The sequence below is a fragment of the Kitasatospora sp. NPDC057965 genome (assembly GCF_042887135.1).
In the GTDB taxonomy this organism is placed as follows: domain Bacteria; phylum Actinomycetota; class Actinomycetes; order Streptomycetales; family Streptomycetaceae; genus Kitasatospora.
Map to the genome: position 1 here is coordinate 1 of NZ_JBHVPZ010000042.1, position 55987 is coordinate 55987.

52 protein-coding genes, 1 tRNA gene and 1 pseudogene (1 of these 54 cut by a window edge) are annotated in these 55987 nt (G+C 74.3%); 24 read left to right on the plus strand and 30 right to left on the minus strand.

Annotation, left to right across the window (positions count from 1 at the left end; all coding sequences use genetic code 11):
- The 8 genes and pseudogenes from ACFVVU_RS35415 to ACFVVU_RS35450 all read left to right on the plus strand — a co-directional run.
- Nucleotides 1–518 (plus strand): annotated as a pseudogene (locus ACFVVU_RS35415) (hypothetical protein); the annotation flags it as partial.
- Complete coding sequence (locus ACFVVU_RS35420) at nt 502–915, plus strand: roadblock/LC7 domain-containing protein (RefSeq protein ID WP_355366824.1); 414 nt, start codon at nt 502–504, stop codon at nt 913–915. The pseudogene ACFVVU_RS35415 and the gene ACFVVU_RS35420, both read left to right, overlap by 17 nt.
- Nucleotides 912–1262 carry a DUF742 domain-containing protein gene (locus tag ACFVVU_RS35425; RefSeq protein ID WP_380689216.1) on the plus strand — a complete coding sequence of 117 codons (351 nt, stop codon included), beginning with the start codon at nt 912–914 and terminating at the stop codon, nt 1260–1262. Before ACFVVU_RS35420 ends, ACFVVU_RS35425 begins: the two co-directional genes overlap by 4 nt.
- 58 nt (nt 1263–1320) lie before the next feature.
- Nucleotides 1321–1890, plus strand: coding sequence for an ATP/GTP-binding protein (locus ACFVVU_RS35430; protein WP_380689218.1), 570 nt, complete (start codon nt 1321–1323; stop codon nt 1888–1890).
- Nucleotides 1887–3482 (plus strand): cytochrome P450, encoded by a 1596-nt coding sequence (locus ACFVVU_RS35435; protein WP_380689214.1) that lies wholly within the window; start codon nt 1887–1889, stop codon nt 3480–3482. Before ACFVVU_RS35430 ends, ACFVVU_RS35435 begins: the two co-directional genes overlap by 4 nt.
- Nucleotides 3479–4588, plus strand: coding sequence for a cytochrome P450 (locus tag ACFVVU_RS35440; RefSeq protein WP_387793996.1), 1110 nt, complete (start codon nt 3479–3481; stop codon nt 4586–4588). Before ACFVVU_RS35435 ends, ACFVVU_RS35440 begins: the two co-directional genes overlap by 4 nt.
- 50 nt (nt 4589–4638) lie before the next feature.
- Nucleotides 4639–4905, plus strand: coding sequence for a hypothetical protein (locus ACFVVU_RS35445; protein WP_380686224.1), 267 nt, complete (start codon nt 4639–4641; stop codon nt 4903–4905).
- A gap of 5 nt (nt 4906–4910) precedes the next feature.
- The gene (locus ACFVVU_RS35450) at nt 4911–5153 is read left to right on the plus strand and encodes a hypothetical protein (protein ID WP_380715609.1); all 243 of its coding nucleotides are present in this window, start codon (nt 4911–4913) and stop codon (nt 5151–5153) included.
- Here ACFVVU_RS35450 and ACFVVU_RS35455 read toward each other — a convergent pair.
- Together ACFVVU_RS35455 and ACFVVU_RS35460 are read right to left on the minus strand one after the other, a co-directional pair.
- Complete coding sequence (locus ACFVVU_RS35455) at nt 5143–5961, minus strand: isocitrate lyase/phosphoenolpyruvate mutase family protein (protein ID WP_380686228.1); 819 nt, start codon at nt 5959–5961, stop codon at nt 5143–5145. The genes ACFVVU_RS35450 and ACFVVU_RS35455 overlap by 11 nt on opposite strands.
- Nucleotides 5962–5972: 11 nt before the next feature.
- Nucleotides 5973–6455 (minus strand): carboxymuconolactone decarboxylase family protein, encoded by a 483-nt coding sequence (locus ACFVVU_RS35460; RefSeq protein ID WP_380686230.1) that lies wholly within the window; start codon nt 6453–6455, stop codon nt 5973–5975.
- A gap of 217 nt (nt 6456–6672) precedes the next feature.
- On the opposite strand from ACFVVU_RS35460, the gene ACFVVU_RS35465 reads away from it, so the two are divergent.
- The gene (locus tag ACFVVU_RS35465; RefSeq protein WP_380686232.1) at nt 6673–7458 is read left to right on the plus strand and encodes an NRDE family protein; all 786 of its coding nucleotides are present in this window, start codon (nt 6673–6675) and stop codon (nt 7456–7458) included.
- A 22-nt stretch (nt 7459–7480) separates the two neighbouring features.
- Here the strand turns inward: ACFVVU_RS35465 and ACFVVU_RS35470 are convergent, their stop codons facing one another.
- Nucleotides 7481–8041, minus strand: coding sequence for a hypothetical protein (locus ACFVVU_RS35470; RefSeq protein ID WP_387793997.1), 561 nt, complete (start codon nt 8039–8041; stop codon nt 7481–7483).
- Between the two features lie 157 nt (nt 8042–8198).
- On the opposite strand from ACFVVU_RS35470, the gene ACFVVU_RS35475 reads away from it, so the two are divergent.
- The gene (locus ACFVVU_RS35475; protein WP_380686237.1) at nt 8199–8669 is read left to right on the plus strand and encodes a HEAT repeat domain-containing protein; all 471 of its coding nucleotides are present in this window, start codon (nt 8199–8201) and stop codon (nt 8667–8669) included.
- A gap of 60 nt (nt 8670–8729) precedes the next feature.
- Here ACFVVU_RS35475 and ACFVVU_RS35480 read toward each other — a convergent pair whose 3' ends face one another.
- The 3 genes from ACFVVU_RS35480 to ACFVVU_RS35490 are packed head-to-tail and all read right to left on the minus strand — an operon-like array spanning nt 8730 to nt 11010.
- Nucleotides 8730–9374 carry a dihydrofolate reductase family protein gene (locus ACFVVU_RS35480; RefSeq protein WP_387793998.1) on the minus strand — a complete coding sequence of 215 codons (645 nt, stop codon included), beginning with the start codon at nt 9372–9374 and terminating at the stop codon, nt 8730–8732.
- On the minus strand, nt 9371–10597 hold the full coding sequence (locus tag ACFVVU_RS35485; RefSeq protein ID WP_380686241.1) for an RNA polymerase sigma factor: 1227 nt from the start codon (nt 10595–10597) through the stop codon (nt 9371–9373). The genes ACFVVU_RS35480 and ACFVVU_RS35485 overlap by 4 nt, the downstream gene beginning before the upstream one ends.
- 41 nt (nt 10598–10638) lie before the next feature.
- Entirely contained in the window at nt 10639–11010 is a 372-nt protein-coding gene (locus ACFVVU_RS35490) for a YciI family protein (RefSeq protein WP_355366863.1), read from the minus strand.
- Between the two features lie 229 nt (nt 11011–11239).
- Here ACFVVU_RS35490 and ACFVVU_RS35495 point away from each other — a divergent pair, with 229 nt between their 5' ends.
- On the plus strand, nt 11240–12634 hold the full coding sequence (locus tag ACFVVU_RS35495) for an MATE family efflux transporter (RefSeq protein ID WP_387793999.1): 1395 nt from the start codon (nt 11240–11242) through the stop codon (nt 12632–12634).
- A 12-nt stretch (nt 12635–12646) separates the two neighbouring features.
- Here the strand turns inward: ACFVVU_RS35495 and ACFVVU_RS35500 are convergent, their stop codons facing one another.
- A complete protein-coding gene (locus ACFVVU_RS35500; protein WP_380684056.1) occupies nt 12647–13540 on the minus strand; it encodes a sigma-70 family RNA polymerase sigma factor in 894 nt (297 codons plus the stop codon).
- A gap of 99 nt (nt 13541–13639) precedes the next feature.
- On the minus strand, nt 13640–14593 hold the full coding sequence (locus ACFVVU_RS35505; RefSeq protein ID WP_387794000.1) for a hypothetical protein: 954 nt from the start codon (nt 14591–14593) through the stop codon (nt 13640–13642).
- A gap of 84 nt (nt 14594–14677) precedes the next feature.
- Between ACFVVU_RS35505 and ACFVVU_RS35510 the strand changes: the two genes are divergently transcribed.
- Nucleotides 14678–16138 (plus strand): PLP-dependent aminotransferase family protein, encoded by a 1461-nt coding sequence (locus ACFVVU_RS35510; protein ID WP_387794001.1) that lies wholly within the window; start codon nt 14678–14680, stop codon nt 16136–16138.
- A 66-nt stretch (nt 16139–16204) separates the two neighbouring features.
- On the opposite strand, the gene ACFVVU_RS35515 is transcribed toward ACFVVU_RS35510, so the two are convergent.
- The 9 genes from ACFVVU_RS35515 to ACFVVU_RS35555 form a co-directional block, all read right to left on the minus strand.
- Nucleotides 16205–16396 (minus strand): DUF6126 family protein, encoded by a 192-nt coding sequence (locus tag ACFVVU_RS35515; protein ID WP_380684059.1) that lies wholly within the window; start codon nt 16394–16396, stop codon nt 16205–16207.
- Nucleotides 16397–16428: 32 nt separating this feature from the next.
- Complete coding sequence (locus tag ACFVVU_RS35520; protein ID WP_380684060.1) at nt 16429–17091, minus strand: helix-turn-helix domain-containing protein; 663 nt, start codon at nt 17089–17091, stop codon at nt 16429–16431.
- 72 nt (nt 17092–17163) lie between these two features.
- Entirely contained in the window at nt 17164–18876 is a 1713-nt protein-coding gene (locus ACFVVU_RS35525; RefSeq protein WP_387794015.1) for a pyruvate dehydrogenase, read from the minus strand.
- Between the two features lie 142 nt (nt 18877–19018).
- On the minus strand, nt 19019–21430 hold the full coding sequence (locus ACFVVU_RS35530) for a glycoside hydrolase family 65 protein (protein ID WP_380684061.1): 2412 nt from the start codon (nt 21428–21430) through the stop codon (nt 19019–19021).
- On the minus strand, nt 21430–22206 hold the full coding sequence (locus ACFVVU_RS35535) for an HAD family hydrolase (protein WP_380684062.1): 777 nt from the start codon (nt 22204–22206) through the stop codon (nt 21430–21432). The genes ACFVVU_RS35530 and ACFVVU_RS35535 overlap by 1 nt, the downstream gene beginning before the upstream one ends.
- 112 nt (nt 22207–22318) lie before the next feature.
- Nucleotides 22319–23110 (minus strand): VOC family protein, encoded by a 792-nt coding sequence (locus ACFVVU_RS35540; protein ID WP_380684063.1) that lies wholly within the window; start codon nt 23108–23110, stop codon nt 22319–22321.
- A 179-nt stretch (nt 23111–23289) separates the two neighbouring features.
- On the minus strand, nt 23290–23751 hold the full coding sequence (locus ACFVVU_RS35545; protein WP_387794002.1) for an SRPBCC domain-containing protein: 462 nt from the start codon (nt 23749–23751) through the stop codon (nt 23290–23292).
- Nucleotides 23752–23847: 96 nt separating this feature from the next.
- Nucleotides 23848–25629: an LCP family protein gene (locus tag ACFVVU_RS35550; RefSeq protein WP_380715334.1), complete on the minus strand. Its 1782-nt coding sequence runs from the start codon at nt 25627–25629 to the stop codon at nt 23848–23850.
- Nucleotides 25630–25997: 368 nt separating this feature from the next.
- Nucleotides 25998–26070 (minus strand) — tRNA-Lys (locus tag ACFVVU_RS35555).
- 414 nt (nt 26071–26484) lie between these two features.
- On the opposite strand from ACFVVU_RS35555, the gene ACFVVU_RS35560 reads away from it, so the two are divergent.
- The 7 genes from ACFVVU_RS35560 (at nt 26485) to ACFVVU_RS35590 (ending at nt 34135) form a co-directional block, all read left to right on the plus strand.
- Nucleotides 26485–27396, plus strand: coding sequence for an aromatic prenyltransferase (locus ACFVVU_RS35560; RefSeq protein ID WP_387794003.1), 912 nt, complete (start codon nt 26485–26487; stop codon nt 27394–27396).
- Between the two features lie 144 nt (nt 27397–27540).
- A complete protein-coding gene (gene mvk, locus ACFVVU_RS35565; RefSeq protein WP_387794004.1) occupies nt 27541–28578 on the plus strand; it encodes a mevalonate kinase in 1038 nt (345 codons plus the stop codon).
- Entirely contained in the window at nt 28568–29626 is a 1059-nt protein-coding gene (mvaD, locus tag ACFVVU_RS35570) for a diphosphomevalonate decarboxylase (RefSeq protein ID WP_387794005.1), read from the plus strand. Before mvk ends, mvaD begins: the two co-directional genes overlap by 11 nt.
- The gene (locus tag ACFVVU_RS35575) at nt 29623–30762 is read left to right on the plus strand and encodes a phosphomevalonate kinase (protein WP_387794006.1); all 1140 of its coding nucleotides are present in this window, start codon (nt 29623–29625) and stop codon (nt 30760–30762) included. The genes mvaD and ACFVVU_RS35575 overlap by 4 nt, the downstream gene beginning before the upstream one ends.
- On the plus strand, nt 30759–31889 hold the full coding sequence (gene fni, locus ACFVVU_RS35580) for a type 2 isopentenyl-diphosphate Delta-isomerase (protein ID WP_387794007.1): 1131 nt from the start codon (nt 30759–30761) through the stop codon (nt 31887–31889). The genes ACFVVU_RS35575 and fni overlap by 4 nt, the downstream gene beginning before the upstream one ends.
- Nucleotides 31886–32947, plus strand: coding sequence for a hydroxymethylglutaryl-CoA reductase (locus tag ACFVVU_RS35585; protein ID WP_380682836.1), 1062 nt, complete (start codon nt 31886–31888; stop codon nt 32945–32947). Before fni ends, ACFVVU_RS35585 begins: the two co-directional genes overlap by 4 nt.
- Nucleotides 32948–32950: 3 nt before the next feature.
- Complete coding sequence (locus tag ACFVVU_RS35590; protein WP_380682835.1) at nt 32951–34135, plus strand: hydroxymethylglutaryl-CoA synthase; 1185 nt, start codon at nt 32951–32953, stop codon at nt 34133–34135.
- Between the two features lie 120 nt (nt 34136–34255).
- Here ACFVVU_RS35590 and ACFVVU_RS35595 read toward each other — a convergent pair whose 3' ends face one another.
- The 12 genes from ACFVVU_RS35595 to ACFVVU_RS35650 form a co-directional block, all read right to left on the minus strand.
- The gene (locus ACFVVU_RS35595; protein ID WP_380682834.1) at nt 34256–34426 is read right to left on the minus strand and encodes a hypothetical protein; all 171 of its coding nucleotides are present in this window, start codon (nt 34424–34426) and stop codon (nt 34256–34258) included.
- A 23-nt stretch (nt 34427–34449) separates the two neighbouring features.
- On the minus strand, nt 34450–35121 hold the full coding sequence (locus tag ACFVVU_RS35600; RefSeq protein WP_380682833.1) for a hypothetical protein: 672 nt from the start codon (nt 35119–35121) through the stop codon (nt 34450–34452).
- Between the two features lie 51 nt (nt 35122–35172).
- A complete protein-coding gene (locus tag ACFVVU_RS35605) occupies nt 35173–35655 on the minus strand; it encodes a PhzA/PhzB family protein (RefSeq protein WP_355366927.1) in 483 nt (160 codons plus the stop codon).
- A gap of 53 nt (nt 35656–35708) precedes the next feature.
- Nucleotides 35709–36362 carry a phenazine biosynthesis FMN-dependent oxidase PhzG gene (phzG, locus tag ACFVVU_RS35610; protein WP_380682832.1) on the minus strand — a complete coding sequence of 218 codons (654 nt, stop codon included), beginning with the start codon at nt 36360–36362 and terminating at the stop codon, nt 35709–35711.
- A complete protein-coding gene (locus tag ACFVVU_RS35615) occupies nt 36355–37191 on the minus strand; it encodes a PhzF family phenazine biosynthesis isomerase (RefSeq protein ID WP_355366933.1) in 837 nt (278 codons plus the stop codon). Before ACFVVU_RS35615 ends, phzG begins: the two co-directional genes overlap by 8 nt.
- A 211-nt stretch (nt 37192–37402) precedes the next feature.
- Nucleotides 37403–39367 carry an anthranilate synthase family protein gene (locus ACFVVU_RS35620; RefSeq protein ID WP_387794008.1) on the minus strand — a complete coding sequence of 655 codons (1965 nt, stop codon included), beginning with the start codon at nt 39365–39367 and terminating at the stop codon, nt 37403–37405.
- Nucleotides 39364–39987 carry an isochorismatase family protein gene (locus tag ACFVVU_RS35625; protein WP_380682829.1) on the minus strand — a complete coding sequence of 208 codons (624 nt, stop codon included), beginning with the start codon at nt 39985–39987 and terminating at the stop codon, nt 39364–39366. Before ACFVVU_RS35625 ends, ACFVVU_RS35620 begins: the two co-directional genes overlap by 4 nt.
- Nucleotides 39988–40094: 107 nt before the next feature.
- Nucleotides 40095–41270 (minus strand): 3-deoxy-7-phosphoheptulonate synthase, encoded by a 1176-nt coding sequence (locus tag ACFVVU_RS35630; RefSeq protein WP_380682828.1) that lies wholly within the window; start codon nt 41268–41270, stop codon nt 40095–40097.
- A gap of 36 nt (nt 41271–41306) precedes the next feature.
- Nucleotides 41307–41795, minus strand: a complete 489-nt coding sequence (locus ACFVVU_RS35635) for a PhzA/PhzB family protein (RefSeq protein ID WP_380682827.1) — start codon at nt 41793–41795, stop codon at nt 41307–41309.
- 299 nt (nt 41796–42094) lie between these two features.
- Nucleotides 42095–43390, minus strand: a complete 1296-nt coding sequence (locus ACFVVU_RS35640) for an NAD(P)/FAD-dependent oxidoreductase (protein ID WP_380682826.1) — start codon at nt 43388–43390, stop codon at nt 42095–42097.
- On the minus strand, nt 43390–43713 hold the full coding sequence (locus tag ACFVVU_RS35645) for a 2Fe-2S iron-sulfur cluster-binding protein (RefSeq protein WP_380682825.1): 324 nt from the start codon (nt 43711–43713) through the stop codon (nt 43390–43392). The genes ACFVVU_RS35640 and ACFVVU_RS35645 overlap by 1 nt, the downstream gene beginning before the upstream one ends.
- Nucleotides 43714–43960: 247 nt before the next feature.
- A complete protein-coding gene (locus tag ACFVVU_RS35650; protein ID WP_380682824.1) occupies nt 43961–44884 on the minus strand; it encodes a LysR family transcriptional regulator in 924 nt (307 codons plus the stop codon).
- A gap of 247 nt (nt 44885–45131) precedes the next feature.
- Between ACFVVU_RS35650 and ACFVVU_RS35655 the strand changes: the two genes are divergently transcribed.
- The 4 genes from ACFVVU_RS35655 to cydC all read left to right on the plus strand — a co-directional run bounded on the left by ACFVVU_RS35655 (nt 45132) and on the right by cydC (nt 51060).
- Nucleotides 45132–46427, plus strand: coding sequence for a cytochrome ubiquinol oxidase subunit I (locus ACFVVU_RS35655; RefSeq protein ID WP_387794009.1), 1296 nt, complete (start codon nt 45132–45134; stop codon nt 46425–46427).
- Nucleotides 46428–46487: 60 nt separating this feature from the next.
- Nucleotides 46488–47567 carry a cytochrome d ubiquinol oxidase subunit II gene (locus ACFVVU_RS35660; RefSeq protein WP_387794010.1) on the plus strand — a complete coding sequence of 360 codons (1080 nt, stop codon included), beginning with the start codon at nt 46488–46490 and terminating at the stop codon, nt 47565–47567.
- A 128-nt stretch (nt 47568–47695) separates the two neighbouring features.
- On the plus strand, nt 47696–49381 hold the full coding sequence (cydD, locus tag ACFVVU_RS35665; RefSeq protein ID WP_387794011.1) for a thiol reductant ABC exporter subunit CydD: 1686 nt from the start codon (nt 47696–47698) through the stop codon (nt 49379–49381).
- Entirely contained in the window at nt 49378–51060 is a 1683-nt protein-coding gene (gene cydC, locus ACFVVU_RS35670) for a thiol reductant ABC exporter subunit CydC (protein ID WP_380681910.1), read from the plus strand. Before cydD ends, cydC begins: the two co-directional genes overlap by 4 nt.
- A 31-nt stretch (nt 51061–51091) precedes the next feature.
- Here the strand turns inward: cydC and ACFVVU_RS35675 are convergent, their stop codons facing one another.
- Nucleotides 51092–52987, minus strand: coding sequence for a BTAD domain-containing putative transcriptional regulator (locus ACFVVU_RS35675; RefSeq protein ID WP_380681911.1), 1896 nt, complete (start codon nt 52985–52987; stop codon nt 51092–51094).
- A 473-nt stretch (nt 52988–53460) separates the two neighbouring features.
- Between ACFVVU_RS35675 and ACFVVU_RS35680 the strand changes: the two genes are divergently transcribed.
- Nucleotides 53461–55987, plus strand: partial view of a beta-ketoacyl synthase N-terminal-like domain-containing protein gene (locus ACFVVU_RS35680; RefSeq protein WP_387794012.1) — the start only. 2831 nt of this gene lie beyond the right edge of the window; 2527 of the gene's 5358 nt are visible here — the first part of the coding sequence; the start codon lies at nt 53461–53463; its stop codon lies off the right edge, out of view.

Here is a 55987-nt window from a genome sequence, read left to right on the forward strand (position 1 = left end):
CGACCGCCCCGTACGACCCGGCGGAGGCCGTCGGCCACCCGCCCGTGCACCCGCCGGCCGCCGACGGTTCGCCGGCGTTCGCCCCGCCCGCCGCGGCCCCGGCGGGCGGCCCGCCGGCCGCCGACGCCCCCGCGTACGGCACCACCCCGCCGCCGCTGCCCCGCCGGAGCCACCGGCGCGGCCGAGCCGCCACCCGGCACGCGGCCAACGCCGCCACGCCGCCGGCTCCGCCGTACCGCTCGGCGCAGCAGGCGCAGGCGTTCATGTCGATGTTCCAGGCCGGTACCGCCAGCGGCCGCTCGGCCGCCCGGGCCAACTCCCAGGCCCAGACGGCGTACCGGCCCCAGGCCGAAGCCCCCTCGCAGGACCGGGCCCGCCCCCGCGGCCCGTTCGGCCAGGAGCAGGGCCCGGTCCATCCCTCGGGCCTCTCCCCGGCCCCGGCCCCGCACGACCCTTCCCTTCCCCCTTCCCCCCAGCTTCCCCAGCGTTCCGGAGAGTTCCATGACCACCAACCCTGACCTCGGCTGGCTGCTCGCCGACATCATCAACGTCCCCGAGGTCCAGCACGCCGTCGTGGTGTCCAACGACGGCCTGGAGATCGGGCGCAGCGAGGGCATCGTCCGCGAGGACGCCGAGCGCCTCGCCGCCGCCTGCTCCGGCCTGCAGTCGCTGGCCCGCGGCGTCGCCCAGGGCTTCGGCGGTCACCACAGCTCCACCCGGCAGATCATCATCGAGTACGGCGGCGGCTACCTCTTCATCGTCGCCGCCGGCGCCGGCGCCCACCTGGCCGTGGTGACCGGCGAGGCCGTCGACGCCGGCCTGGTCGCCTACCAGATGCAGGTCCTCGTGGAGCGGATCGGCACCCATCTCACCAGCCCGCCGCGCGCCGACCTCGCGGCGGGGGGCCACCGGTGAGCGGCGGCCCGGTCCGCCCCTACGTCATCACCGGCGGCCGCAGCCGCTCCACCCGCCCCGAGCTCGCGATCGAGAGCCTGGTCAGCGCGTTACCGGAGCGGCCCGAACTGCCCGAGGACGCCCTGCTCAACCGCGAGCACCAGCGGATCGTCGACCTCTGCCGCAGCCTGCTGTCGATCGCCGAGGTGGCGGCCCATCTGGGGCTGCCGCTCGGCGTCGTCAAGGTGCTGGTCGGCGACCTCTGGGACCTCGGCGCCGTCCAGGTGCTCCCGCCCGTCCCGCAGGCCGAGCGCCTGCCCACCACTCTCCTGGAAGAGGTGCTCGTTGGCCTCCGCCAACTCCGCTGACGCGCTCGCCGGGCCGCCCGCCGCCGAGCCCTTCGGCCCGCCCGCCGAGCCCCAGTACCTGCCGCCGTCCGTCCAGGGCGCGGTGAAGATCCTGGTCACCGGCCCCTTCGGGGTCGGCAAGACCACGCTGGTCGGCTCGCTCAGCGAGATCACCCCGCTGCGCACCGAGGAGACCATGACGGCCGCCAGCGCCGGGGTGGACGACCTGACCGGGCGCGGCGACAAGACCACCACCACGGTGGCGCTGGACTTCGGGCGGATCACGCTCAACCGGCGGCTCGCGCTGTACCTGTTCGGCACGCCCGGCCAGCAGCGGTTCTGGCCGCTCTGGGACGACCTGTCGCGCGGCGCGCTCGGCGCGATCGCGATGGTCGACCTGCGCCGTCCGGACGAGAGCTTCGACGTGCTCGGGCGGCTGGAGGAGCAGCAGATCCCGTTCGCGGTCGCGGTCAACACCTTCCCCGACGCGCCCAGTTACCCGGAGGAGGAGCTGCGCGCCGCGCTGGACCTGCTGCCCGGGGCACCGATCCTGCACTGCGACGCACGGGACCGGCGGGCGGCATACGACCTGCTGATCGACTTCGTCGACCACCTGCACCGCACCGCCGTACTGGAGCTGCACGGATGACCGTTCCCGAGCCCGCCGGCACGGCCGCCGTCCCGCCGCCGGGGTGCCCGGCCCACGCGGGCGGTCCCGTCCACGCGGGCGGCCCCGGCGGCGCGGCGACCCACCACGGGACGCTGCCCGGCGGGCTGCCCGTCGGGGTGCCGCTCACCCCGCTGTACGGCGCCGCCGTCGCCGACGACCCGCACGGCCTGTACGCCCGGCTGCGCGCCCAGTACGGCCCGGTGGCGCCGATCGAGCTGGAGCCCGGGGTGGAGGCCTGGCTCGTCCTCGGCTACCCCGAGCTGCTCGAACTCACCCGCAACGAGGCACTGTTCTCCAAGGACTCGCGCCGCTGGCGGGTGCCCGCCGAGGGCCGGCTGTCCCCCGACTCGCGGCTCCAGCCGATGACCGCCTGGCGGCCCACCCTGCTCAACCTGGACGGCGCCGAGCACCAGCGGCTGCGCGCCGCCGTCGCCGACACGCTCGCCCAGATCGACCACCGGCAGCTGCGCGGGACCACCGAGGCCTCCGCCAACGCGCTGATCGACAGCTGGGGTCCGGACGGCACCGCCGACCTGGTCACCCAGTACGCGCGCCGGCTGCCGCTGCTGGTCTTCACCCAGCTGCTCGGCCTGCCCGCCGACGCCGGTCCGCACCTCATCCGGCTGATCAGCCACATCGCCGACAGCGGCGCCGAATCGGTGCGCGCCAACCAGGAGTTCCAGGCGATCGTGGTCGACCTGGTGCGGCGCCGCCGGGCCACGCCCAGCGCCGACCTGACCTCCTGGCTGCTGGCCCACCCGGCCGCGCTGACCGACGAGGAGGCCGTGCACCACCTGGTGGTGATGATGGTCGCCGGCAACGAGACCACCATCTGCTGGACCGGCAACACGCTGCGGCTGCTGCTCACCGACCGCCGGTTCCGGGCCACCCTCACCGGCGGGCGGCTGACCGTCGCCGACGCGCTGGAGGAGGTGCTCTGGCGCGATCCGCCGACGCAGAACTTCCCCGGCCGCTGGGCCACCGCCGACACCGTGCTCGGCGGCCAGTACATCAGCCGGGGCGACATGCTCGTGCTCGGCCTGGCCGCCGCCAACGCCGACCCGGCCGCCCAGGCTCCCGGGGCGGCCGGGCACGCCGCGCTCGGCAGCAACCGGGCGCACCTGGCCTGGGGCGCGGGCAAGCACGTCTGCCCGGCCCAGCACCCGGCCCGGATCATCGTCGAGACCGCCGTCGAGACCCTGCTGCACCGCCTGCCGGACCTCCAACTGGCCGTACCGGCCCATGAGCTGGCCTGGCGGCCGTCGCCCTGGTCGCGCGCCCTGGTCAGCCTTCCGGTGCTCTACAGCGCCTTCACCCCGCCCCGCCCGCCAGCCCCCGAGAGGCCCTCCGCATGGACACCGCCGCAGCTGCCGTACCCGCCCCCGGAAGACCTGGACCCGAGCGATCCGGTCCCGGTGGGCCCGGCCTCGGTGGAGGAGACGGCGGCCGGTTCGGGCCCGTCCGGCTCGACGCCCTCGGACGCGACCAGCACGGGGAGAACGCCCGCCTCCGGGAAGCCGGTCCGGCGGTCCTGGTGGAGCTCCCTGGCGGGGTGGTGGTCTGGGCAGTGACCCACCACGACACCCTGCAGGAGCTGCTCGCCGACCCCCGGGTCGGCAAGGACCCGCGGCTGTGGACGACGTTCCGGGAGGGGCGGCTGCCCGAGGGCTGGCCGCTGCTCACCTTCGTCACCGTCCCCGGCATGATCACCGCCGACGGCGAGGACCACCGCCGGCTGCGCGGCCTGGTCACCCAGGCGTTCACCCCGCGCCGGGTCGCCGCGCTGCAGCCCGCCGTCGAGGCCCGGGCCACCGCGCTGCTCGACCGGATCGCCGATCTGGTGGGCGGGTCTGCCGACGGGTCGGGGGCCGGGACGGAGGGTGGCTTCGATCTGCGCGAGCACTTCGCCTACCCGCTGCCGATGCACGTGATAGGCGAGCTGCTCGGCCTACCGCCCAAGCAGCAGGACGAGCTGCACGAGCTCTCCGACACCCTGGTCTCCAGCTCCGCCACCCCCGAGGCCGCCGTCGCCGCGCAGCGCTCGCTGTTCGCGCTGCTCGCCTCGGTGGTCGCCGCCAAGCGGGCCGAGCCCGGCGACGACCTCACCACCGCCCTGATCGCCGCCCGCGAGGACGACGACCGGCTCAGCGAGAGCGAGCTGGTCGGCACCCTGCTGCTGATGCTGGTGGCCGGCCACGAGACCACGCTCAACCTGATCACGAACGCCGTCCGCGCCCTGCTCGCCCACCCCGAGCAGCTGCGGCTGGTGCTGGACGGCACGGTGCCGTGGTCGGCGGCCGTCGAGGAGACGCTGCGCTACGACTCGCCGGTCGGCCAGTTCCCGCTCCGCTACGCGACCGAGGACATCCCGGTCGGCGACACGGTGATCCGGCGGGGCGAGGCGCTGCTCGCCTCCTACGCCGCCGCCGGGCGCGACGACGCCCACTTCCCGGACGCGGACCGCTTCGACCTCACCCGGCAGCCGAGCCGGCACCTGTCCTTCGGGCACGGCCCGCACTTCTGCCTCGGCTCCGGGCTCGCCCGGCTGGAGGCCGAGACGGCGCTGCGGCTGCTGTTCGAGCGCTTCCCCGCGCTGGCGCTCGCGGACGGGCCGGAGCCGGAGCCGATCGGCTCGTTCGTCAGCAACAGCGTGCGGACGCTGCGGGTGACCGTCTGAGCCCCGTCGCGGCCGAGTGACCGAGGGCGGCCCGGGTCGTTGGGGGGTTCATGAAGAAACTCGCCACCCTGGCCGCCCTCACCCTGGCCGGTCTCGCCGCCGCCGCGCCCGCCGCTTCCGCCGCCACCTCCACCGCGTCCTCCCCCGACGCGCTCGGCGGCCTGTCCAACGGGCTCACCCTGTCCCCCGCCGACCTCGTCATCCACAAGGCGAAGGACCTGCCGCTGGTCGGCAAGGCCGCCACCGAGATCGAGGCCATCGGCACCGGTCAGATGACCCACCCGGGCCTCAGCGGCCAGATCGGGCAGGGCTTGTGACCGGCGTGCGGCGGCCCGCGGCGCTCGTGCTGGGCGCGCTGGCGCTGGCCGTCGCGCCGGCGCCCGCGTTCGCCTCCGCGCCCGCGGACACGCCCGCGCCCGCACCGGACTTCACCGCCGCCGCGACCTGCCTCCAGGAGGTGGCGGTCGTCCCGGCACTCGGCAGCCACGCCGCCGGACCCACCCACTGCGCCGACGGCACCGCGCTCGACCACGTCGCGGGCACGGTGGGCTCGCTCACCCGGTGACGTAGAGCCGCTGCAGCTCCCCGTAGTCCAGCCCGCCGTCGAGCCCGGTGTACGTCCCGCCCGTGTACACCTCCTCGGCGGCGCGGCGCACCGCCGCGTACGCCGCCTTCGCCAGGCCCGGCCCCAGACTGACCCGGGCCACGCCCAGCGCCGCCAGCTCCGGCACCGACGGCGAGCCCGGGCCCGCCAGCACGTTCAGCGGCGCCGGCACGGCCTCGACCAGCGCGGCGATCACCGCCGGGTCGGCCACCCCCGGCACGAACACACCGTCCGCGCCCGCCTCGACGTAGGCCCGCAGCCGGGCCACCGCCTCGTCCGGACGCCCCTCCGGCGCGCCGAGCCGCCGCAGGAAGACATCGGTGCGGCCGTTGACGAACAGCGGCACGCCGGCCGCGTCCGCCGCCGCCCGGGCCGCCGCGATCCGCTCGGCCGCCTCGGCCGCGGGCCGGTCGCCGTCCTCCAGGTTGACGCCCACCGCGCCGGTGGCCAGCAGTTCGGCGACCGTCCCGCCGACGCCGGCCGCGGTGTCGGCGAACCCGCTCTCCAGGTCCGCGGTGACCGGCAGCGACCCGGCCGCGCGGACCACCAGCGCGGTCTGCGCCAGCACCGCGTCCCGGTCGGCGGCGTCGCCGTCGGCGCAGCCGAGCGCCCAGCTGACGCTCGCGCTGGCGGTGGCGAGGGCCGGCGCCCCGGCGGCCGCGACCAGGTGGGCGCCCAGCGCGTCCCACACGTTCGCGAGCACCAGCGGTGCTCCGGGGCGGTGGAGTTCGTGCAGGCGGCGGGCCTTGTCGCGCTGTTCGGCGCTCATCGCGGCGGCCCCTACTTCGCGGCCGGGCTGAGCCTGGAGGTCACGCCGATCCGGTTCCAGGCGTTGATGGTGGTGATCATCGCGATCAGCTGGGCCAGCTCGCCCTGCTCGAAGTGGGCGGCGGCCTCGGCGTAGACGGCGTCCGGCACGTGCCCCTGGGTGAGCAGGGTGACCGACTCGGTCAGCGCGAGGGCCGCGCGCTCCTTGGCGGTGAACCAGGAGGTCTCGCGCCACGCGGGGAGGGAGAGCAGCCGGTGCTGCTGCTCGCCGTTCTTGAGCGCGTCGGTGGAGTGCATGTCGATGCAGTACGCGCAGCCGTTGATCATCGACGCGTGCACCTTGACCAGCTCGGCGAGCACCGGGTCCAGGCCGATCCGGGCGGCGCGCTCCACGGCGATCATCGCCTTGTAGTACTCGGGCGCCAGATCGGGAAGGGAGATCCGCTGCGCCGGGGCCGACACGGTGGTTTCGGTGCTGTCGTTCGTCGTCGTCATGACCACCAGCCTAGGAACCCGGCGGCCCACTGTCCCGGTACGTTCGGCCACCGGAATCATGGGCCACTTCAGGCCCGACGTCCGGGGTGCGGGCGGCGAGTCCGGCACGACCGGACGGAAGAGCGCGCACCACTCCCGGTCGGCGAACGGGCGTGCGAGGATCGCGGGGAGGGTGGTGCGGACGAGGTCAGGGGGACGGGACGTGTGCACGGCGTTCGTGAGCATCGAGCCGGCGGCGGCGGTGCCGGTGCTGCTGCTGTCGGTGCGGGACGAGTACGCCGGGCGGCAGTGGGCGCCGCCCGGGCGGCACTGGCCCGCGCAGCCGTCGGCCGTCGGCGGGCTGGACCTGGTCGCGGGCGGGACCTGGCTCGCGGTGCGGCCGGGCGGTTCGGAGCCCGTCGCCGCATGCCTGCTGAACGGTTTCGGCACCCTGGCACCGGCGCGGGCGCGGCTGTCGCGCGGTGAACTGCCGCTGCTCGCCGTCCGGGGCGGCCGGGTCGGCGACCTGGACCTCGACCGCTACGACCCGTTCCACCTGGTGGTCGTCCGGCCCACCGGCGCCCGGGTGCTGAGCTGGGGCGGGAGCGGCGGCCGGCTCGCCGAGGTGGAGCTGCCGACCGGCCTGAGCGTCGTCCTCAACGACGGGCCGGAGGGGCTGGCCGAGAACCGCACCGCCTCCGAGCGGATCCGCACCCTGATGGCCGCCCGCGCCGCCCACTTCCGGGCCCGCTTCGCCGCCGAACCCCGGCCGCAGCCGCACCCCGGCGCCGCGAGCGCCGAGCAGGCGTGGGGCCGCTGGCTGCCGATCGCCACCGGCGACGGGCTCGCGCTCGACGACCCCGCCGCGCTGGTCCAGCGGCGCGAGTTCGGGGACGGCCGGATCTGGGGCTCGTCCTCGGTCTCGCTGCTGGCCCTCGGCGCCGGGACCGTCCGCTACGACTTCGCCGCCCTCCCCGTGGAGCCGGACGGCGCCGGCGAGGGCTGGCGGCGGGTGGAGCTGTAGGCCCGGGTCGGGGTGGACCGGCTCAGTCGTGGAGCGTGACGCCGGGCAGGGGGCCGCCGGCGGCGTCGAACAGCGGGGTCCCGCACTCGCAGTGTTCGCCGGCCGGGGTCTCGCCCGGCGGCAGTTGCCAGACCAGCATCTGCGCGCAGTCCGGGCAGTTCAGGCTGATCAGGGTCTCCTCGGGCGCCGAGCCCCAGGCCCTCACCGGGAGGTCCTCGTGCGTCAGCCCGGTCAGCTCGCCCTCACCCGTCGCCGCGACCAGGAGCTCGTAGGTGTCGGTGCCGCTCTCCCGCACCGCGAGCGTGCAGCCGAGCTCCGCCAGCACCGCGGACAGATGATCGAGCTGGCGGACCGGGAAGTCACCACGGCTCGGCGTCGGATCGGCCTCGGCCGCGCGGTAGAGGCCGCCGGTGTCGACGCCCACCGGATCCACCCCGAAGGCCCGTACCCGGCCGGCCACGAACGCCGCCAGCTCGCCCGGGGTCTCCTCCCCGGACCAGTCCATGCCGAACATCACGCCGTCGACCCGGACCCCTCGGGCGCGCTCGTCAGGGGTCAGGACCAGTTCTTCCAGCTCCGTCATGATGATCACGCTATCCCCGCCGTGGCGGCGCAGGAAGCCGGCGAGCCCAAAACCCTTTGCCGGGAGCACCGTTCGCCGTCACCCTGGGGGGATGCTGGGATTCGTCAGAACGGACAACGAAGCCCTCGTCTCGTGCTTGGGCGATGCACAACGCACTGTGGCGGCGTACCGGGAACTGCTGCGCCGCGGCGACCACGCGCTCGACGCGATCCGCGGCGGGCTCTCCCACGAGGACGCCGCGGTCCGCGAAGGGTGCTGCCGGCTCCTCGACCACCTGGTCGACGTCGACTCCATGGACCAGCTGATCACCATGGCCGACGATCCCGACGCCCGCGTCCGGATCGCCGCGTTCCATGCGCTGGCCTGTGACCGCTGCAAGGGCGACACCTGTGCGCCGGGCGCGGACCGGGTTCTCGCGCCCGGGATCCGGCATCTGGCCGCCGATCCCGATCCGCACGTCCGGGCCAGGGCCGTCGAGCTCGTCGGCAAGTTCGTTCACACCAGCGCGGACGCCCTGGCGGCCCTGCGCTCGGCGCAGGCCCACGACCCCAGCCCGACCGTCCGGAAGGTGGCCGGCTGGTACGTCCCCGGCGGGAGCGTCCACCGGCGCACCCGCCCGAGGGCGTAGCGCCCCGCCGGCCACGGTGGCGCGGGGGCCCCAGACTGCCCGGGGCCCCCGACGTCCGTCCTACTTCCGCCAGAACAGGTGGTGCGTCACCCCGCTCGGGCTGGGCACGACGTCCAGGTGGAAGCGGTCGCGCAGCTCGTCCGGGGACTCCCAGAGCTTCAGCCCGGTCCCGAGCTCCACCGGCGAGACCGCCACGTGCAGGGTGTCGACCAGGTCGGCGTCCAGGAACTGCCGGATCGTGGTCACCCCGCCGCCCAGGCGGACGTCCTTGCCCCGGGCCGCCTCCTTCGCCCGGCCCAGGATCGTGGCCGGGTCGCCCTCGACGAAGTGGAACGTGGTGTCGGAGAGGGTGATCGAGGGCCGCGGGTGGTGGGTCATGACGAACACCGGGGTGCGGAACGGCGGCTCGTCCCCCCACCAGCCCTGCCACTCCAGGTTCTCCCAGGGGCCGCGCTGGGGGCCGAACTTGTTGCGGCCCATGATCTCGGCACCGATGTTGCGGGGGTAGTCGCGGGTCAGGTAGTCGTCCAGCCCCCGGCTGCCGCCCGGGTCGGTGCGCATCGGCCAGCTCGCCGTGGCACCGGCCCAGGAGAACAGCCTCTCCGGCCGGACGTGGCCGAACGGCCGCTCCAGGGTCTGGTCCTCACCGGCTCCGATGCCGTCGGCCGAGACGTTGAAGTTCTGGACCCGCAGTAGTTGACTCATGTGTTCCTCCGATCTGCGCCGGCCTCCAGCCGGCGGGCGTTTTCGGTCAGGTGGCGGCGTTCCGGGGCGCTGGGGGCACGGCGGGCGGCTTCGCGGTAGACGTCCGCCGCCGTCGGGTCGCCGAGGAGTTCCAGGAGGTGGGCCCGGGTGGCGAACAGGCGGTGGTGACGGGCGAACCGCTTGTCCGCCTCCAGCGGGGCGAGGGCGGCCAGCCCGGCCTCCGGTCCCCCGACCATCGCCAGCGCCACCACCCGGTTGAGGGCGGTGAAGGGGTTCTCGCCGAACCGGGCCAGCAGCAGGTCGTAGAGCACCAGGATCTGCGGCCAGTCCGTCGACCCGGCGTCCGGCGCCTCGTCGTGGACGGCCGCGATCGCCGCCTGGAGCTGGTACGGACCCACCTGGCCGCGCGGGAGGGTACGGCTGATCAGCGCCACCCCCTCCTCGATCAGCGCGGGGTTCCACCGCGAGCGGTCCTGCTCCGCCAGTGTCACCAGCTCCCCGCCCGGCCCCGTGCGCGCCGGACGGCGGGCGTCCGTGAGCAGCATCAGGGCGAGCAGGCCCGCCGTCTCGGCGTCGTCCGGGACCAGCCGGAGCAGCAGCCGGGTCAGGCGGATCGCCTCGGCGGAGAGTTCCGGCGCGGTGAGGTCGTCGCCGTTGCTCGCCGTGTAGCCCTCGTTGAAGATCAGGTAGAGCACCTGGCGGACCTCGGCGAGCCGTTCCACGAGCTGCCCGGCGGGCAGCCCGGCGGTCCGGACGGTCTGCTTCGCCCGGCTGATCCGCTGCGCCATCGTCGCCTCCGGCACCAGGAACGCCGCCGCGATCTGCGCCGTGCCGAGGCCGCCGACGACCCGCAGGGTGAGCGCGATCCGGCTGGGTGCGGACAGGTCCGGGTGGCAGCAGAGGAAGAGCAGGTGCAGCGAGTCGTCCCGGTCGGCGGCGGGCGCCGCGTCCGGCGGGGGGCCGAGCAGCGCGGACTGCGGCGTGGCGAGGGCCAGCGCGTCCTCGCGGCGGCGACGGGCCGCCTCGCTGCGCACGGCGTCGGTCAGCCGCCGTCCGGCGACCGTCACCAGCCAGCCCCGCGGGTTCTCCGGCATCCCCTCGGCCGGCCACTGGGTGGCGGCCGCCAGCAGCGCCTCCTGGACGGCGTCCTCGCAGGCGTCGAAACGTCCCCGCCCGTGGCGGCGCACCAACGCCCCGAGGGCCTGTGGCGCGAGATCGCGCAACAGGCCCTCCAGGTCCCCCGGGCCGGGCGGTCGGCCGCCGTTCACACATCCGCCGAGGGGGCCGGGGACTCGTGCAGGATCGGCCACAGCTCGACCGGCTCGACGTCCGCGAACGGCATGTCGGCGGCGATCTGCTGGGCGCGCTCCAGGCTCTCGCAGTCCAGCAGGTAGAAGCTGGCGATGTACTCCTTGGTCTCCAGGTACGGCCCGTCGGTGACCGCCGGCAGACCGTCCGCGCGCCGCACCAGCTGGGCGGCGGCGGCGTCCGCCAGGCCGTAGGCGCCGAACAGCTCGCCGGTCTCCCGGTACTTGGTGTTGAACGCCTCCTGCTTGGCGATCGCGGCCGGCCACTCCTCGGCCGGGAACGCGTCCCACTTCGCCTGGTTGCCGTAGATCATGGCGACGTACTTCATCTCGGGTGTCCTCCCGTCCCGCGTGCCCCTCGCGGCGCGCTCTCACCCCTCGGTCGGAGCGGGCCGCCGGGCCTCGACATCCATCGGCAAGATTTCCCGACATCTTTTCCCACCTCGGCGCCGGGCGCTCCGGAGGCGGGCCGCGGGCGCGTCCGGGCTTCCGTGCGGGGCCGGAAATTTGGCATGGTCGGCGGACGACGTGCGAATCGTGCGAACGGGCGGGGGAGCCATGCCACAGACGACCGTGCCACCACCGACCGTGCCACCACCGACCGTCCGCCGGATCGCGGGCTTCGCCGCACCCGTCGCGCTGAGCGAGGCGATCGCGCTCGGCGCGCAGTTCGCGGTGGCGGCGATGCTGGGGGCGGCCGGCGGGCACGCGCTCTACCTGCGGTCGCTCTACACGCCCGTCGCCTTCCTGCTGGTGGCGCTGAACGTCGGCCTCTCGACCGCGCTCCAGGTGGTGGCCGCGCGCGCCGCCGGGAGCGGGCGGCGTGCCGAACTGCCCGGCCACCTCGCCGCCACGGCCCGGCTCGGCGCGGGCTGCTACCTGATGTGCGGCGCCGTCGTGGCGGCGGGCGCCGGGCCGCTGGGGGCGCTGCTCGACGTGCCCGCCGCCGACCGGACGCCGTTCCTCGCCCTGCTGGCCGCGATGGTGGCGGTGAACGCCGTCGGCGCGCTGGGCGAGCTGTGCGCGGCCGTGCTGCGGGGCTCCGGCGCGACCGGACGGGGGATGCTGCTGACGCTCACCTCGGCGGGTCTGCTGCTGGCCGGGGTCGGCGGGCTGGGGCTCGGGGCGGGCTGGGGGCTGACCGCGCTGCCGGTCTCCGCCCTGGTGGCCGGGGTGGTGGAGCTGCTGCTCGGCGCGGTGCTGCTGCGGCGGGCGGGACTGCTGCGGGCCGGACTGCTGCGGGCGGCATGGCCGCGCCGGGCCGACGGGGGCCGGGGCGATGGGAGCCGGGGCGAGGTGCGGGCGGCGGCGCTGTCCGTCGGGGTTCCGGTCGCTGCCTCGTTCCTGCTGCTCTGCGCCGTCAACCTGGCCCTGCTGCGCGTGGTCTCGCCGTTCGGCCCGGGCGCGGTGGCCGGGTTCACCCTCGGCTCGACGCTGCAGAGCGCGGTGATCGTCCCGGCCGTGGGGTTCGGCTCCGCGATCGCGATCCTGGTCAACCAGGCGGCCGCGGCCGGTGACCGGACCGCCGCCCGGCGGGCCGTGCGGTCCGGCGGCCTGCTGACCGCGGGCTGCTACCTCGCCGTGACGGCGGCGCTGTGGACGGCGGGCGCGCCGCTGGCCGCCCGGCTCTCCGACGACCCGGCCACCGCCGGGCAGGCCGTGCGCTTCCTCCAGCTGGCCGGGCCGTCGTTCGGCTGCACGGCGCTGGCGCTGACCGCGCTGACCCTGCTGGAGCAGACCGGACACGGCGTCGTCGCGTTCGCGCTGAACCTCGTGTACTTCGGCGCCGTGATCGCCGTGGGCGGGCGGCTGAGCGCGGCCCGGCACTCCACCGACCCGCTGTACCTGACCATGACGGCCGGGGCCTGCCTGGGCGTCACGGTCTGCTGGACGGTGCTGTGGTGGCTGCTCCACCGGCGGCCGGACCGCCGGTGGAGCAGCCACCCGGAGTGAGGGCCCGGGGCGTCAGGCCGCCGCCAGGCCGAGGCGCCCCAGGCGCTCCGGGTCGGTGAAGATGTTCAGCTCGACGATCCTGCCGCCGCGCACCGTGAACGCGGCGAGCGAGACCGGGCGGCCGTCGGCGAACGCGGCCACCGCCGGCTCGCCGTTGACCAGCACCGGGCGGGACTCCCCGGCGAACTGCGCGCCGAACAGGCTCGCCCCGGCCGCCACCTCGTTCGCGCCGAGCCGGAAGGTGGCCGGCCGCAGCGCGCCGCCGTCGGAGCGGGCCACCACGTCCGGGTCGAGAACGGTGAGCAGCGCGTCGAAGTCCCCGCCCCGGGCGGCGGCCAGGAACGCCTCCACCACCGCGCGGCGCAGCGCCAGATCGGCGTCCGGCACGGGCGCGGCGCCCTGGACCCGGCGGCGGGCCCGGCTGGCGAGCTGGCGGGTGGAGGCGGAGGTGCGGCCGAGGATCGGGGCGATCTCGTCGAACGGCACCGAGAACAGGTCGTGCAGCACGAACGCCAGCCGCTCCGCCGGGGCCAGCGTCTCCAGCACAATCATCAGCGCGAGGCCGACCGAGTCGGCGGTGAGGATCTCCTGCTCCGGGTCGACGGCCCGAGCTCCGCCGATGATCGGATCGGGCAGCCGGACCTCCCGGCCGTCCTGCTCCTGCAGCGGGTCCTCGCGCCGGGCGACGCGGGAGCGCAGCAGGTCCAGGCAGACCCGGCCGGTCACGGTGGTCAGCCAGCCGCCCAGGTTGGCGACCCCGCCGACATCCGTGCGGCTCAGCTTGAACCACGTCTCCTGGACGGCGTCCTCGGCCTCGCTGAGCGAGCCGAGCATCCGGTAGGCGACCGCCCGGAGATGGGGCCGGTGCTGCTCGAACCGCTCGGCCAGAAGGTCTTCCCCGTTCATCTGCCACACCCTCGCGTCGGGATCCGTCGGTTCACTGACGGACGTTAACCGTTCGGCGTGACGCGGACGCGCGCGCACCGAGCCGGGGGACGGGTGGTCTCAGGGCCGACGGGGTCCGCGGGCCGACGGGGACGGACCGCCGGAGGGGCGCGGACGCGGCCGGCCGGGCGGGTGGGGCGGACGGGCGGCACCGAGCGCGGCCTGGCGGCGCTGGATCTCCCGCCAGATCCGCGGCGGGCACGGACCCTGCGGGCGGTCGGAGAGGAAGCTCTCGTACGGCACCCGGCGCGGCACCATCCCGATCTCCACCCAGGACGGCTTGCCGGTCCAGTCCCAGCCCTCGTGCTCCATCCGGATGTAGTCGGGGCGGTGGTCCTTGTCCTTGCTCGTGATCTGCAGGACCTCCGCGTACCCGGCCCGGACGCCCACGACCACGCAGTAGTGCCGCGCCGCCTCCGCGCGGTCGCGGAAGGGCACCATCGCCACCCACACCTCCCCCGCCGCCGGGCGGGTGACGGTGGCGGTGCGCGACGGGGCGCCGTCCGTGCCCGGCGCCGTCCGGCGGGGCCGGGGGCGCTCCACCAGGCCGCCGGACCAGGCGCGGACGCCCAGCCGCCACGCCCACGCGAACACGCCCACCACGAGGCACTGCAGGGCGTAGCCGTTCGCCGCCACCGGATCCTGGCCGACGCCGAAGACCTTCGGGACGAGGTACTCGCCGACCAGGTGGGCGACCAGCGAGCAGGCGGCGGCCAGCACGGCCGCCCGGGCCGGCACCACCCACCGGGCGACGGCCCGACGGCCCCGGGACGCCTGCCGGTCCACCAGCAGGGCGACCGCGTAGGCGATGCCCACCAGGATCACCACCTGCCCGGGGGTGGTGTGCAGCGGCGGGGTCTGCGCCCGCATGAGGGCCGGGACCAGGACCGGCAGGGCGAGCGGGTAGCCCAGCACGGCAAAGAGGACCGGCAGCAGGAAGGTCCCCAGGCAGCCCCCGCGGCCGGGCCGCCGTCTTCGCTGCGGAACCGCCGAACTCCCGTACTGGTACGCCATGTTCGCCACCCCCACCGCGGTCGTGCGTCGGGCGCAATGTATCGGACATCCGGGGGCGGCGGGGGTTGCGGCGATAATCCCGCCATGAGCCGCCCCCGAACCACCCGCGCCGCCGCCCCCTGGACCGCGTTCGGCGGCGATCTGCACCTCGACCTCGGCGAACGGCGCACCGCCGGGGCCGGACTGCGCGCGGCCCTGGAGGACGCGCTGCGCGAGGCCGTCCAGGACGGGCGGCTCGCGCCCGGCACCCGGCTGCCGTCCTCCCGGGCCCTCGGCGAGGACCTCGGGATCGCCCGGAACACCGTCGTCGAGGCGTACGGCCAGCTGACCGCCGAAGGCTGGCTCAGCTCCCGGCAGGGGTCCGGGACGACGGTCGCCGAACGCACCGCGCCCCGGCCCGCCGGCCGGGCCGTCGAGGTGTCGGCGGGCCGCCGCCCCACGGGGCGGCACGACCTGCTCGCCGGGCGGCCGGACCTCTCGCTGTTCCCCCGGACCGCCTGGCTGGCCAGTGCCCGCCGGGCGCTGGCCGTCGCCCCGCACGAGGCCTTCGACTACGGCTCCCCGCTGGGGCGGATCGAGCTGCGGCGGGCGCTCGCCGACTACCTGGCCCGGGTGCGGGGCGTGCGCACCGATCCGGACCGGCTGCTGATCTGCGCCGGCTTCGGCCAGGGCCTCGGCCTGCTGGCCACCGCCCTGCGCGAGCGAGGGGCCGGGCGGGTGGCCGTCGAGACGTACGGGCTGCCGCCGCAGCGGGCCGTCCTGCGGGCGGCCGGGCTCGGGCTCGCGCCGCTGCCGCTGGACCGCGCCGGGGCGCGGACGGACCTGCTGGCCGGGCTGACGGGGGAACGGGTCGGGGCGGTGCTGCTCACCCCCGCGCACCAGTTCCCGACCGGCGCCGCCCTGGCCGCCGAGCGCCGCTCGGCCGCCGTCCGCTGGGCCCGCGAGCACGACGGGTACGTGATCGAGGACGACTACGACGGCGAGTTCCGCTACGACCGGCAGCCGCTCGGCGCGATGCAGGCGCTCGACCCGGACCGCGTGGTGTACGGCGGCACCGCCGCCAAGAGCCTCGCGCCCGGCCTGCGGCTGGCCTGGCTGGCACTGCCCGACGAACTGGTCGAGCCGGTCGGTCGGCTCAAGGACCTGGCGGACACCATGAGCCCGGTGATCGACCAGCTCACCTTCGCCGAACTGATCACCTCGGGCCGCTACGACCGGCACGTGCGGCGCTGCCGGCTGCACTACCGTCGCCGCCGGGACCTCCTGGTCGCGGCGCTCGCCGAACGGGCCCCGCACGTCCGGGTCACCGGCATCGCCGCCGGGCTGCACGCCGTCCTGGAACTGCCGCCCGGCTCCCGCCCGGAAGCGGAGCTGGTGAGCCGCGCCCGCGCCGCCGGTCTGGTCCTCACCGGCCTCGGCTGGTACCTCACCGAGCACGCCGCCGCGGACGCCCCGCCGGCCCTGGTCGTCGGCTACGCCACCCCGCCCGACCACGCCTTCCCCGCCGCCCTCGACGCCCTCTGCGAGGTGCTGCGCACGGCCTGAGGAAGCCGCGTCGCGGCAGGCCGGAGGCCGCCGGGGGTGGGCCTCGGCGGCCTGGGGCGGGAGGGGCTACTTGTTGCGGCTGCCCAGTTCGAACAGGAGCATGATGAAGCCGGCGAAGATGTGGATGCCGGCGGTGTAGATCACCAGGCGGTGGTAGACGCGGCGGTTGGCCCACTTGCCCGCGTCCATGGTCTTCGGCGCGTTCTCGTCCCTGGTGTCCGGGGCGGGCAGGGCGGGGGTTGCGGCGGTCTCGGCCATCGGGATCATCCTCCGGGTTTCCTGACGTCGGGTCAGTGGTGCGGGGCGGCGGGGCCGCCGCCGAGGCAGAGTTCGCCGCCGGGGCTCTGCAGCAGGGTGTGCATGAAGAGCAGTTCGACTCCGGACGAGGAGTCGGCGGCGATGCAGTGCGGGGTGAGCGAATCGAAGTGGGCGGAGTCGCCCTCGTCGAGCAGGTGGACGCGTTCGCCGAGGGTCAGCTTCAGCCGGCCCTGGAGGACGTACAGCCATTCCTCGCCGGGGTGGACGCGGACCACGGCGTCCTGCACGCCCGGGGGGACGTGCACGCGCAGCGCCTGCATGGCCCGGCCGGGGGCGCCGGTCCGGCGGTAGCCCCAGCCGCCGGCGCGACCGGGTTCGATCGCGCCGCCGCGCACCACCGGGTCCGGCTCGGTGTAGGTCTCGCCGAGCAGACCGGACACGGAGGTGCCGTAGGCGCGGGCGAGGCCGAGCAGGACCGGCAGCGAGGGCTGCCGGCGTCCGGTCTCCAGTCGGGACAAGTAGGCTGGGGACAGACCGATCCGGGCGGCGGCGACCTCCAGGGTGAGGCGGCTGCCGAGCCGGTGGTCGCGCAGCCGCGCGGCGAGGCCGGCCACCTCCTGCAGCTCGTGCTCCTCGACGGGGGCGACGGGAGCGGCGGAAGCCTCGGGCTGGGGACCGGCTGGGCTGGTGGTCATGTGTCCAGTGGACACCTCACGTGCCGCCTGGGCAATTTTCTTGCCTCTCGGGCAAATCCGCGTGTGAGCCCGTTACGGGCGGGGAATGTTCCTGAGGTTGGACCGGGCCAGGTCGATCATCCGACCGACGCCGCCGGAGAGCACCGTCCGCCCGGCGGCCAGCGCGAAGCCCTTCACCTGGGCGGCCGTGATGTGCGGCGGGATGGACAGCGCGTTGGCGTCGGTGACCACGTCCACCAGCGCCGGGCCGGGCCGTTCCAGCGCCTCCGCCAGCACCTCCCGCACCCGGGCCGGCTCGGTGACCCGCTTGGCCGGGATGCCCATCGCCCGGGCGATCCCGGCGTAGTCGACGTCGCCGTTGTCGATCTCCGACTCCGGGTAGCCGGAGACCAGCATCTCCAGCTTGATCATGCCGAGCGCGCCGTTGTTGAAGACCACCGTCTTCACCGGCAGCCGGTGCCTGGCCACCGAGAGCAGCTCGCCCAGCAGCATCGACAGGCCGCCGTCGCCCGCCATCGCCACCACCTGGCGCCCGGGGAAGGCGAACTGGGCGCCGATCGCGTGCGGCAGCGCGTTGGCCATCGAGCCGTGCAGGAAGGAGCCGATCACCCGGCGGCGCCCGTTGGGCTGCAGGTACCGGGCGGCCCAGACGTTGTTCATGCCGGTGTCGACGGTGAACACCGCGTCGTCGGCGGCCACCTCGTCCAGCACCGAGGCCACGTACTCGGGGTGGATCGGCAGGTGCTTCTCGATGTCCTTGGTGTACGCGCCGATCACGCCCTCCAGGGCGCGGCAGTGGCGGCGCAGCATGTCGTCCAGGAACGAGCGGTCGCTCTTCTGCTCCAGCAGCGGCAGCACGGCGCGCAGGGTGGCGGAGACGTCGCCGTGCACCGCGAGGTCGAGGGCGGTGCGGCGGCCGAGCCGGGTGGCGTCGTGGTCGACCTGGACGGTGCGCGCCTGGGGCAGGAAGGAGTCGTACGGGAAGTCGGTGCCGAGCAGCACGACGAGGTCGGCGGAGTGCAGCGCCTCGTGGCAGGCGCCGTAGCCGAGCAGTCCGCTCATCCCGACGTCGTACGGGTTGTCGTACTGGATCCACTCCTTGCCGCGCAGGGAGTGCCCGACCGGCGCGTGCAGGGCGGCCGCGACCTCCAGCACCTCGGCGTGCGCCGAGCGCACGCCGGCACCGCAGAACAGGGCGACCCGGCGCGCCCTGTTGAGCGCGCCCGCGAGCTCCTGCACCTGGGACCAGGGCGGGGCGGCGACGGCCTGCTCGGTGAGGTAGTGACTGGTCCCGGTCGGACGGGCGGCGGAGAGCGCGGCGACGTCGCCGGGAAAGGCCAGCACGGAGACGCCGCGGGCGCCCAGCGCGTGCTGGATCGCGACCCGCAGCAGACGGGGCAGCTGGCCGGGGGTGGAGAGCATCTCGCACCAGCTGCTGCAGTCGGTGAACACCCGCTCGGGGTGGGTCTCCTGGAAGAAGCCGGTGCCGATCTGGCCGGAGGGGATGTGCGAGGCGAGGGCGAGCACCGGGACGCCGCTGCGCTGGGCGTCGTAGAGGCCCTGGACGAGATGGGTGTTGCCGGGGCCGCAGGAGCCGGCGCAGACCGCGAGGCGGCCGGTCAGCTCGGCCTCGGCGGCGGCCGCGAAGGCGCCGGCCTCCTCGTTGCGGACGTGCACCCAGCTGATGCCCTCCGCCCGGCGGATCGCGTCCACGACGGGGTTGAGGCTGTCGCCGACCACGCCGTAGACGCGTTCGACCCCGGCCTGCCGGAGCACCTCGACCATCTGCTCGGCGACACTCACCACGGGGATCTCCTGACGCCGGGGACGCGCGACACCAGCACCGTCCGTCGGCACCGGGCCCCCCGCACCCGGGGTGGGCCGGACGGGTGAGGGGGGCCGGGGCTCGCGGGGGCCGGTGGCGGTGCTACTCGGCGGCGAGGTGGTCGGGGCCGGAGGTGATCCGGCCGGTGGAGAGGCCGGCCTGGGCCTGGCGGCGGGCCGGTTCGCGGCCGGGGGGCTGGCTGCAGCGCTCCTGGGCGGGCGGGGTGGTGGTGGGCACCGAGACCGGGCGGCCCGCCTTCACCTGGACCGTCTCGCCGTCGTGCCGCAGGTGGATCACCTCGCCCCGGCGCAGCGTGTACGTGGTCCGGTCGTGGTCGATCTCCACCCCCAGCAGCTGCCCGCGGACCAGCAGCGAGAAGCTGAGCCGCATCAGCCCGATGGGCAGCCGGGGACGGAACCAGAGCACCTCGCCGTGGTCGCGCAGCCCGCCGAAGCCGGCCACCAGGGCGATGCAGGCCCCGGCGAGCGAGGCCATGTGCAGGCCGTCACGGGTGTTGCCGCCGAGGTCGTGCAGGTCCATCAGGGCGGCCTCGGCGGTGTAGTCGTACGCGAGGTCGAGCTGCCCGACCTCGGCGGCGATCACCGCCTGGGTGCAGGCGGACAGCGAGGAGTCGCGGACGGTCAGCCGTTCGTAGTAGGCGAAGTTGCGGGCCTTCTGCTCGTCGGTGAAGGCGTCGCCGCGGACCTGCATGGCGAGCACCAGGTCGGCCTGCTTCACCACCTGCTTGCGGTACAGGTCGAAGTACGGGTAGTGCAGCAGGAGCGGGAAGTTCTCCGGCGGGGTGTTCTCGAAGTCCCAGACCTGGTGGTCGGTGAAGCCGTCGGCCTGCGGGTGGACGCCGAGGTTCTCGTCGTACGGGATGAACATCGCGGCCGCGGCGTCCCGCCAGGCGGCGGTCTCCTCGGTGTTGACGCCGAGTTCGGCGGCCTTGCCCGGGTGCCGGGCGGCGGCCTCGGCGGCGGCGCGCAGGTTCGTCTGCGCCATGAGGTTGGTGTAGACGTTGTTGTCCGCGACGGCGCTGTACTCGTCCGGGCCGGTGACGCCCTCGATGCGGAACCGGCCGACGGAGTCGTGGTGGCCCAGCGAGCGCCACATCCGGGCGGTCTCGACGAGCAGTTCCAGCCCGTAGTCCCGCTCGAACTCGGTGTCCCCGGTGGCCCGGACGTAGCGGGCGGCGGCGGCCGCGATGTCGGCGCCGATGTGGAAGGCGGCGGTGCCGGCCGGCCAGTAGCCCGAGCACTCCTCGCCGCGGATCGTCCGCCACGGGAACACCGCGCCGGCCAGGCCGAGTTGGACGGCCCGGTCGCGGGCCAGCGGGAGCGTCGTGTGCCGCCAGCGCAGCGCCTGGTTGACGGCGGCCGGCAGGCAGTAGGTGAGCACCGGCAGTACGAAGGCCTCGGTGTCCCAGAAGCTGTGGCCGTCGTAGCCGGGACCGGTCAACCCCTTGGCGGGGATGGCGCGTTCCTCGCTGCGGGCACCGGCCTGGAGCACGTGGAAGACGGCGAACCGGACGGCCTGCTGGAGTTCGACGTCGCCCTCGATCTCGACGTCGCTGGTCTCCCAGAACTCCTTGAGGAAGTCCCGCTGTTCGGAGACCAGGCCGTCCCAGCCGGTGTACCGGGCGGCGGTCAGCGCGGCCTCGACCTGGTCCCGGACGGCCGGCAGCGAGCGGGTCGCCGACCAGCCGTAGGCCATGAACTTCACCAGCCGCAGCCGCTCGCCGGGGTTCAGCACGGTGGTGACGCTGATCCGGCAGTGGTCGGCCTCCGCCTCGGCGACGGTGTCCAGCCGCTCCGGGCCCTCGATCACGTGGTCCATGCCGGCCGCGACCCGGATGCCGCTGTACCGGGTGCGGTGGACCAGCACCGCCTTGGTGCCGCCCGCGTGGTTCACCTCGGCGAGCAGCGGGGCCTCCAGTACGGCGGCGGCCCGCGGGTCGCCCTCGGGGCCGCCGGGCAGCTGCTCGTTGGCGACCAGCTCGCTCTGCAGCACGATCCGCACCGGGCCGTCCACCGCCTCGACGGTGTACTCGACGGCGGCGATGGCCCGTTGGGTGAGCGAGACCAGCCGGGTGGAGTCGACCTTGATGGTCCGCCCGGCCGGGGAGGTCCACTCGGCGGAGCGCCGCAGCAGGCCCTCGCGGAAGTCCAACCAGCGGCGGTGGCTGAGCAGTTCGCCGTAGCGCAGGTCGAAGGGCTCGTCGTCGACCAACAGCCGGATGATCTTGCCGTTGGTGACGTTGATGACGCTCTGGCTGGACTCCGGGTAGCCGTAGCCGCCCTCGCCGTAGGGCAGCGGGCGCAGCTCGAAGACGCCGTTGAGGTAGGTACCGGGAAGACCGTGCGGCTCCCCCTCGTCGAGGTTGGCGCGCAGGCCGATGTGGCCGTTGGAGAGCGCGAAGACGGATTCGGCGCGGGCCAACGAGGTGAGGTCGAGGCCGTGTTCGACGACCTGCCAGGGGTCGACGGCGAAGGGCTGCTCCTGGCCGCTCATCACGACGACGCCTCCGGCTTCTCGGGCTGCTGCGGGTGGTCGGGGATCAGCTCGGCGAGGTCGCGGACGACCACGGTGGCGCCGTCGCGGCGCAGTTCGGCGGCCTGGCCGGTGCGGTCGACGCCGACCACCGCGCCGAAGCCGCCCGCCCGGCCGGAGGCGACCCCGGCGAGCGCGTCCTCGAACACGGCGGCGTGCGCGGGCTCGACGCCCAGTGCCCGGGCGGCGGCCAGGTAGGTGTCCGGCGCGGGCTTGCCCGGCAGGCCCTCGCGCTTGGCGACGACGCCGTCCACGATCACGTCGAAGAAGCCCTCGATGCCCGCCGCCCGCAACACGTCCCGGCAGTTGGCGCTGGACGAGACGACGGCGGTGGGCAGGCCGAGCGCGCGCAGCCGGCGCACGTAGGCGACCGAGCCGTCGTACGGGGCGACGCCCTGCTCGCGGATCATCCGCAGCACGGTGTCGTTCTTGGCCCGGCTCACACCGTGCACGGTGCGGGCGCCCGGCGGGTCGTCGTCGGTGCCCTCGGGCAGGTCGATGCCCCGGCTGCGCAGGAAGGAGCGGGTGCCGTCGAGTCTCGGCCGCCCGTCCACGTGGGCGTCGTAGTCGGTGACGGCGTCGAACGGGGTGAACGGCCCGCCGGTGCGGGCCGCTTCGGCCCGCAGGAAGGCGTCGAAGGTGTCCTTCCAGGCCGCGGCGTGCACCGTGGCGGTCTGGGTGAGCACCCCGTCGAGGTCGAAGAGGAAAGCGCGGATGTCGTCCGGTAGCCCCAGCATGGGTGCAGTCTTACCCGTCCGCGCGCGCCGTGCCGCCCATTCCCGGCGGCGCGTCGCGGGAACGGGCGGCGGTTCGTCCGGCACGGACCGGAGGACGGCCGGAACCGGCCGCTCAGGGCGAGTCCGGGGTGGAGGTGACCGAGAAGACCGCGCCCTGCGGGTCCCGCACCACGGCCATCCGCCCGGCCTGCATGTCGAACGGCGGCTGGATCACCGAGCCGCCGGCCTTGACCAGGGCGTCCACCGTGGAGTCGGTGTCGTCCACCGAGAAGTAGGCCATCCAGTGCGAGGGCGTGCCCGGCGCCAGGTACTCGGCGACCGGCTGCATGCCGCCCACGGTGTGGTCGCCGACGTTGAGCGAGTAGAAGCCCTCCATGCCCTGGATGGTCCCCGGGCGCAGCCCGAACGCCTGCTGGTAGAAGCGGCCGGCCGCGGCGGTGTCGGTGGTGTTCAGCTCGTTCCAGACCAGCGCGCCGGGCTCGTTGACGATGCCCGCGCCGATGAACTCCAGTTTCTGCCAGACGCCGAAGACCGCGCCGGTCGGGTCCGCGGCGACCAGCATCCGGCCGGTGCCGCCGACCTCCGCCACCGGGTGGACGATCGCACCGCCGGCACCGACGACGGCCAGCGCGGAGGCGTCGACGTCGTCCGTGGCGAGGTAGGTGGTCCAGCCGACCGGCGGCAGCGGCTGCCCGGACTCCCCGGCCTCGGAGCGGGACATGATCCCGGCGACCGGCTTGCCGTTCAGCGAGCACACGGCGTAGCCGCCGAACTCGGGCGGGCCGACCTCGCCCTGCCAGCCGAAGAGGTCGCGGTAGAAGTCGAGCGCGGCCTGCTGGTCGCTCGTCGTCAGGTCCACCCAGCAGGGGGTGCCGGGCTTGTACGGTGCGGTGACTACGGGCATTCCTTGGCCTCCAAGCGATGGTCGTCCGCCGCGGGGCCGCCTGGGCGGCGCGGGCGGTGGGGCCGCGCGGCCGACGGCCGTACACCGCCCACGATCGCCGGGCCTCCGCGATCCCGCCACCGGACGGCGTCCCGGCGGGTCGCCGCCGGGCGCACGCTCACCGGCGGGCGGGCGGGCGGTCACGGCGCGTGGTGGTGGCCGCCCTCGGTGAACAGCGGCCGCGGCTCGCCGCTCTGCGCGTAGTCCTTGAGCCGGACGAGCAGCTGCGCCCAGGTGCCGGCCACCAGCGGCACGCCCTCCTCGCTGCCGGGCTGCCAGCCGCCGTGCCGCAGCAGCAGCCGGGTGCGGTGGCCGGGCTCGCCGCGTTCGTCGGGCCGGTCGGCGAGGTCCCAGCTGATCCAGGTGCCGGCCCAGTGCGGCGGGAAGGCCCCGGCGTTCGTCCACACCACCCGGTCCGGGCCGGTGCGCTCACGCCGCAGCCGGTAGGGCTCGGGGTCGCCGGGGAGGTCGAACAGCAGCACGTCGCCCTCCCGCCCCACGTCGGTCGTCCACCAGGAGGTCAGCCCGTCGTGGGTGGTCAGCGCGGCCAGCACGACGGCCGGCGGTGCGGCGATGTCGAGCTCCAGGGCGATCTCGGCCATGGTTCCGCCTTTCGGGCCTGCGGCTCCCCCCGGCGTGTGCGACAGGCCCACCATGGCACGGGCCCGCAGGCGCCGCGCCCCGGAGCACCCGCCCGCTCAGCCGCCGGAGCCGTAGGTGGTGTTGGCGCAGATGTCGTCGTCGGCCGAGCGGGCGTCACCGGTCACGCTGGTGGGCAGCGGGGCGGGCGTTCCGGGGGCGGACGGGGTCGCCGAGGAGCTCGCGGCGGCACTCGTGGTGGCCGTGGCGCCGTTGGCCGCCGCGAAGTCCTTGCCGACGATCACGGTGACGCCCGCCGAGGTGCCCGGCTCGACGATCGCTCCGGGGAACACCGCGGCGACCTTCTCGGCGTTCGCCTTCTGCCCGGAGCCGTACTGGACCATGGTGGTCGTGTACTTGGTGTTGTCCGCCCGGCCCCCGGCGGTCGCGGTGAACTTGGCCGCCTTGAGCTGCTCGGCCGCCTTGCCGGCCATGCCGGTGGCGGTGGTGCCGGTGAGGACGGACACCCTGATGTTCTTGTTGGCGGTTTCGGTGGCGAGCGGGGAAGTGGAGGCGGTCACGGCGGCGGTGGCGGCCGGGGTGGCCGGGTCCGCCGGGGCGGTCGGCGGGGCGGCCTCCGGGGGCTGCTCGCCGGTGGCGTTCTGGCCGTCGATGGTCCGGTCGGCCTTGAGGGTGTCGAAGAGCTTGTTGGCGTCCGGCTGGACGATGTCGATGTTCTTGTCCTGGGTGCGGTAACGCCAGGGCAGGGTGACGAACTTGAGGTCGTGCAGGTCGATGTTGCGCAGCGACAGGCCGAAGGACATCAGCTTGTCGGCGCTGTCGAGGCCGGGGTCGACGGTCAGCGACTTGGTGGCGGCGTCGGCCAGCGGCAGCAGGTTGGTCGGGTTGAGGCCCTGCTTCTTGATCTTGGTGGCCAGCGAGCTGATGAAGGCCTGCTGGCGCTTCATCCGGCCGATGTCGGAGCCGTCGCCGATGCCGTGGCGCAGTCGCACGTAGTCGAGCGCCTGCTGGCCCTCCACCTTCTGCGGGCCCTTCTTCAGGACCACGTTGCCCTTCTTGGGGAGGTTCGGGTTGATGTCGCCCTCGTGGATGTCCTGCGGCAGGCAGACGTCCACCCCGTCGACCGCCTTGGTCATCGCCGAGAAACCCGAGAAGTCGACCACGATGGTGTGGTCGACGCGAATCCCGGTGAGCTTCTCCACGGCGTTCTGGGTGCAGGCGGGATTGCCGTCGTCGGAGCCGCCGGTGGAGAACGCCGCGTTGAACAGCTGGCTGTTCTCGCCCTTGGTCCACTTGCCGTTGGGCAGTTTGCAGGACGGGATGGCCACCATCGCGTTGCGCGGTATGGAGATGCCGACGGCGTGCTTGTGGTCGGCGTAGACGTGCAGCAGGATCGTGGTGTCCGAGCGGGCGCCGCCCTCCTCGCCGCCGCCGAGGTCGGAGTTGTTCTTGCCGCGGCTGTCGGAGCCGATCATCAGGACGTTGACCGGCTTGTTGCCGTCCGAGTCGGCCTGCGCCTCCGGCGGGCGGTCCTTGGCGATCGCGTCCGCGTCGAAGGACTTGATGTTGCCGTTCAGCTTGTAGTAGATCAGCCCGCCGGTGCCCGCCAGCAGGACGAGCACCCCGGCGGCGGACCAGGCGACGATCTTCTTGGCGCCCCACTTCGGCTTGCGCGCCGCCGCCCTGGCCGCCGCCCGGCCGCCGGACGCCGCCGGGGGCGCGCCCTGGGCGGCACCGGCCTTGCCCTGGGCGGCGCGGCGGGCCTCGGCGCGGCCGCCCGGCCGCGGCGCGGGCACCGCCGCGGAGTTCGCCCCGTCGGCCGTGGCCGCGCCGGACGCGTCGTCACCGCGAGCCGCACCCTCGCCCCACTGACCTGACATGCCTGCACCTTTCACCGCCGGGACGCCGCGCCCCCCTTCGTCCGGACGCGTTGCACACAGAGAGACGGTCGAGGCGGTTCTCGGGTTGCACATACGACGGTCGCAATAACCGACGAACTCCCCCGAAATAACGCCCCCACAGCCCCCCAGCGGGTCCGTCGTCCCCCAACAGACCCTCTTGGATCATACAAAGCGACGATTGCCCCTGGGTGATTCCCGCACCGGGACGCTCAGCACTGCTCCCTGCCGTTCCGGGCACCGCCGGGGCCGGCGGCGGCCGACGACCACCGGTCGCGGGTCACCCGGGACGGCCCCGGGCACGGCGAAGGCCCGGGCCGGAGGTGGTCCGGCCCGGGCCTTCGCACCGGTGGGGCGCCAGGGGCTCGAACCCTGAACCTACGGATTAAAAGTCCGCTGCTCTACCCATTGAGCTAGCACCCCTACACCGTGGACATCATGCCAGACCGGACCGTGCGGTGCGGCCGAATACGGGCCGGCGGACGGGCCCGCGGACCGACCGACGGACGGGCCGCGGGCGGGCGTGACCCAGGTCACTTTTGCGCGGGCTTGGCCCGGGGCCGGGCGCGTGTCACTATTTCTGCACGCCCACCCTGCCCAAAACCCGTTTCGGGGGCGGGGGTTGAGTGTCCCAGCCGCCGGTCCGCACAGCTCGGACCAGGTCCGCGGCCGACACGAGCACTGGTTCCCCCTCGGTAGTCCGCCACCCGCCCGAGCCGCGGCGTGCGCGGGGGGAGGACCGCGCACGCGCCGCACCGCACACGTCCGCACCGCCGCACGGCCCGCGACGCGCTGCGCCCCACACACGCACGCCACGACTGGACAGGTGGAGGAAGAATGTCGGAAAGCGCTTTCCTGGAGAACTTCTACACGGCCATCGAGGGAACCGCCCGCGTGGTGGAGGTGCCCTTCGAGCGCGACACGGTCTGGCCGGTCCTCACCGCCTACCAGGACGTGCTGGAGGAGTCGGTGATCTCCTTCCGGGTGCAGAACAGCCCGCGCGGCGCCGATGACCTCGACTGCCGGTTCACCATGCTCCCCCGGGGCCTCGACCCCTACGCCGTCGCACTGGCGAACGGCCTGACCGAGCCCACCGACCACCCGGTCGGCCGGCTGCTGGCCGAGGTGCACGGCGAACTCCCGATCGACAGCTGCGGCGTCGACTTCGGGGTCCGCGCCGGCTTCACCAAGGCCTGGTCCTTCCCCACCGTCGAGCGGCTGCTGACGGTCCGCGAGGTGATGGCGCTGCCGTCGGCACCCGAGAGCATCGCGGCCCACCTCGACACCTTCGAGCGCTACGGGCTGGCCGACATCGTCAGCACGGTCGGCATCGACTACGGCAGCCGCACGGTCAACCTCTACTTCGGTGGCGGCGCCTCCGGCCGGGTGCCGCGGACGACCTTCGAGCCCGAGGGCGTCCGTTCGCTGCTCGGCGAGCTCGGCCTGCCCGCGCCCAGCGACGAGCTGCTGGCGTTCAACGAGAAGGCGTTCGTCATGTACGCCACGCTGAGCTGGGACTCCCCGGAGATCTCGCGGATCACCTACTCGGTGATGACGCCCGAGCCGCTGGCGCTGCCGGTCACCGTCGCCCCGCAGATCGTGCGGCTGGTGAAGGAGGCCCCGTACAGCACCGAGGGCCGCAACTTCGTCTACGGCGTCACGGTCACGCCCAAGGGCGAATACCACAAGATCCAGTCGTACTACCAGTGGCGGCGCCCGGTCGAGAAGATGCTCGTCGCCGAGAAGTAGGACCCGCCGCGGCGGCGCCCGCCGAGGGCCCGCCGGGGACCGAACCCTCGGTCCCCGGCGGGCCCTTCGCCGTCCCGGCACGTGGCCGGGCGCCGCCTGCCGCCGGATCCACGTCCTTACGAGAACTCTGGATGAGCGATCTCCATGCAGAAACGACACGGGGAGCTGAGTTCGTTGTCCCTACCCGCCGCAGCCGAGGGGCTGTCGGAGCAGCGCGGGACCCGGCCGGTCGGCACCGGTCGGGCCCGTGCCAAGGCCATCGTGCTGGGCGAGCACGCGGTGGTCTACGGAGCCCCGGCGCTCGCCCTCCCGATGCCGCAGCTGACCGTCACCGCCACCGCCGGGTACTCCGCGCAGTCGCCCGCCGACCCCGACGACTTCTCCCTCACCATGACCGGTGACCGGGCCCGGCCGAAGGCCACCCAGGCCTCCGACGGACTGCACCGGCTGACCGCCGAGTTCCGGGCCGTCCTGGGCGTGCCCGACACCCTGCACCTCGACGTGATCATCGACTGCGCGATCCCGGTCGGCCGCGGGCTCGGCTCCAGCGCGGCCTGCGCGCGGGCGGTGGTCCACGCGCTGGCCGACCTCTTCGAGCGCGAGGTGTCGCCGCAGCTGGCCTTCGACCTGGTGCAGACGGCCGAGAACGTGGCGCACGGGCGGGCCAGCGGCGTCGACGCGATGGCCGTCGGCGCGACGGCCCCGCTGCTGTTCCAGGCGGGCCGGGCCGAGGAGTTGCCGATCGGCTGCGAGGGCCTGTTCATCGTCGCGGACAGCGGCGTCGCGGGCCGCACCAAGGACGCCGTCGAACTGCTGCGCCGCGGCTTCGAGGACCGTCCGGGCTCCCGGGCGGCCTTCGTGCGCCGGGCCACCGAGCTCACCGAGACCGCCCGGCTGGCGCTCGCCGAGGGCCGGCCGGAGCAGCTCGGCGCCCAACTCACCGACTATCACGGACTGTTGCGGGACGGCGGGCTGAGCACCGAGCGGATCGACACCATGGTCGAGGCCGCGCTGGCCGGCGGCGGCCTCGGCGCCAAGATCACCGGGGGCGGGATGGGCGGCTGCGTCATCGCGCTGGCCCGCGCGGAGCAGGCGGCCGAGGTCACCCGCCGGCTGCTGGCCGCCGGCGCCGTCCAGACCTGGTCCGTCCCGCTCGGGGAGCAGGCCGGCCATGGCCGTTGAGCAGCCCGTCGCCGTGCCCGACCACCCGGCCGCCGCCGGCGACGCCACCGCCGTCGCGCATCCGAACATCGCGCTGGTCAAGTACTGGGGCAAGCGGGACGAGCGGCTCGTCCTGCCGTGGACCGACAGCCTCTCGCTGACCCTGGACGTCTTCCCGACCACCACCCGGGTCCGGCTCGCCCCCGGCGCCGCGCACGACGCCGTCGCGCTCGACGGCGTGCCGCTGGAGGGCGAGCCGCTGCGCCGGGTGGTCGCCTTCCTGGACCTGGTCCGCGAGCGCGCCGGACTGCCGCTGCGGGCCGTCGTGGAGACCCGCAACACCGTGCCCACCGGCGCCGGACTGGCCTCCTCCGCGAGCGGGTTCGCCGCGCTGGCCACCGCCGCGAGCGCCGCCTACGGGCTGGGCCTGGACGCCACCGGGCTGTCCCGGCTGGCCCGGCGCGGCTCCGGCTCGGCCTCGCGGTCGGTCTTCGGCGGCTTCGCCCTGTGGCACGCCGGACAGCCCGGCCACGCCGACCCCGACCTCGGCTCGTACGCCGAGCCGCTGACGGTGCCGGTGCGCGCGCTGGACCCGGCTCTGGTGGTCGCGGTGGTCGACGCCGGACCCAAGGCGGTGTCCAGCCGGGAGGCGATGCGGCGCACCGTCGACACCTCGCCGCTGTACCGGCCGTGGGCCGCCTCCAGCCAGGCCGACCTGATCGGGATGCGGGACGCGCTGAACCGCGCCGACCTCGACGCGGTGGGCGAGATCGCCGAGCGCAACGCGCTCGGGATGCACGCCACCATGCTGGCGGCGCGCCCGGCGGTGCGCTACCTCTCGGCGGCCACGCTGACCGTGCTGGACGCCGTGCAGGAGCTGCGGGGCGCCGGGGTGGCGGCGTACGCGACGATGGACGCCGGGCCGAACGTCAAGGTGCTCTGCCGGGGCGCGGAGGCCGAGCGGGTGGCCGCGGCGGTGCGCGGGGCCGTCGGCGACGGTGCGGTGCACCTCGCCGGGCCGGGGCCGGGCGTCCGGCTGCTGGGCCCGAGCCCGGACGCGGACGCGTGAGCGGCGCCCGCCCGCCGGTGGTACGGCGCGCGCCGGGCAAGCTGTTCGTCGCGGGCGAGTACGCGGTGGTGGAGCCCGGCGGCGCGGCGATCCTGGTGGCGGTCGACCGCCACGTCACCGCCACCGCCACCGAGCCCGCCGCCGGCCCGGGCGTCCTGCTCTCCTCCGACCTCGCCGCCGCGCCGGTGCGCTGGCGGTGGCGGGAGGGCCGGCTCGACCCGGTCGGCGCGGCGGATCCGGCCCGGGCCCGGCGCGAGCTGGCGCACGTCGTCGCCGCGGTCGAGACGGTCGCCCGGCTGCTGGCCGAACACGGCCGGCCCGCGCCGGAGTTGGACCTCGCGATCAGCAGCCGGCTGCACCAGGACGGCGTCAAGTTCGGCCTGGGCTCCAGCGGCGCGGTGACCGTGGCGACCGTCGCGGCGGTGGCCGCGTACGCCGACCTGGCGCTGTCGGCCGAGCAGCGCTACCGGCTGGCCCTGCTGGCCTCGGCCGGGCTCGACCCCAAGGGTTCCGGCGGCGACCTCGCCGCCAGCACCTGGGGCGGCTGGATCGCCTACCGGTCGCCCGACCGGACCGCCGTGCTCGACCTGGCCCGCCGCCGGGGGGTGGCCGGGGCGCTGGCCGAGCCCTGGCCCGGCTTCGCGGTGCGCCGGCTGCCGCCGGTCCCCGGGCTGGCCCTGGAGGTCGGCTGGACCGGCACCCCGGCCTCCACCGCGGACCTGGTGGCCGGCCTGCGGCGGCGCGGCCCGCGCGGCACACCCGCCCACCGGCGGTACACGGCCGCCGCCGAGGACGTCGTACGGGCCGCCGCCGAGGCGTTCGAACGGGGCGACCGGCCGGGCCTGCTGGAGCAGATCCGGCGCGCCCGCCGGGAGTTGGCCCGGCTCGACGACGAGGTCGGGCTCGGCGTCTTCACCCCCGCCCTGACCGCCCTGTGCGAGGCCGCCGAGGCCGCGGGCGGAGCGGCCAAGCCCTCGGGTGCCGGGGGCGGCGACTGCGGCATCGCGCTGCTGGACACCGCGCTCAGTGGGACCGCGGACGCGTCGCCCGACATCGACCAGCTACGGGAGCGGTGGGCCGCGGCCGGGGTACGACCCCTGGCCCTGCGTCCCGCCCTGGAAGGGAACGAGGAATGATCTCGCAACGCAAGGACGACCACGTCCGGCTCGCGGTCGAGCAGCAGCACGGCCACGTCGGGCGCAACCAGTTCGACGAGGTGTCGTTCGTCCACCACGCCCTGGCCGGCATCGACCGGCCCCGGGTGTCCCTGGCCACGACCTTCGCTGGCCTCTCCTGGCCGGTCCCGCTGTACATCAACGCGATGACCGGCGGCAGCGAGATGACCGGCCGGATCAACCGCGACCTCGCGATCGCCGCCCGGCGGACCGGGGTGCCGATCGCCTCCGGCTCGATGAGCGCGTACTTCAAGGACGAGTCCTGCGCCGGCACCTTCAGCGTGCTGCGCGAGGAGAACCCGGACGGCTTCGTGCTGGCCAACGTCAACGCCACCGCCTCGGTGGAGAAGGCGCGGCGCGCCGTCGACCTGCTGGCGGCCGACGCCCTGCAGATCCACGTCAACACCGTCCAGGAGACGGTCATGCCGGAGGGCGACCGCTCGTTCTCCGCCTGGGTGCCGCAGATCGGCAAGATCGCGGCGGGCGTGGACGTCCCGGTGATCGTCAAGGAGGTCGGCTTCGGGCTCAGCCGGGAGACCGTCCTGACGCTGCGTGAGCTGGGCGTGCGGGTGGCCGACCTCGGCGGCCGGGGCGGCACCGACTTCGCCCGGATCGAGAACGGCCGGCGCGACCTGCGCGACTACACCTTCCTGGAGGGCTGGGGCCTGTCCACCGCCGCCTGCCTGCTGGACGCGCAGGGCGTGGACCTGCCCGTGCTGGCCTCCGGCGGCGTGCGCCACCCGCTCGACGTGGCCCGCGCGCTGGCGCTCGGCGCCCGGGGCGTCGGGGCGTCCGGCACCTTCCTGCGCACCCTGATGGACGAGGGCGTGGACGCGCTGGTCGATCAGCTCACCACCTGGCTCGACCAGTTGGCGGCGCTGATGACCATGCTCGGCGCGGCCACCCCGGCCGACCTCACCCGCTGCGACCTGCTGATCCAGGGCTCGCTGCGGGAGTTCTGCGCCGACCGCGGCGTCGACACCGCTCAGTTCGCCCGCCGCTCCGCCACCGCCACCACCACCGCCACCGCCACCGCCACCGCCACCGCCACCGCCACCGCCGACGACCTCACGGGAGGCACCCGATGACCGACGAACACGCCGTCGCCGGCGTCCCGATGCGCTGGGTGGGACCGGTGCGCATCTCCGGGAACGTCACCAGCACCGAGACGCACGTCCCGCTGGCCACCTACGAGTCCCCGCTGTGGCCCTCGGTGGGCCGCGGCGCGAAGGTCTCCATGCTCGCCGAGCGCGGCATCGTGGCGACCCTGGTCGACGAGCGGATGACCCGCTCGGTGCTGGTCGAGGCGACCGACGCGCAGACCGCGCTGGCCGCCGCCCGCTCCATCGAGGCCCGCTTCGAGGAGCTGAAGGAGGTGGTGCGCGGCTGCAGCCGTTTCGCCGAACTCGTCGGCGTCCGGCACGAGATCAACGCCAACCTGCTGTTCGTCCGGTTCGAGTTCACCACCGGCGACGCCTCCGGCCACAACATGGCGACGCTCGCCTCCGACGTGCTGCTGCAGCACCTGCTGCGGACGGTCCCGGGCATCTCCTACGGCTCGATCTCGGGCAACTACTGCACCGACAAGAAGGCGACCGCCGTCAACGGCATCCTGGGCCGCGGCAAGAACGTGGTCACCGAGCTGCTGGTGCCGCGCGAGGTGGTCACCGGCGTGCTGCGCACCACGGCGGCGAAGGTCGTCCAGCTGAACGTCCGCAAGAACATGCTGGGCACCCTGCTGGCCGGCGGCATCCGCTCGGCCAACGCCCACTTCGCCAACATGCTGCTCGGCTTCTACCTGGCCACCGGGCAGGACGCGGCCAACATCGTCGAGGGCTCGCAGGGCGTGGTGATGGCCGAGGACCGCGACGGCGACCTGTACTTCGCCTGCACCCTGCCGAACCTGATCGTCGGCACGGTGGGCAACGGCAAGGGGCTCGACTTCGTGGAGAGCAACCTGGCCCGGCTCGGCTGCCGGGCCGACCGCGAGCCGGGGGAGAACGCCCGCCGGCTGGCCGTCATCGCGGCGGCGACCGTGCTCTGCGGCGAGCTCTCGCTGCTCGCGGCGCAGACCAACCCGGGCGAGCTGATGCGCGCCCACGTCCACCTGGAACGCGGCAAGGCGACGGAGAAGGTCGGGGTTTAGCGCATGTCCACGAGTACCACCGCCACCGCGGTCGGCATCCACGACCTCTCGTTCGCCACCACCGAGTTCGTGCTGCCGCACACGGCGCTCGCCGAGCACAACGGCACGCCGGTCGGCAAGTACCACGTGGGCATCGGCCAGCGGTCGATGAGCGTGCCCGCAGCCGACGAGGACATCGTCACCCTGGGCGCCGCGGCCGCCGCCCCGATCGTCGCCCGGCACGGCGCGGACGGCATCCGCACCCTGGTGTTCGCCACCGAGTCCTCGATCGACCAGGCGAAGGCCGCCGGCGTGTACGTCCACTCGCTGCTCGGACTGCCGTCGGCGACCCGGGTCGTCGAGCTCAAGCAGGCCTGCTACGGCGCCACCGCCGCCCTGCAGTTCGCCCTCGGCCTGATCCACCGCGACCCCTCCCAGAAGGTCCTGGTGGTGGCGAGCGACGTCTCCAAGTACGAGCTGGACAGCCCCGGCGAGGCCACCCAGGGCGCCGCCGCGGTGGCCATGCTGGTCACCGCGGACCCGGCGCTGGTGCGGATAGAGGCGCCCTCGGGCCTGTTCACCGCGGACGTCATGGACTTCTGGCGGCCGAACTACCGGGACGCCGCGCTGGTCGACGGCCAGGAGTCGATCGGCGCCTACCTCCAGGCCGTGCAGGGCACCTGGAAGGACTACGGCGAGCAGGGCGGCCGGCCGCTGGAGGACTTCAGCGCCTTCTGCTACCACCAGCCGTTCACCAGGATGGCCTACAAGGCGCACCGCCACCTGCTGAACTCCGCCGGGTACGACACCGACGAGACGGCCGTCCAGGAGGCGCTGGGACTGACCACCGCGTACAACGAGGTGATCGGCAACAGCTACACCGCCTCGGTCTACCTGGGCCTGGCCGCGCTGCTCGACCAGGCGGAGGAGCTCGACGGGCGGCCGGTGGGCTTCCTCAGCTACGGCTCGGGCAGCGTCGCGGAGTTCTTCGCCGGGACGGTCGTGCCGGGCTACCGGGCGCACCTGCGCACGGCGGAGCACCGGGCGGCGGTCGAGCGGCGCCGGCCGATCGGCTACGACCGCTACCGCGAGCTGCACCTGCGGTCCCTGCCGACGGACGGCGGCGACCACCCGACCCCGGAGCAGACCACCGGACCGTTCCGGCTGGCGGGGATCAGCGGGCACAAGCGCCGCTACGAGCGGCGCTGACGGCGCGCCGGGTCCCGACACGGAGCACCCGCGGATCCGTTGACGGGCGGTGTTGCCGCCCGCCCGGCAGCGGATCCGCGGGGTTGTCGGTGCTCAGGTGCCCCGGCGCCCCTCAGCAGCTCAGCTGCTCAGCTGCTCGGGCCGGCGGCGCAGGGCGATCGCGGTGAGTTCCTCGATGTCGAACTCCGAGCGGCCCGGTGTCCCGTAGCGGGTGATCTTCCCCCGGCTGACCCACTTGCGGATGGTCGCCTCCGAGACGCCCGCGGCGAGCGCGGCGACGTTCGTCGGCACCAGCCGGTGGCGGGGCGGACGGCTCAGACCGCCGCCTCTCGCCGCTGGTCCATGAGATGCCGTAGCGTGAGCCATTCGCGTATCCCCCATGAGTGTCCGGACGAGCAGCCGATGCTGCTCCGTCCCCCGGTGTGCTGCTGCGGTGAGGTGTCGATCGTCCCCGGGCAGCCGTCCACCACGCAGTCCCTGGTGGACGGCTCGGGGCGGTCGGCGGCCTCGGGGTCGATCGCGTTGAGCAGTTCGACCCGCAGCTCCTCGATCTCGTCGGCGAACTCGGCGGCCGGCGGCTGCGCGGTGAGCCAGTCCAGGTGACGGCCGAGGAACCGCGCCAGGTGCGGCACGGAGCGGATCGCCGTGGCGGCGCCGGGCGGCTGGGCGCCGAGGCGCTCGGTGCCCGGCCCCTCGGCGCCCAGCCGCTCGGCGGCGAATCCCGACCAGGACTCCAGGATCGCCACGATGTTGTTGCGGGCGTCGATCGCCGCCAGGTTCAGCCGGTCCCGGCGGCGGGTCCCGGAGACCCTGGTGGGGTTGCGCCGCCGGGGCTCCGACTGGATGTGGTGCAGGCACTCCCGGTGCAGCTCCGGGAGCGCCCGCAGGGTGCGTTCCAGCTGTCTGATGCACGGGGCGCAGAGGACGGAACCGGCGGCGGCGGGGATCGCCCGTCCGTGGTTCCTGGGACACGAGTGGAACTCCATCGAATCTCCTTGGTGCGTGCGTGCGACACCCGGATTCCCTTGGCCGGCCGGTCAGTCGGTGGGAATCCAGTCCCGCCGGATGTGCGGGGTCTCGATGCCGAGCGACTTCATGTGCTCGATCGGGTTGGTGTACTCGCGGCTGGCGGCGATCAGGCCGTCGCGCAGCGTGAAGCCGTGGATGAAGTGGTTGCGGTAGCGGCCCTCGGGATAGCCGGGGAAGCGGATCGTCCCCTCGCCGTCGCACTCGACCATGATGAGGTCCGGGTCCTGGGTCTCGTAGAGCCGGACGTCGGACCACTGCCAGTCGGGCAGGACTTCGAGGGAGAGCTCGTTGTGGCGCTTCAGCTTCTCCCGGCCGGTGACCACGATGGGCCGGCCGATGTCGGTGTAGAAGAGGGCGGCGGTGCCGTCCTCGGTGTAGAGGGTGTACCGGCGCAGCCGGGCCTCGGGACCGGTCTCCAGGTACTGCTCGACGGCCCGCCGGTTGCGGGCGCGCAGGTCGTGCCGGTCGGTGAAGATCTGTGGCGAGGTCATGACATCTCCCGGGCGGTGGGCGGGGTCGGCGCGGAGGGTGCTCCGCGCGGGGGTCACGGCTGGAGCCGGCTGATCCCCCAGCCGTCGGCGGTGCGGTCGTAGCGCAGCCGCTCGTGCAGCCGGTCGGTGCCGTCGGCCCAGAACTCCAGGACGTCGGGCACCAGTTCGAACGCGGTGTAGGACGCGGGGCGGGGCAGCGGCTGCTGCGGGCGGCCGAGTTCCAGCGCCTTGGCCCGGATCTCCTCGAAGTGGTCGAGGTCCTCCACCGGCCGGCTCTGCTGCGAGACGGTGGTCATCGGGTGGGTGAACACCGCCCGGGCCGCCCACAGCTCCTCGGCGGTGGTGTCCGGCAGCTGCCGCACCGGCCCGGCCAGGATCACCTGCTGGCTGGTCTCCCGCCAGTACAGGACGCCGGAGGCCCAGGGGTTCTCCGCCAGCTCGCGGCCCTTCTGGCTGCCGGCGTGGGTGGCGAAGACGATCCCCCGCTCGGTGATCCGGTTGATCACCAGGATCCGGGACGAACTGCGGCCCCGGGCGTCGGCGGTGGCCAGCGCGAGGGCGCGCGGCTCCCGCACCCCGTGCCCGGCCGCGGCGGCCAGCCAGGAGTTCAGCAGGCCCATCGGCTCGGCCGGCGGGGTGCGGAACTCCGGGAAGTCGACGACGACCGTCCCGGTCAGCGACTCGGAACGCCTCGACAGGTCAGACATGCAGGACTCCTTCGATGGTGATGACGCCGTGGCCCGAGACCTCGACGCTGTCGACGCGGTCCCCCTCGCCGTGCACCAGGGCGCCCATCGGCGAGGGGCGGCCGATCTCGACGCCCTGGGTGATCTCGATGCGCTGCCCGTAGGCACCGAGACCGTGCCGGGCCAGGTGGATGGCGATCGGGCCGGCGGCGGAGCCGGTCGCGGCGTCCTCCACCACCCCGTAGGCGGGCGAGAACATCCGGTTGCGCCAGACGGTCCCGGCGCCGGCGATGCAGTTGGTGGCCATGTCCGGGAACCGGGCCAGTGCCCGGTGGTCCGGGTCCACCTTGGACAGCGCCTCGACGCTCTCGAAGCCGACCAGGACGTGCCGCGGGCCGTTGCGGTAGATCTCCACGGGGAGCGTCGAGCCGCTCACGCCCAGCGCCCAGAGCAGCTCCTCGGCCCGGTCGAACGGCTCCCAGACCGGCACCGGCTGGCGCATGCTGGTCGCGACGGTCCGGCCGCCCTCCCGCTCCAGCTCGAACGGGATGACGCCCATCGCGGTCTCGATCCGCAGCGTGCCGGCCTCGGTGCGGTCGCCCAGGGCGATCGCGGTGCCGAGCAACGGGTGCCCGGCGAAGGGGAGTTCGTTCACCGGGGTGAAGATCCGCACATGGTGGTCCCCGCCCTCCCGGGGGGCGAGGACGAAGGTGGTCTCGGAGAGGTTCATCTCCCGGGCGATGCGCTGCATCTGGTCGGCGGAGAGGTCGTCGGCCCCGAAGAAGACCGCCACCGGGTTGCCGGTGAGCGGCCGGCGCGCGAAGGCGTCGACGACGACGTACTGGTGCATGGGTCCTCCCACTCGTCATTGGGAATGCGGGGGCACCGCCGCGGCGGCCGTACACAGTGGGCGCGGCGGGCAGGGTGGAACCGGGCAGGGGGTGGAACACAAGGCAGCGTGGAACCGGACAGCGTGGAACCGGGCAGCGTGGAACCGGGCAGCCTGGAGCCGGGCCGGCGCGCACGGGGGGTGATGCGCCGGCCCGGCGGTCCCGGGCGGATCAGGCGGGGTCGGGGACCCTCGCCGGGCCGAGCAGTCCGGACAGGACGGTGGCCACGATCCGCGGCCCCTCCCGGGTGAGGACGGACTCGGGGTGGAACTGGAGCGAGGCGAAGCCGGGCCCGCGCAGCGCGTGGACCTCCCCGGTCGCCGGGTCACGGCTGACCCGCACCGGGCCGACGCCTTCGGCGGGGAACTCCTCCGCCGCGCTCAGCAGGGCGAAGGTGTTGTAGAAGCCGACCCGTTCGACGGTGCCGAAGAGGTCGATCTCCTTCTGCACCCCCTGGTTGGGCACCGTCCGGCGGCGGATCGGCAGCCCGAGCCGCAGCCCGAGCACCTGGTGGCTGAGGCAGACCGCGAGGAACGGCCGGCGCTCCGCCAGCAGCGTGTCGATCGCGCCGCGCAGATGGCGCATCTTGGGATGCGCGGCCTCCTGCGGGTCGCCCGGCCCGGGACCCATCACCACCAGGTCGTGGCCCTCGAAGGAGTACTCCTCGTCGAACCGGCGGACCGTGACGCGCAGGCCCAGGGAACGCAGCTCCTGGTCGATCATCGAGGTGAAGGTGTCCTCGGCGTCGACCACCAGGACGCTGCGCCCGGCGAGTTCGGGCCGGGCCGAGGCGCGGGCCTCGGTATCGGCGAGCCAGAAGCCGGCGATCGAGTCGTTGCGCGACTCCAGGGCTCGGAGCACGCTCGGATGGTCGGCGAAACGTTTTTTCGCACCGCCGTCGAGCGCGGCGACCAGCCCGGCCGCCTTGGCCCTGGTCTCCGCCGCCTCCGAGGCCGGGTCGGAGTGCCGCACGATGGTGGCGCCCACGCCGATGCCGATCCGCCCCCGCGGGGTGATGTCCGCGGTCCGGATCAGGATCGCGGAGTCCATCACCCGCTCCCCCGCCGCGTCCCGCCCGATCAGCGCGACGACGCCGCTGTAGTAGCCGCGGCCGCCCGGTTCGTAGCGGTGGATGATCCGGCAGGCGCTCTCCACCGGGCTGCCCGTCACGGTGGGGGCGAACATCGTCTCGCGCAGGACGTCCCGCACGTCGCGGTCGGTGCGGCCCTCGATGAGGTACTCGGTGTGCGCGACCCGGGCCATCTCCTTGAGGTACGGGCCGACCACCCGCCCGCCCGTCCCGCAGATCCGGGACATCATCTTGAGCTCCTCGTCGAGCACCATGTAGAGCTCGTCGGTCTCCTTGCGGTCGCTGAGGAACTCCAGCACCCCCGAGAGGGTCGGGCCGGACGGCGGGTAGCGGTAGGTGCCGCTGATCGGGTTCATCACCGCGGTGCCGCCGCGGAGGCTGACGTGCCGCTCCGGGGAGGCGCCGACCAGGGTCCGGGTGCCGGTGTGGACCAGGAAGGTCCAGTAGGCACCGGACTCCCGCTCCAGCAGCCGGCGGAACAGCGCGGGCGCGCTGAGCGGCCCGTAGTCGGTGATGTCGGCGACGAAGGTGCGCCGGATGACGAAGTTGGCGCCCTCGCCGGTGCCGATCATCTCCTCGACGATGCGGCTCACCACCTCGCCGTAGGCCTCGTCGCCGACGTCGAACGCGCCGCCGGCGAGCGTGGTCGGCACGTCCGGGAGGCGGACCAGCGCGTCCGCGAGCGGCACCCGCTGCTGGCCGGTGACGGTCATCGCCACCAGCGGCGTCCCGTCGTCGGCGGCCGCGAAGCCGCGCTCGGCGAGCTGCCGGTAGGGGACCACCACGAGCACCTCGTGCCGCTCCCCGGCGCCGGGCTCCGGGGCCGCGGGCAGCGGGATGTCGGCGAGCACGGCGGGCAGGGCGACCGAGCCGGTCAGCACCTCCACCACCGGGCCGCCCTCGGCGGTGGTGCCCGGCCGGTGCAGCAGGGCGAAGGCCTCCGGGCGGCCCTCCAGCACCTCGCGGAGCAGGTCCGGGGCGCCGTGCTCGGCGCCCCGGCCGTGCGAGCTGTACGGGCTGTGCGAGCTGTACGGGCTGTTCGTCATGCGAACAGCCCCTTGACGGTGGTGACGCGGGCGCAGCGCTCGGCGGCGTAGGTGAGCGCCGAGCGGTGGTACTCCGCCGAGAAGTCGGCGGTGGCGTCGGCGACGAAGAACACCTGGATGTCGTTGGTGAAGGCCTCGACGGCGGTGGCCAGCACGCCCACGTGGGCGTAGACGCCGCAGAGCACAAGCTGGTCGCGGCCGGCGTCGCGCATCCGCTGGAGCAGGTCGGTGCGGAAGAAGGCGCTGTAGCGCCACTTGGTGAGCAGCCAGTCGTGCTCGGCGGGCGCCAGGGCGTCCACCACCTGGCGGTCCTCCGGGGCGGGGCGCATGCCCGGGCCCCAGAAGTCCTTGAGGAGTCCGCGCTCCTCGTCGGTCATGCCGCCCGGCTGGGCGGTGTAGGCGACCGGGACGCCCAGGCCGGCGCAACGGTCACGCAGCCGGGCCGCGTTGCGCACCAGCTCGGTGCGCAGGTCGTCGGGGAGGGGGTTGAGGAAGTACCGCTGCATGTCGTGGACGAGCAGGACCGCGCGGTGCGGCTCGGCGGTCCAGGACACGACGGCCGGCGGCAGGTCGCCCTCGGCCGGTAACGGGTAGGACGGAATGGGGGGTATGCCGGTCATGGCTCCGGTTCTTTGCGTGATGCGAGGGTCTGTGAGGGGCGCGCGCAGAGCGGGGCGGTGGAGCTCGATGGGGTGACGTGGTGCCGTGCCGTGCTGGGGCGGACGGGTCAGGCGGTCCAGGCGGACACCACGGAGACGGCCTGGGCCGGGTTGAGGCGGGGATCGCAGGAGGTCGTGTAGCGCTCGCCGACGGAGTCGAGGTCGGCCTCGGTGGACGCGCACTCGGTGACGTCGTCCGGGGTGGTCTCCAGGTGCAGACCGCCGGCGACGCCGCCCGAGCCGCGCACGGCCTCGACGAACCGGGCGACCTCCAGGGCGATGGTCCCCACCAGGCGGGTCTTGAGGCCGCCGGGGGCCGTGAAGGTGTTGCCGTGCACCGGGTCGCTGAGCCACACCACCGGGTGGCCGGCGCCGCGGACGGCGTCGACGAGCTTCGGCAGCCGGTCCGCGACGGCCTCGGCGCCCATCCGGGCGATCAGGGTGAGGCGGCCGGGGTCGCGCCACGGGTCGAGCTTCTCGCACAGGGCGAGGAGTTCGTCGGGCTCCATGGCGGGGCCGACCTTGCAGGCGACCGGGTTGGCCACCTGGGACAGCAGGGCGACGTGGGCGCCCTCGACCTGGCGGGTGCGTTCGCCGATCCACGGCCAGTGGGTCGAGCCGAGGAACAGCCGGCCCTTGTCGTCGACGCGCAGCATCGGCGTCTCGTAGTCGAGCAGCAGCGCCTCGTGGCTGGTCCACACCAGGGGCTCGACCACGTCGCGGCCGGCCGCGCGGTCGCGCCAGCCGAGGTGCTCGACGATGTCACCGGCGGCCATGTAGCCGGTGAGGATGCGCAGCGGGTCGGGCCGGCGGGACTCCGCGTCCGGCTCCGGCCCGTTCACCATGTGCCCACGGAAGACCGGGAGTTCGATCCCCTCGACGACTTCGGTGGGCTTGGAGCGGGGCTTGGCGAACTGTCCGGCGATGCGGCCCGCGCGGACGACCGGCTTTCCGGTGCGCAATCCGAGCGTCCCGGCGAGCAGATCGAGCAGCGCCGACTTACGCGCCACATGTTGACGTGTACATTCCTGCGGATCCTCGGCGCAGTCCCCGGACTGCAGCACCAGCGCTTCGCCGGTCGCCACTTTTCCCAGCAGGGTGCGCAAGGTGGCCAGCTCGTCGGGCTGGACCAGGGCGGGACGCGAGGCCAGCGCCTCGCCGACCCGGCTGACCTGGAGGAGGTCGCTCCATTCGGGTTGATGCAACGCCCCGCGGATACGAATCTCCCGTATGACGTCTTCCACGACGTACTCCGATCCGGCGGTGGATTTCTTGAATTGTCAGGTGGGTATTCCGGTGCGCTTGATTTCCGGCACCGGGATTCCGAGCGCGCGCAGCTGCTGGAACGGGTTCATGAACTCGCGCTGCAGCTTGATCCGCCCGTTCTCCAATTCGAACGAGTGGAGGAAGTGGTTCTCGTAGTAACCGTCCGGGTAGTCGCCGAAGAGGATCTTCCCGCGGCCGTCGCACTCGACCCAGAAGCGGTTCGGGTCCTGGGTCTCGAAGATCTCGACGTTGTACCACTCCCAGTCCGGGAAGCACTTCAGCGACCAGACGGCGTGCTCACCCAGGCGGTCCCGGCCGTGCGTGGCGACCGGGGAGCCGGTGTCGGTGGTCCAGAGGCCGCCGACGCCGTCCTCGGTGAAGAGCTCGTGCCGGCGCAGCCGGTCCTGGCCGAGGGTCCGCATGTACCGCTCGACGGTGGCCCGGTTGAGGCGGCGCAGCTCGGTCTCGTCGGCGAATCCCTGCGGGCTGGCGGATTCAGGCACAGTCGTATCCCCTGTTTGTTATTCGAACGAGTGAATGAGCAAGCAAGCGATCTTGTTGAATCCTGCCTCACCGGCAGATGCTTCCGCAACAGCGACCTATGAACTAACTGTGAAGGTTCGATCGCCACAACGCCGTCCGGGGGTGGCCGAAAACCGTCCGGCAATAAAAAAACGCTTGTTCTGCGACCTCACCTTTGAAAGGCGTGGGGCCAATGTTCTCGGAATCCGGTATTCCGCTGAACAGCGCCCGCCCCGGGGTTCGGGACGGGCGCCGGAGTGCGCGGAGGGGCTCTGGCCGGTCAGCCGACCGGCACGGCGGAGCCGCCGCGGCGGCTCGTGAGGTGGCCGCGGAGGGTGAAGCCGGGGGCGACGGCATCGGCCGGATCCAGCACCACGCCCCGGTCAAGGAGCTGTCGCGCCGCCAGGTGGTCGGTCGGCCGGTTGACCGACTCCACCGCCTGCAGCTCACCGCCGCGGAACAGCAGCACCGAGAACGCCTCGGGATCCTCACCGAGCACCACCTCGGTGTCGTGCCCCTCGTCCAGGCCGGCGATCTGCACGGTGGTCGCGAACTGGTCGCTCCAGAACCACGGCAGTTCGGCGTAGCCGCGTCCGGTGCCGGTCAGCCGCGCGGCCACCGCCTCGGCGTGGCCGACGGCGTTCTGCACCGACTCCAGCCGCAGCCGGTTGCCCGAGCGCACCTGCGGGAACGCCGCGCAGTCGCCGATCGCCGAGATGTGCGGGTCGCTGGTCAGCAGGTGGGAGTCGACGGCGATGCCGCCGCTCACCCGCAGGCCGGCCGCCGCCGCCAGGCCGGTGCGCGGGATCACCCCGATCCCGGCCAGCACCAGATCGGCCGACAGCCGGTTGCCGTCGGCCAGTTCCACCGAGGCGACCCGGCCCTGGTCGTCGCCGTGCAGCGCGGCCACCCCCTGACCGAACAGCAGCCGGCTGCCCTCCCGCCGGTGCAGCCGGGTGAAGTGCTCGGCGGTGCGGGCGGAGACCACCCGGGCCAGCGGACGGTCGAGGGCCTCGACCACCGTCACCTCGCAGCCCGCCCGCCGGGCGGCGGCGGCGAACTCCAGGCCGATGAATCCGGCGCCGATCACCACCACCCGCCGGGCCGCGCCGAGCGAGGACCGCAGGGCGGCGGCGTCCTGGGCGGTGCGCAGCGTGTGCACCCCGCGCAGCCCGGACCCCGGCACGCCGAGCGTGCGCGCGGTGGCCCCGGTGGCCAGCACCAGGTGGCCGTAGTCGAACACCGAGCCGTCGGCGAGGCGGACCGTGCGGGCCGCCGGGTCGACCGCCGTCACCGAGCCCGCGACCAGTTCGATCGACTGGCGCGCGTAGTAGCTCACCGGTCGCAGCCACAGCTGGGACTCGTCCACCTCCCCCTTGAGGTAGGCCTTCGACAGCGGGGGTCTCTCGTAGGGGAGTTCGTCCTCCGCGTCGATGAGGACCAGTCTCCCCCCGAAGCCGTGCTCACGCAGCGAGGCGGCCGTCTGGTAGCCCCCCTGGCCGGCTCCGACGATGACGACCGACGAGGGGTGACCGAGTTCGGGGCGCTCCGGCGAGGGGCCCGTCGCGAAGGCCATCACTTCTGCCGCTCGGGCAGGTGCACGATCAGGCCGTCCAGCGCTTCGGTCACCGTGAGCTGGCAGCTGAGCCGGCTGTTGGGGCGGCGCGGGCAGGCGGTGAAGTCCAGCATGTCGTTCTCGTCGGGCTGGATCGGCTGCGGCTTGTCGCGCGTCGACTCGTCGACGTAGACGTGGCAGGTGGCGCACTGGAGGTTGCCGCCGCACTGGGCGACGATGCCGTCGACGTCGTTGAAGACGGCGCCGCGCATGACGCTGGTGCCGACCGGTACGTCGACGGTGCGCTCCGTCGTGTCGACGGCGACGTAGGTGATCTTGGGCATGACGGGACTCCTCGGTGGCGCCCGGGCGCGCGCGAGGGCGCGCCGGAACAGGGCACCGGTCACGTGACGAAAGGGAGGAAGGACGGCGCCGCCGGTGGTCGGTGCGGAGCAATGCCGCTCCCACCAACCCGCCATCTCTTACCGGCCGTTCGGACACGCGAAGCCCTTGGCCAGGAACACGGCAGCGCGTTCGAGCGTAGCAAAGGACCCTGGCGCACGCCAGGATCGATCACCGGGGCCCGCGCCGTCAGGTCCGCGCCCGGAGCATCCTCGGATCCGGCCGCCGGTGCGTCATGAGCGGCCTGCTGACCGTGAACTCCCGGAACCGGCGGGCCGCCTCGGACTGGTAGGCCTCGCGGTTCCAGACCAGGGTGAGCACCCGGTAGCAGTTCGGGGCCTCCACGTGCACCCAGGCCACCGGGACATGGGTGTCGGTGCCGGCCAGCCGGGACATCGCCGGGATCAGGCCGATGCCCAGGCCGGTGCTGATCATGTCCTGGCTGGCCCCCGGCTCGTCGCCCTCGCAGGACAGCCTCGGGGAGATCCCCTCGGTCGCGAACAGCCTTTCCAGCAGGGCGCGTTGCCAGTGGCCCCGCCGGGTGGTGACGAACGGCTCGTCGGCGATCTCGGCGATGGTCACGCTCTCCCGGCCGTCCAGCCAGTGCCCGCGCGGGACGGCCAGCAGCACCTCCTCGCGCAGCAGCTCGACGGACTCCAGGTCCGGTCCGGTCAGCGGTTGCGAGGCCACGCAGAAGTCGACCTCCCCGGCCCGCAGCTGGCGGTCCATCTCGGACACGGTGGACTGGAAGAGCCGCACCTCGGCGCCCGGGTAGGCGGCCCGGAAGCCGCCCATCAGATGGGTGACGGTCAGCAGCGTCTCGGAGGCGACGCCGACCCGGCCGAGCCCGGTCTCCCGGGCCTCCCGCAGCGCCCGGCGGCCGTCGTCGAGCTCGCTCAGCGCGCGGTCGACGTGGCGCAGGAACACCGCGCCGTACTCGTTGAGCCGGATCCGCCGGCCCTGCCGGTCGAAGAGCGGGGTGCCCAGCTCGGCCTCCAGCCTGGCGATGGTGCGGCTGAGCGAGGGCTGGGCGACGTTCAGCTCCTCGGCGGCGCGGCTGATGTGCTCAAAACGGGCGACGGTCCGGAAGTGGCGCAGTTGCAGCAAATCCACGGTTCACCTCTGCTCATGCCTGACGGGCTATCGGCACATAGCAAAACCGGTCTTGGAACGCATAAGCAATCCCGCCTAACGTCATCGGTGGGGTTCGTCGCAGCGGGTGGCGGGCAGCGATGTCCGTCACCCGCTCACGCGAGGCGAGGAACCCGTCCGCTTCCTCCTCTCCCCTTCCCTTCCGCTCCCCTGCCCCCTCATCCGTCCGCCGACCCGGAGGCCAACCGCCCCCCAGGAAGGTCGCATCATGAGCGCTGCGGATCTGGCCCGACTCCAGTTCGCGGCCACCACCAGCGTGCACTGGCTCTTCGTCATCCTCACGATGGGGCTGGTCCCCATAGTGGCGTTCATGCACACCCGGGCCGCGTACACCCGCGACCCCGCCACCCGCGCGGTGCGCGAACGCATGACCCGCTTCTGGGGCCAGCTGTACGTCATCAACTACGCGGTCGGCATCGTCACCGGCCTCGTCATGGAGTTCCAGTTCGGACTCAGCTGGAGCGGACTGAGCAAGTTCGCCGGCAACGTCTTCGGCGCCCCGCTGGCCCTGGAGACGCTGATCGCCTTCTTCGCCGAGTCCACCTTCCTCGGCATGTGGATCTTCGGCTGGGGCCGGATGCGCCGCAGCGTGCACGTGGCGCTGATCTGGCTGGTCGCCCTCACCGCGTACGCCTCGGCGTTCTGGATCCTGGTCGCCAACGGCTTCCTGCAGCATCCGGTCGGCTACGAGGTGCGCGACGGCGCCGCCTACCTGACCGACTTCGTCGCGCTGATCACCAACGCCAACGCGCTGGTCGCGCTCGGCCACATCGCGCTCGCCGCGCTCACCACCGGCGGCATCTTCGTCGCCGGCATCAGCGCCTGGCACTTCGCCAAGGGCACCCGGGAGACCGAGCTGTTCCGCAGCTCGCTGCGGCTGGGCGTCTGGGTGAGCATGCTCTCCTCGTTCTTCGTCATCATCGTCGGCAACCTGCAGGTCCCGGTGATCGAGCGGACCCAGCCGATGAAGGCCGCCATCCTCAAGGGCGGCGGCGTCGCCGAGGAGCAGGCCAGGCTGGTCGCCCAGCACGGCCCCGGGGACTACGTGCCCTGGGAAGGCTGGGTGAAGAACTCGATGGACCTGATGTCGATCCTCGGCAACACCGTCTCGACCATCACGTTCATCGCGGTCTTCCTGCTGCTGAAGGACCTGCTGGTGCGCAAGCGCTGGCTCGCCTACCTGATGACCGCGATCATCCCGCTGCCCTTCATCGCCTCCGTCGGCGGCTGGGTGGTGCGCGAGATCGGACGCCAACCGTGGCTGGTCTACGGCGAGTTGACTGTCGACGACGCGCTCTCCAACGTCAGCACCGGAGCCCTGGCGGTGTCCTGCACGCTGTTCATCGCCATCTTCGTCGGCCTCGCCGCGACCAACTGGACGCTGATCACCCGCTTCGCCCGGCGCGGCCCGGACGGCGCCCAGCTCGGCGCCGGCGATCCGCTCGGCGACGACCTGCCCGACGCGGGCGGCGCCGACGACAAGCAGCCGGTCCCGGCCTTCTGAGCCCGACGACGGATCCCGCACCGAGATGCACTCCCCTGACGTGACGGAAGGTTGGGCTACATGAGCCTGGAGACCCTCTGGCTGGCCCTCCTCGGCCTGCTGCTCGCCGGCTACTTCGTGCTCGGCGGCTACGACTACGGCGTCCAGATGCTGTCCCCGCTACTCGGTGGCCCGGGCACCGCCCCGGGCCGGGAACCGGACCCCGCGGAACGCAACACCGCGGAACGCAGGACCGCCGAACCGGGCGCCGTGGAACGGAACGCCGCGCTCGACGCGATCGCCCCCTTCTTCCTCGGCAACGAGGTGTGGCTGGTGGCCTTCGCCGGCGCGATGTTCGGCGCCTTCCCGCACCTGGAGGGCAGCCTGCTCTCCGGCCTCTACCCGCTGATCGTGGCGATCCTGGCCGGCCTGGTGCTCGGCAACGCCGCCGTCCAGCTGCGCGGCCGCTCCCGCGGCCCCCGGGCGCTGCGTTGGTGGAACGCCCTGGTGGTGCTCGGCGGCGTGGTGCCCGCCGTGTGCTGGGGCATCGTGGTCGGCCTGCTGCTGCACGGCGTGCCGCGCCGGGCGGACGGCTCCTTCCACATCGGCTTCGGCGACGTGTTCGCGCCGTTCTCACTGACCTGCGGGGTGGCCACCGCGCTGCTCTTCGCCGGCCACGGCGCGGCCTTCATCGCACTCCGCTCCGAGCCCGAACTCGCCGTCACCGCACGGCGGGTGGGCGCCACCCTGATCGCTGCGGCCGGTGCCGCGAGCGCCCTCGGACTGCTGCTGTCGCTGTTCGGGGCGGGGGCCTCGATGACCAGGACCGCCACCTCGGTGGTCCTGTTCCTGCTCGTCGCCGCCGCCGTCGCGGCCGGCTGGTGGTTCCTCGCCCGGGGCCGTGACGCCCTGGCCTTCACCGCCACCTGCGTCGCGACCGCGCTGCCGGTGCTGCTGATCGGGGCCGGCCAGTACCCGTACCTGCTGGCCGCCGAGTCCGGGGCGGGGATCACCGTCGACGACGCCGTCGCCGACGGGGCCACCCTGAAGCTGCTGATCGGCTTCGGCGTGGTGGTCTTCCCGCTGATCCTCCTCTACCAGGCCTGGAGCTGGTGGGCCTTCCGCGGCCGGACCGGGCTGCGCCACCCCAGCTACTTCTGACCACCGCCACCGCCGGCCGGCGGTCCTCCAGCCGGCTTCCGCGGCCCGGCCGCCACCCGACCGGCCCGGACGGGCCGCGGAAGCCCTCCGCACCGCACGCCGGGCACCGCCCCGGGAGGGAGCACGGGATGAAGCCGGCCGAACGCCGTCTGCGGCGCGAACTCCCGGTGGTGCGCCGCCACCTGACCACCTCCACCGCGCTCGCCCTGCTGGGCGCCGCACTCGTCGTCGCCCAGGCCGGCCTGCTCGCCGGCCTGCTCGCGGACGGCTTCGCGGGGCACCGCCCGGACACCACCGCCCTCGCCGCGCTCGCCGCCGTCCTCGCCCTGCGCGCCCTGCTCGCCTGGGCCCGCGGCACCCTCGCCCAGCGCGCCGCCGCCGAGGCCAAACGCGCCCTGCGCGACCGCCTCACCGCCCGGCTCCGGGAGACCGGCCCGCGCCGGCTGACCGCCCGCCGGCACGGTGAGACGGCCACCCTGCTCACCCGCGGCCTCGACGCCCTCGACCCGTACCTCACCGGCTACCTGCCCACCATGGCCGCCACCGCCGTCGTCCCGCTCGTGGTCGTCGGCCGGCTCTGGTGGGCCGACTGGACCTCCGCGCTGATCATCGTGCTCACGCTGCCGCTGATCCCGGTGTTCGGCGCGCTGGTCGGGATGCACACCGCCCGCCGCACCGCCCGGCAGTGGCGGCTGCTCGCCCGGCTCGGCGGCCACTTCCTCGACGTCGTCGCCGGACTGCCGACGCTGCGCGCGTTCGGCCGCGAGCACCACCAGACCGGTGTGGTGCGGGAGATGGCCGACGCCCACCGGCGGGCCACCATGCGCACGCTGCGGGTGGCGTTCCTCTCCTCGCTGGTGCTGGAGACCGTCGCCACCCTGTCGGTCGCCATGGTCGCCGTCCCGGTCGGCCTTCGGCTGCTGGCCGGCGAGCTGGACCTGCGCACCGCCCTGGTCGTGCTCTTCCTCGCCCCCGAGGCCTATCTTCCGCTGCGCGCCGCGGGTGCGGCGTTCCACGACAGCGCCGAGGGCATCGCGGTGGCCGAGCGGGTCTTCGCCGTCCTCGACGAGGAGGAGCCCGCGACGGGGCGCGCCGCCCCCGTGCCGGTCCCCGACGCCCGGAGCGCGCGGCTGCGCCTCGACGGGGTCACCGTCCACCACCCCGACCGCGCCGCGCCCGCCCTCGACGCCGTCTCGCTCACCGTCCACCCCGGCGAGCACCTCGCCCTGGTGGGCCCGAGCGGCGCCGGGAAGTCCACCCTGCTCGCCCTGTTCCTCGGCTTCACCGCCCCCGGCACCGGCCGGGTCCTGGTGGACGGCACCGACCTCGCCGCGCTCGACCCCGACGACTGGCTCGCCCAGGTCGCCTGGGTGCCCCAGCGCCCGCACCTGTTCGCCGCGACCGTCGCCGACAACATCCGCCTCGGCCGCCCCGACGCCACCGACGCCGAGGTCCGCGCGGCCGCCCGGGCCGCCTGCGCCGACGGCTTCGCCGAGGCGCTGCCGCAGGGCTACGACACCCTGCTCGGCGAGCACGGCGCCGGGCTCTCCGCCGGACAGCGCCAACGCGTCGCCCTGGCCCGCGCGTTCCTCAAGGACGCGCCGATCCTGCTGCTGGACGAGCCGACCGCCCACCTCGACCCGGAGAGCGAGGCCGCCGTGACCAGGGCCACCGCCGAGCTGATGCGCGGGCGCACCGCGATCGTGGTCGCCCACCGCAGGAGCCTGCTGCCGCACGCCGACCGGATCGTCACCGTCCGGGCCGGCGCCCTCGAACCCGCCCCGGCCACCGAAGAAGTGGTGCTCCTCCCATGACCAACCCCCCGGCCTCCCGCCCCACCGTCCGGCTGCTGCGCCATCTGCTCCCGCACTGGCGCCGGCTGCTGCCCGCCGTCCTCGCCGCCGCCGGCAGCGAGCTCAGCGGCGCCGCCCTGATGGCCACCGCCGCCTGGCTGATCACCCGCGCCGCCGAGCAGCCGCCGATCTCCGCCGTCGCCGTCGCCATCGTCGCCGTGCGCGCCCTCGCCCTCGGCCGCGGCACCCTGCGCTACGCCGACCGGCTGCTCGGCCACGACGGCGTGCTGCGCGCCGTCGCCGGCTTCCGCGCCCGGGTCTACGAGGCACTCGTCCCGCTCGCCCCGGCCGGCACCCCGGCGTTCCGCGGCGGCGACCTGCTGACCCGGCTGGTCGACGACGTCGACGCCGCCCAGGACCTGCTGCTGCGCGTGCTCGTCCCGGTCACCGCGGCCGCCCTGGTCGCCGCCACCGCCACCGGCACCGCCCTGGTGCTGCTGCCCTCCGCCGGCCTGCTGATCGGGGCGCTGCTCGCCGCGGCCGGCCTGCTGGTGCCCGCCCTGGTGCTCGCGCTGTCCCGCCGCGGCGGGCGGGCGGAGAAGGCCGCGCGCGCCGAACTCACCGCGCTCACCGTCGACCTGACCGAGGGTGCCGCCGACCTCGCCGCCTACGGCGCCCGCGGTCGCGCCCACCGGCGGGCCGCCGAGGCCACCGCCCGGATCGCCGCCCTGGAGCGCCGCGCGGCGCTCACCACCTCGCTCGCCTCCGCCGTGGTCCTACTGTTCCAGGGCGCCGCCACCGTCGGCGCCACCTGGCTCGGCCTGCGCGCCCACGCCGACGGCCGGCTGCCCGCCGTCCAGCTCACCGTCCTCGCGGTGCTCGCCCTGGTCTCCTTCGACGCGCTGGCCGCGCTGCCCGCCGCCGCCCGCCGGCTGGCCGACGTCTGGGCCTCCGCCCGCCGGCTGGCCGACCTGATGGACGCCCCGGCCCCGGTCACCGACCCGGCCGACCCGGCCCCACTGCCCAGCGACGGCCCGCTCGGCGTCGAGATCACCGACCTGCGGGTGCGCCACCGCCCCGACGGCCCCGCCGCCCTCGACGGGGTCAGCCTCCGTCTGCCCCCCGGCCGCCGGGTCGCCCTGCTCGGCGCGAGCGGCTCCGGCAAGTCCACCCTGATCGCCGCGCTGATGCGGTTCGTCCCCTACGAGAGCGGCAGCATCCGGGTCGGCGGCCGCGAACTGCGCGACTGCGCGGGCGCCGACGTCCGCCGGGTGATCACCGGCGTGACCCAGGACGCCCACGTCTTCCACACCACGATCCGGGCCAACCTGCGGCTGGCCCGCCCCGACGCCGCCGACGAGGACCTGCGCGAGGCCGCCCGCCGGGCCCGGCTGCTCGACTGGATCGAGTCGCTCCCCGACGGCTGGGAGACCATGCTCGGCGGCGACGGCGCCACCATGTCCGGCGGCCAGCGCCAGCGCCTGCTGCTGGCCCGCGCCCTGCTCGCCGACCCGCCCGTGCTCGTCCTCGACGAACCCACCGAGGGCCTCGACCCGGAAACCGCCGCCGCCGTCCTCGCCGACATCCTCGACGCCACTCGCGGCCGCACCACCCTCCTGGTCACCCACGACCACGCCGCCCTCACCGCCGCCGACGCCGTGCTCACCCTCACCGACGGCCACCTCGCCCCCGCCGGCTGACCTCGGGCGGGCGACGGGCGGGCGTACGGCCTCAGCCGGCGAGGTGCAGAAAGGGCTTGGCCACCGCGGCGTTGTCGAAGTGGAGCCGGGTCAACGGCGGGAACCGGAACCGCGCGTCGTGGCTGGAGCGGTCGACCGTCACCTGGAGCAGGTGGTGCGCGACGAGGGCGCCGACCGGCTCCTCCACCTCCAGCAGGTCCATCCCGAGCGTGCGGGCCGCGGCCTCCAGGTCGAACCCCCCGTCGCCGAGCCGGCAGAGCCGGATCAGCGCGTCCCGGTGCTCGGGCCGCAGCCGCCCGGCCGCGTGGTCCAGCCGCGCGCCGAGGTCGAACGGGCCGACCCTCAGCTCCTCGTGCACGCGGTGCTCCTCGGACAGCCGCTGGACGAGCTTGCGCACCCGCCAGGCCCGGCGGGCGAGCAGCTTCTCCCCGACGATCCTGATCGCCAGCGGCAACCGGTCGCACAGCCCGACCAGCCGGGCGCTGTCGGTCGGCTCGGCGGCGATCCGGTCCGCTCCGACGATCCCGGCGAGCAGGTCGACGCTCTCCTGCTCGGTCAGCGGCCCGAGTTCGATCGTGCTGTGCGCCGAGAGCCCGATCGGCCGGTTCCGGGCCGTGACGATCACCGCCGACTCCGGGTTCCCCGGGACGAGCGGGAGGACCTGGTCCACCGAGTCGACGTCGTCCAGGACGATCAGCAGCTTGCGCCCGGCCGTGGTGGTGCGCAGCAGCGTGGCCCGCTCGTGGGGGTCGGCGGGCAGGTCGGCGGGCGCGTGCCCGAGGGACCCGAGCATCCGGGCGATCGCGTCCTCGGGTCCGATCGGTCCGCCGACCCGGTCGTGCAGCGCCATGAACAACTGGCCGTCCGGGAAGCGCTCCTTGAGGGCGTGCGCGGCCTGGACGGCGAGCACCGACTTGCCGATCCCGGGCTGGCCGACGATCACCACCGTCCGGGCCGCCCAGCCGGCCGCGGGCGCGCCCAGAACGGACTCGACGTGTCCGAGCGCCTCCCGACGCCCGGTGAAGTCGGCGATGCCGGAGGGGAGTTCGCTCGGGGCGACGGCGGGCTGCGCGGCGGTGGGGGCGGTCCGCCGGCCGGTCTCGGCCGGGACGCAGTTCAGGATGTCCTGCTGGAGCTGCTGGAGCCGTCGGGACGGTTCGAGCCCGAGCTGCTCGACGAGGTTGCGGCGCAGTTCGTGGTAGGCCTCCAGGGCCAGCCCGGGGTTGTCGGTGCGGCGGCCGGCCTCCATCAGCAGCGCGCAGAACCCCTCGTGGGTCGGGTGCTGACGGGCCAGCGCCTTGAGCTCGCCCACCAGTTCGCGGTGCCGACCCAGTCGCAGGTCGATGCCCAGCCGCTCCTCCAGGATGGTGGTGCGCTGCTCCTCCAGCAGGCCGAGCTGGGCCGACACCCCCGGGCCGAACTCGATGTTGCCCAGCGGCGCGCCGCGCCAGAGGTCGAGCGCCTCGCGGAACACCGCGGCGGCCCGCAGATTCTCCCCGATGTCCCGTGCGCACAGCCCTTCGGCGACCAGCCGGCCGAACCGCCGGAGATCCAGTTGGCGGTCGGCGATCCGAATGCAGTATCCGCCCGGAACCGTTTCGATGAGCGGCGATCCGGTGACCTCGTTGATCGGCCCGAGCGCCGTCCTGAGTTGGTAGACATAGGTCTGGATCGTCTTCCTGGCCAGCTTCGGCGGCCATTCCCACAATTCGTTGATGGCGGATCTGAACGGCACCACCCGATTGGCGTGCAGCAGCAGCAGCGAGAGCAGCCGGGCCTGCATGGGGGCACGCGGGGTGATGTCGCGGCCCGCGCGCCGGACTTCCAGCGGGCCCAGCAGGGAGAAGTTGAGCGGTTCCGACGGACCCCCCGGGCCGGTGTCCCGGAATTCCCGATCAGGTCCGGCCGCGCGAGCGTACTCGTCCATCGGCACGATCCCCCCCTTGCTCCTCGGTCGTCTTTCCTCGTGGCAGGCCCCGTCCGCGCCGACGAGATAACTCGATCGCCATGCTAGGTCGGCCTGTTGACAACGGTCGATCGGAGCCCGCGACATCGCCGCCGGATTAGGCATCTAGGAATTCACCGGCCCGGAAAAAAGCACACAAACACAGTGAAAAGCGGCAGATCGCGCCGCCGGCCACCGGCCCGCGGGCTCGCCGCCCCCTGCGACCAGCGCGTTCGCCCGTCCTGACCGAGCCTTGGTCGCCACCTGGCCGAGGCTTTCCTGCCCTCAGGGCACGATCCTTCGTACGCATCACCCACGCTCCGCCCCGTCGGCTTCGGGTCGGAGCGGTCGAGGTGCTCCTGCGCTCACGTCCGGAAGATCCCGGGCGGCCGAGGTCCCGGCCAGTGCTGTCCGGGGCCGCCGGGCGCTCTCGTCTACGAAAGGTCAAGGCGCTCATGGCGACAATTCCCTTCTCTGGCAGGCCCGAATCCGGCGCGGAGCCGGTGGCCGTCATAGGCATGAGCTGCCGGCTGCCCGGCGGAGTCGACTCCCCCGAGCAGCTGTGGCAGCTGTTGGTGAACGGGCAGGACGCGATCGGCCAGGTCCCGGCCGAACGCTGGGAGCACTACGAGAAACTCGATCCGCGCAATGCGGCGGCGCTGCGCTCCACCACCTCGCAGGGCGGCTTCCTCGCCGACGCCGCCGCGTTCGACGCGGAGTTCTTCGGCGTCACGCCGCGCGAGGCCGAACTGATGGACCCTCAGCAGCGCATTGTGCTGGAGGTCGCCTGGGAGGCGCTGGAGAACGCCGGCCTGCCGCCGCACACGCTCGCCGGCACCGACGCCGCGGTGTTCATGGGCGTCGGCTCCGACGACTACGGCCGCCAGATGCTGGAGGACCTGCCCGCCATCGAGGCGTGGAGCGGCATCGGCGCCTCCATGTGCGCGGTCGCCAACCGCATTTCCTACGCCCTGGACCTGCGCGGCCCGAGCCTGATCGCGGACACCGCGTGCTCCTCGTCCATCGTCGCCCTGCACCTCGCCTGCCAGAGCCTGCGGACCGGCGAGGCCACCCTGGCGATCGCCGGCGGCGTGAACGTGATGGCCGGCCCCGGCCTCACCATGGTGCTGGACGCCGCGGGCGCCACCTCCTCCGACGGCCGCTCCAAGTCCTTCGACGCGGCCGCCGACGGCTACGGGCGCGGCGAGGGCGCGGGCGTCCTGGTGCTCAAGCTGCTCTCCGAGGCCCAGCGCGACGGCGACCGGATCCTCGCGGTGCTGCGCGGCACCGCGGTCAACCAGGACGGCCGGACGGCCGGCATCATGGCGCCGAACGGGGAGGCGCAGGAGTACGTCGCCCGGCAGGCGCTGCGGCAGGCCGGGGTGGCGGCGCAGAGCGTCGGCTACGTCGAGGCGCACGGCACCGGCACCCGCAAGGGCGACCCGATCGAGGTCGGCGCGCTCAGCCGGGTGTTCGGCGAGAACCGCGGCCCCGACGATCCCTGCCTGATCGGCACGGTCAAGCCCACCATCGGGCACCTGGAGGCCGGTGCCGGCGTCGCCGGGGTCATCAAGGCCGTCCTGGCGCTGGTCCACGGCCGGATTCCCGCCACCCCGAACATCACCGAGCTCAACCCGGACATCCCGTGGGAGACCTCGGGGCTGCGGGTCGTCACCGAGACCACCGAGTGGCCGGGCGGCGAGGGCCCGCGCCGGGCCGGGGTGTCCAGCTTCGGCTACGGCGGCACCGTGGCGCACGCCGTCCTGGAGCAGGCCCCGACCCCGGCCGCCGGGCGGTCCGCGGCGGCCGAACCCTTCGACGGGGAACGGGTGTTCGCGCTCTCCGGCGTGACCGAGGCCGGGCTCAGGGCCAACGCGGCGAAGCTCGCCGACTGGCTGACCGGCGCCGGGTCCGAGGCCGCCCAGGCGGACGTCGCGCACACCCTGCTGCACCGCCGCTCGCACCTGGGCCGGCGCGCAGCCGTGGTGGCCGCCGACCGGGCCGGCCTGGTCGAGGCCCTGCGCAAGACCGCCGCCGGCGAGCCGGACCGGGCCGTCGTCGAGGGTGCCGCGTCGTCCGGACCGGCCCGGGACGCCGTCTGGCTGTTCTCCGGCCACGGCTCGCAGTGGCTCGGCATGGGCCGTGAACTCCTGGAGACGGACGCCGGGTTCGCCGCGGCGATCGACGAGGTGGAGGCGATCTACCGGGCCGAGATGGGCTTCTCGCCCCGCCGGGTGCTGCTGGAGGGGCCGCTGGACGAGACCCATGTGATCCAGCCGATGATCTTCGCGGTCCAGATCGGCCTGGCCGCCGCCCTGGAGGCCCGGGGCGTGCGCCCGGCCGCCGTGATCGGCCACTCGGTCGGCGAGATCGCCGCCGCCGTGGTCGCGGGGGTGTTCTCCCGCGAGGACGGCGCCCGGCTGATCTGCCGCCGCTCCGCGCTGCTGCGCGAGGTCGCCGGCCTGGGCGCGATGGCCCTGGTCGACCTCGCGTTCGACGAGGCCGACCGGGAGCTGGCCGGCACCCCGGACGCCGTGGCGGCGATCGCCGCCTCCCCCGGCTCGACCGTCGTCGCCGGGACCCCGCAGGCCGTCGCCGCGCACGCCGAGCGCTGGCGCGCGGCCGGGCGCACGGTGCGCGAGGTCGCGTCCGACGTCGCCTTCCACAGCCCGCAGATGGACCCGCTGCTCGACCGGCTGGTCGCCGCCGTCGCCGACCTGGTGCCCGCCGCGCCGCGCATCCCGGTGTACAGCACGGCGCTCGCCGACCCGCGCTCCACGACGGTGCGCGACGGGCACTACTGGTCCGCCAACCTGCGAAACGCCGTCCGCCTGGACCGTGCCGTCGCCGCGGCGGCCGAGGACGGGCACCGGCTCTTCCTGGAGGTCTCGGCCCACCCGGTCATCGTGCACTCGGTGAAGGAGGCGCTGGCCGAGGCCGGCCACGACGACGCGTTCACCACCGGCACGCTGCGGCGCAACC

Coding starts and splice junctions, on each gene's coding strand:
- ACFVVU_RS35445 (WP_380686224.1), top strand. CDS start 4,639: ATGAAGAAACTCGCCACCCTGGCCGCCCTCACCCTGGCCGGTCTCGCC.
- ACFVVU_RS35460 (WP_380686230.1), bottom strand. CDS start 6,455: ATGACGACGACGAACGACAGCACCGAAACCACCGTGTCGGCCCCGGCG.
- ACFVVU_RS35585 (WP_380682836.1), top strand. CDS start 31,886: ATGACCGACGAACACGCCGTCGCCGGCGTCCCGATGCGCTGGGTGGGA.
- cydC (WP_380681910.1), top strand. CDS start 49,378: ATGACCAACCCCCCGGCCTCCCGCCCCACCGTCCGGCTGCTGCGCCAT.
- ACFVVU_RS35550 (WP_380715334.1), bottom strand. CDS start 25,629: ATGTCAGGTCAGTGGGGCGAGGGTGCGGCTCGCGGTGACGACGCGTCC.
- ACFVVU_RS35675 (WP_380681911.1), bottom strand. CDS start 52,987: ATGGACGAGTACGCTCGCGCGGCCGGACCTGATCGGGAATTCCGGGAC.
- ACFVVU_RS35655 (WP_387794009.1), top strand. CDS start 45,132: ATGAGCGCTGCGGATCTGGCCCGACTCCAGTTCGCGGCCACCACCAGC.
- cydD (WP_387794011.1), top strand. CDS start 47,696: ATGAAGCCGGCCGAACGCCGTCTGCGGCGCGAACTCCCGGTGGTGCGC.
- ACFVVU_RS35505 (WP_387794000.1), bottom strand. CDS start 14,593: ATGGCGTACCAGTACGGGAGTTCGGCGGTTCCGCAGCGAAGACGGCGG.
- ACFVVU_RS35470 (WP_387793997.1), bottom strand. CDS start 8,041: ATGACGGAGCTGGAAGAACTGGTCCTGACCCCTGACGAGCGCGCCCGA.
- ACFVVU_RS35420 (WP_355366824.1), top strand. CDS start 502: ATGACCACCAACCCTGACCTCGGCTGGCTGCTCGCCGACATCATCAAC.
- ACFVVU_RS35525 (WP_387794015.1), bottom strand. CDS start 18,876: ATGGTCGAGGTGCTCCGGCAGGCCGGGGTCGAACGCGTCTACGGCGTG.
- mvaD (WP_387794005.1), top strand. CDS start 28,568: ATGGCCGTTGAGCAGCCCGTCGCCGTGCCCGACCACCCGGCCGCCGCC.
- ACFVVU_RS35625 (WP_380682829.1), bottom strand. CDS start 39,987: ATGACCGGCATACCCCCCATTCCGTCCTACCCGTTACCGGCCGAGGGC.
- ACFVVU_RS35600 (WP_380682833.1), bottom strand. CDS start 35,121: ATGGAGTTCCACTCGTGTCCCAGGAACCACGGACGGGCGATCCCCGCC.
- ACFVVU_RS35515 (WP_380684059.1), bottom strand. CDS start 16,396: ATGGCCGAGACCGCCGCAACCCCCGCCCTGCCCGCCCCGGACACCAGG.
- ACFVVU_RS35510 (WP_387794001.1), top strand. CDS start 14,678: ATGAGCCGCCCCCGAACCACCCGCGCCGCCGCCCCCTGGACCGCGTTC.
- ACFVVU_RS35520 (WP_380684060.1), bottom strand. CDS start 17,091: ATGACCACCAGCCCAGCCGGTCCCCAGCCCGAGGCTTCCGCCGCTCCC.
- ACFVVU_RS35480 (WP_387793998.1), bottom strand. CDS start 9,374: ATGAGTCAACTACTGCGGGTCCAGAACTTCAACGTCTCGGCCGACGGC.
- fni (WP_387794007.1), top strand. CDS start 30,759: ATGATCTCGCAACGCAAGGACGACCACGTCCGGCTCGCGGTCGAGCAG.
- ACFVVU_RS35535 (WP_380684062.1), bottom strand. CDS start 22,206: ATGCTGGGGCTACCGGACGACATCCGCGCTTTCCTCTTCGACCTCGAC.
- ACFVVU_RS35660 (WP_387794010.1), top strand. CDS start 46,488: ATGAGCCTGGAGACCCTCTGGCTGGCCCTCCTCGGCCTGCTGCTCGCC.
- ACFVVU_RS35495 (WP_387793999.1), top strand. CDS start 11,240: ATGCCACAGACGACCGTGCCACCACCGACCGTGCCACCACCGACCGTC.
- ACFVVU_RS35435 (WP_380689214.1), top strand. CDS start 1,887: ATGACCGTTCCCGAGCCCGCCGGCACGGCCGCCGTCCCGCCGCCGGGG.
- ACFVVU_RS35500 (WP_380684056.1), bottom strand. CDS start 13,540: ATGAACGGGGAAGACCTTCTGGCCGAGCGGTTCGAGCAGCACCGGCCC.
- ACFVVU_RS35490 (WP_355366863.1), bottom strand. CDS start 11,010: ATGAAGTACGTCGCCATGATCTACGGCAACCAGGCGAAGTGGGACGCG.
- ACFVVU_RS35540 (WP_380684063.1), bottom strand. CDS start 23,110: ATGCCCGTAGTCACCGCACCGTACAAGCCCGGCACCCCCTGCTGGGTG.
- ACFVVU_RS35615 (WP_355366933.1), bottom strand. CDS start 37,191: ATGCACCAGTACGTCGTCGTCGACGCCTTCGCGCGCCGGCCGCTCACC.
- ACFVVU_RS35590 (WP_380682835.1), top strand. CDS start 32,951: ATGTCCACGAGTACCACCGCCACCGCGGTCGGCATCCACGACCTCTCG.
- ACFVVU_RS35640 (WP_380682826.1), bottom strand. CDS start 43,390: ATGGCCTTCGCGACGGGCCCCTCGCCGGAGCGCCCCGAACTCGGTCAC.
- ACFVVU_RS35545 (WP_387794002.1), bottom strand. CDS start 23,751: ATGGCCGAGATCGCCCTGGAGCTCGACATCGCCGCACCGCCGGCCGTC.
- mvk (WP_387794004.1), top strand. CDS start 27,541: ATGCAGAAACGACACGGGGAGCTGAGTTCGTTGTCCCTACCCGCCGCA.
- ACFVVU_RS35455 (WP_380686228.1), bottom strand. CDS start 5,961: ATGAGCGCCGAACAGCGCGACAAGGCCCGCCGCCTGCACGAACTCCAC.
- ACFVVU_RS35530 (WP_380684061.1), bottom strand. CDS start 21,430: ATGAGCGGCCAGGAGCAGCCCTTCGCCGTCGACCCCTGGCAGGTCGTC.
- phzG (WP_380682832.1), bottom strand. CDS start 36,362: ATGTCTGACCTGTCGAGGCGTTCCGAGTCGCTGACCGGGACGGTCGTC.
- ACFVVU_RS35620 (WP_387794008.1), bottom strand. CDS start 39,367: ATGACGAACAGCCCGTACAGCTCGCACAGCCCGTACAGCTCGCACGGC.
- ACFVVU_RS35645 (WP_380682825.1), bottom strand. CDS start 43,713: ATGCCCAAGATCACCTACGTCGCCGTCGACACGACGGAGCGCACCGTC.
- ACFVVU_RS35560 (WP_387794003.1), top strand. CDS start 26,485: ATGTCGGAAAGCGCTTTCCTGGAGAACTTCTACACGGCCATCGAGGGA.
- ACFVVU_RS35605 (WP_355366927.1), bottom strand. CDS start 35,655: ATGACCTCGCCACAGATCTTCACCGACCGGCACGACCTGCGCGCCCGC.